Source organism: Candidatus Dormiibacterota bacterium (genome assembly GCA_035544955.1).
Lineage (GTDB): Bacteria > Chloroflexota > Dormibacteria > CF-121 > CF-121 > CF-13.
In genome coordinates, this window is the sequence record DASZZN010000014.1 from 113,506 (window position 1) to 170,671 (window position 57,166).

58 protein-coding genes and 2 tRNA genes (2 of these 60 running past the window's edge) are annotated in these 57,166 nt (G+C 65.9%); 37 read left to right on the plus strand and 23 right to left on the minus strand.

The window, feature by feature from the left end:
* The 3 genes in view from VHK65_05810 to VHK65_05820 are tightly spaced (each overlapping or abutting the next) and all read right to left on the minus strand, a layout consistent with a single transcriptional unit that may run on beyond the window.
* Positions 1-1,280: the 5' portion of an acyl-CoA carboxylase subunit beta gene (locus VHK65_05810; GenBank protein HVS05667.1), read on the minus strand. The gene continues 274 nt to the left of window position 1, outside the view; only the first 1,280 of its 1,554 coding nucleotides appear in the window; the start codon lies at positions 1,278-1,280; its stop codon lies off the left edge, out of view.
* Positions 1,277-2,191, minus strand: a complete 915-nt coding sequence (locus VHK65_05815) for a hydroxymethylglutaryl-CoA lyase (GenBank protein ID HVS05668.1) — start codon at positions 2,189-2,191, stop codon at positions 1,277-1,279. Before VHK65_05815 ends, VHK65_05810 begins: the two co-directional genes overlap by 4 nt.
* On the minus strand, positions 2,188-2,967 hold the full coding sequence (locus VHK65_05820) for an enoyl-CoA hydratase-related protein (GenBank protein HVS05669.1): 780 nt from the start codon (positions 2,965-2,967) through the stop codon (positions 2,188-2,190). Before VHK65_05820 ends, VHK65_05815 begins: the two co-directional genes overlap by 4 nt.
* Positions 2,968-3,025: 58 nt before the next feature.
* On the opposite strand from VHK65_05820, the gene VHK65_05825 reads away from it, so the two are divergent.
* From VHK65_05825 to VHK65_05840, 4 genes are read left to right on the plus strand one after another with little or no spacing between them, the layout of a single operon-like run.
* Positions 3,026-4,234 carry an acetyl-CoA C-acetyltransferase gene (locus VHK65_05825; GenBank protein HVS05670.1) on the plus strand — a complete coding sequence of 403 codons (1,209 nt, stop codon included), beginning with the start codon at positions 3,026-3,028 and terminating at the stop codon, positions 4,232-4,234.
* Between the two features lie 28 nt (positions 4,235-4,262).
* Entirely contained in the window at positions 4,263-5,405 is a 1,143-nt protein-coding gene (locus VHK65_05830; GenBank protein HVS05671.1) for an acyl-CoA dehydrogenase family protein, read from the plus strand.
* On the plus strand, positions 5,405-6,559 hold the full coding sequence (locus VHK65_05835) for an acyl-CoA dehydrogenase family protein (protein ID HVS05672.1): 1,155 nt from the start codon (positions 5,405-5,407) through the stop codon (positions 6,557-6,559). The genes VHK65_05830 and VHK65_05835 overlap by 1 nt, the downstream gene beginning before the upstream one ends.
* Positions 6,556-7,431, plus strand: coding sequence for a 3-hydroxybutyryl-CoA dehydrogenase (locus tag VHK65_05840; protein HVS05673.1), 876 nt, complete (start codon positions 6,556-6,558; stop codon positions 7,429-7,431). Before VHK65_05835 ends, VHK65_05840 begins: the two co-directional genes overlap by 4 nt.
* 6 nt (positions 7,432-7,437) lie before the next feature.
* Here the strand turns inward: VHK65_05840 and VHK65_05845 are convergent, their stop codons facing one another.
* Positions 7,438-8,244 (minus strand): hypothetical protein, encoded by an 807-nt coding sequence (locus tag VHK65_05845; GenBank protein HVS05674.1) that lies wholly within the window; start codon positions 8,242-8,244, stop codon positions 7,438-7,440.
* A 207-nt stretch (positions 8,245-8,451) separates the two neighbouring features.
* Between VHK65_05845 and VHK65_05850 the strand changes: the two genes are divergently transcribed.
* The 5 genes from VHK65_05850 (at position 8,452) to VHK65_05870 (ending at position 13,761) form a co-directional block, all read left to right on the plus strand.
* Positions 8,452-9,795 (plus strand): LCP family protein, encoded by a 1,344-nt coding sequence (locus VHK65_05850; protein ID HVS05675.1) that lies wholly within the window; start codon positions 8,452-8,454, stop codon positions 9,793-9,795.
* A 48-nt stretch (positions 9,796-9,843) separates the two neighbouring features.
* Positions 9,844-10,791: a methylmalonyl Co-A mutase-associated GTPase MeaB gene (gene meaB / locus VHK65_05855; GenBank protein ID HVS05676.1), complete on the plus strand. Its 948-nt coding sequence runs from the start codon at positions 9,844-9,846 to the stop codon at positions 10,789-10,791.
* The gene (locus tag VHK65_05860) at positions 10,791-12,443 is read left to right on the plus strand and encodes a methylmalonyl-CoA mutase family protein (protein HVS05677.1); all 1,653 of its coding nucleotides are present in this window, start codon (positions 10,791-10,793) and stop codon (positions 12,441-12,443) included. The genes meaB and VHK65_05860 overlap by 1 nt, the downstream gene beginning before the upstream one ends.
* Positions 12,444-12,529: 86 nt before the next feature.
* Entirely contained in the window at positions 12,530-12,922 is a 393-nt protein-coding gene (locus tag VHK65_05865; protein ID HVS05678.1) for a cobalamin B12-binding domain-containing protein, read from the plus strand.
* Entirely contained in the window at positions 12,919-13,761 is an 843-nt protein-coding gene (locus tag VHK65_05870) for an MBL fold metallo-hydrolase (GenBank protein HVS05679.1), read from the plus strand. Before VHK65_05865 ends, VHK65_05870 begins: the two co-directional genes overlap by 4 nt.
* Here VHK65_05870 and VHK65_05875 read toward each other — a convergent pair.
* Entirely contained in the window at positions 13,754-13,972 is a 219-nt protein-coding gene (locus VHK65_05875) for a hypothetical protein (GenBank protein HVS05680.1), read from the minus strand. The genes VHK65_05870 and VHK65_05875 overlap by 8 nt on opposite strands.
* A 103-nt stretch (positions 13,973-14,075) precedes the next feature.
* The gene (locus tag VHK65_05880; protein ID HVS05681.1) at positions 14,076-15,302 is read right to left on the minus strand and encodes a L,D-transpeptidase; all 1,227 of its coding nucleotides are present in this window, start codon (positions 15,300-15,302) and stop codon (positions 14,076-14,078) included.
* A 220-nt stretch (positions 15,303-15,522) separates the two neighbouring features.
* Between VHK65_05880 and VHK65_05885 the strand changes: the two genes are divergently transcribed.
* The 4 genes from VHK65_05885 to VHK65_05900 are packed head-to-tail and all read left to right on the plus strand — an operon-like array spanning position 15,523 to position 19,678.
* The gene (locus tag VHK65_05885) at positions 15,523-16,176 is read left to right on the plus strand and encodes a 50S ribosomal protein L25 (protein ID HVS05682.1); all 654 of its coding nucleotides are present in this window, start codon (positions 15,523-15,525) and stop codon (positions 16,174-16,176) included.
* A gap of 27 nt (positions 16,177-16,203) precedes the next feature.
* A complete protein-coding gene (locus tag VHK65_05890) occupies positions 16,204-17,028 on the plus strand; it encodes a mechanosensitive ion channel family protein (GenBank protein HVS05683.1) in 825 nt (274 codons plus the stop codon).
* A 10-nt stretch (positions 17,029-17,038) separates the two neighbouring features.
* Positions 17,039-18,304 (plus strand): MFS transporter, encoded by a 1,266-nt coding sequence (locus tag VHK65_05895; GenBank protein HVS05684.1) that lies wholly within the window; start codon positions 17,039-17,041, stop codon positions 18,302-18,304.
* Positions 18,305-18,331: 27 nt separating this feature from the next.
* On the plus strand, positions 18,332-19,678 hold the full coding sequence (locus VHK65_05900) for a replication-associated recombination protein A (protein ID HVS05685.1): 1,347 nt from the start codon (positions 18,332-18,334) through the stop codon (positions 19,676-19,678).
* Between the two features lie 313 nt (positions 19,679-19,991).
* Here VHK65_05900 and VHK65_05905 read toward each other — a convergent pair whose 3' ends face one another.
* Positions 19,992-20,450, minus strand: coding sequence for an SRPBCC family protein (locus VHK65_05905; GenBank protein ID HVS05686.1), 459 nt, complete (start codon positions 20,448-20,450; stop codon positions 19,992-19,994).
* An 18-nt stretch (positions 20,451-20,468) separates the two neighbouring features.
* Between VHK65_05905 and VHK65_05910 the strand changes: the two genes are divergently transcribed.
* On the plus strand, positions 20,469-20,918 hold the full coding sequence (locus tag VHK65_05910) for a DUF2269 family protein (GenBank protein HVS05687.1): 450 nt from the start codon (positions 20,469-20,471) through the stop codon (positions 20,916-20,918).
* Between the two features lie 91 nt (positions 20,919-21,009).
* Here the strand turns inward: VHK65_05910 and VHK65_05915 are convergent, their stop codons facing one another.
* From VHK65_05915 to VHK65_05925, 3 genes are read right to left on the minus strand one after another with little or no spacing between them, the layout of a single operon-like run.
* A complete protein-coding gene (locus VHK65_05915; protein HVS05688.1) occupies positions 21,010-21,945 on the minus strand; it encodes a glycine betaine ABC transporter substrate-binding protein in 936 nt (311 codons plus the stop codon).
* Between the two features lie 40 nt (positions 21,946-21,985).
* The gene (locus tag VHK65_05920; protein HVS05689.1) at positions 21,986-22,693 is read right to left on the minus strand and encodes an ABC transporter permease; all 708 of its coding nucleotides are present in this window, start codon (positions 22,691-22,693) and stop codon (positions 21,986-21,988) included.
* The gene (locus tag VHK65_05925; protein HVS05690.1) at positions 22,690-23,373 is read right to left on the minus strand and encodes an ABC transporter permease; all 684 of its coding nucleotides are present in this window, start codon (positions 23,371-23,373) and stop codon (positions 22,690-22,692) included. Before VHK65_05925 ends, VHK65_05920 begins: the two co-directional genes overlap by 4 nt.
* A gap of 55 nt (positions 23,374-23,428) precedes the next feature.
* On the opposite strand from VHK65_05925, the gene VHK65_05930 reads away from it, so the two are divergent.
* Positions 23,429-24,544 (plus strand): ATP-binding cassette domain-containing protein, encoded by a 1,116-nt coding sequence (locus VHK65_05930; protein ID HVS05691.1) that lies wholly within the window; start codon positions 23,429-23,431, stop codon positions 24,542-24,544.
* An 18-nt stretch (positions 24,545-24,562) separates the two neighbouring features.
* Here VHK65_05930 and VHK65_05935 read toward each other — a convergent pair whose 3' ends face one another.
* Positions 24,563-25,354, minus strand: coding sequence for a PhnD/SsuA/transferrin family substrate-binding protein (locus tag VHK65_05935; GenBank protein HVS05692.1), 792 nt, complete (start codon positions 25,352-25,354; stop codon positions 24,563-24,565).
* 90 nt (positions 25,355-25,444) lie between these two features.
* On the opposite strand from VHK65_05935, the gene VHK65_05940 reads away from it, so the two are divergent.
* The 6 genes from VHK65_05940 to VHK65_05965 all read left to right on the plus strand — a co-directional run bounded on the left by VHK65_05940 (position 25,445) and on the right by VHK65_05965 (position 29,730).
* Entirely contained in the window at positions 25,445-26,023 is a 579-nt protein-coding gene (locus VHK65_05940) for a cupin domain-containing protein (GenBank protein ID HVS05693.1), read from the plus strand.
* Between the two features lie 41 nt (positions 26,024-26,064).
* Positions 26,065-27,228 carry an FAD-dependent oxidoreductase gene (locus VHK65_05945; GenBank protein ID HVS05694.1) on the plus strand — a complete coding sequence of 388 codons (1,164 nt, stop codon included), beginning with the start codon at positions 26,065-26,067 and terminating at the stop codon, positions 27,226-27,228.
* The gene (locus tag VHK65_05950; protein ID HVS05695.1) at positions 27,218-28,255 is read left to right on the plus strand and encodes a homocysteine S-methyltransferase family protein; all 1,038 of its coding nucleotides are present in this window, start codon (positions 27,218-27,220) and stop codon (positions 28,253-28,255) included. Before VHK65_05945 ends, VHK65_05950 begins: the two co-directional genes overlap by 11 nt.
* A 10-nt stretch (positions 28,256-28,265) precedes the next feature.
* Entirely contained in the window at positions 28,266-28,547 is a 282-nt protein-coding gene (locus tag VHK65_05955; protein HVS05696.1) for a hypothetical protein, read from the plus strand.
* Positions 28,534-28,749: a hypothetical protein gene (locus VHK65_05960; GenBank protein HVS05697.1), complete on the plus strand. Its 216-nt coding sequence runs from the start codon at positions 28,534-28,536 to the stop codon at positions 28,747-28,749. Before VHK65_05955 ends, VHK65_05960 begins: the two co-directional genes overlap by 14 nt.
* A 141-nt stretch (positions 28,750-28,890) precedes the next feature.
* Positions 28,891-29,730: a DMT family transporter gene (locus tag VHK65_05965; GenBank protein ID HVS05698.1), complete on the plus strand. Its 840-nt coding sequence runs from the start codon at positions 28,891-28,893 to the stop codon at positions 29,728-29,730.
* 386 nt (positions 29,731-30,116) lie between these two features.
* Here VHK65_05965 and VHK65_05970 read toward each other — a convergent pair whose 3' ends face one another.
* The 5 genes from VHK65_05970 to VHK65_05990 all read right to left on the minus strand — a co-directional run bounded on the left by VHK65_05970 (position 30,117) and on the right by VHK65_05990 (position 34,851).
* Positions 30,117-31,034 carry an NAD(P)-dependent alcohol dehydrogenase gene (locus tag VHK65_05970; GenBank protein ID HVS05699.1) on the minus strand — a complete coding sequence of 306 codons (918 nt, stop codon included), beginning with the start codon at positions 31,032-31,034 and terminating at the stop codon, positions 30,117-30,119.
* A 70-nt stretch (positions 31,035-31,104) separates the two neighbouring features.
* Positions 31,105-33,432, minus strand: a complete 2,328-nt coding sequence (locus VHK65_05975; protein HVS05700.1) for an FtsX-like permease family protein — start codon at positions 33,430-33,432, stop codon at positions 31,105-31,107.
* Positions 33,429-34,160 (minus strand): ABC transporter ATP-binding protein, encoded by a 732-nt coding sequence (locus VHK65_05980; protein ID HVS05701.1) that lies wholly within the window; start codon positions 34,158-34,160, stop codon positions 33,429-33,431. Before VHK65_05980 ends, VHK65_05975 begins: the two co-directional genes overlap by 4 nt.
* Entirely contained in the window at positions 34,157-34,690 is a 534-nt protein-coding gene (locus tag VHK65_05985; protein ID HVS05702.1) for a PadR family transcriptional regulator, read from the minus strand. The genes VHK65_05980 and VHK65_05985 overlap by 4 nt, the downstream gene beginning before the upstream one ends.
* An 83-nt stretch (positions 34,691-34,773) precedes the next feature.
* Positions 34,774-34,851, minus strand: a tRNA-Pro gene (locus VHK65_05990).
* A gap of 48 nt (positions 34,852-34,899) precedes the next feature.
* Here VHK65_05990 and VHK65_05995 point away from each other — a divergent pair.
* Both VHK65_05995 and VHK65_06000 read left to right on the plus strand, forming a co-directional pair.
* Positions 34,900-34,973, plus strand: a tRNA-Arg gene (locus VHK65_05995).
* Positions 34,974-35,001: 28 nt separating this feature from the next.
* Positions 35,002-35,475, plus strand: a complete 474-nt coding sequence (locus tag VHK65_06000; GenBank protein ID HVS05703.1) for an FABP family protein — start codon at positions 35,002-35,004, stop codon at positions 35,473-35,475.
* Here VHK65_06000 and VHK65_06005 read toward each other — a convergent pair.
* Both VHK65_06005 and VHK65_06010 read right to left on the minus strand, forming a co-directional pair.
* Entirely contained in the window at positions 35,472-36,257 is a 786-nt protein-coding gene (locus VHK65_06005) for an SDR family oxidoreductase (GenBank protein ID HVS05704.1), read from the minus strand. The two genes, VHK65_06000 and VHK65_06005, sit on opposite strands and share 4 nt — an antisense overlap.
* Entirely contained in the window at positions 36,254-36,754 is a 501-nt protein-coding gene (locus VHK65_06010) for a DUF1684 domain-containing protein (protein HVS05705.1), read from the minus strand. Before VHK65_06010 ends, VHK65_06005 begins: the two co-directional genes overlap by 4 nt.
* On the opposite strand from VHK65_06010, the gene VHK65_06015 reads away from it, so the two are divergent.
* Positions 36,749-36,886: a hypothetical protein gene (locus VHK65_06015; protein HVS05706.1), complete on the plus strand. Its 138-nt coding sequence runs from the start codon at positions 36,749-36,751 to the stop codon at positions 36,884-36,886. The two genes, VHK65_06010 and VHK65_06015, sit on opposite strands and share 6 nt — an antisense overlap.
* A gap of 20 nt (positions 36,887-36,906) precedes the next feature.
* On the opposite strand, the gene VHK65_06020 is transcribed toward VHK65_06015, so the two are convergent.
* Positions 36,907-39,459: an AAA domain-containing protein gene (locus VHK65_06020; protein ID HVS05707.1), complete on the minus strand. Its 2,553-nt coding sequence runs from the start codon at positions 39,457-39,459 to the stop codon at positions 36,907-36,909.
* Positions 39,460-39,655: 196 nt separating this feature from the next.
* Between VHK65_06020 and VHK65_06025 the strand changes: the two genes are divergently transcribed.
* Both VHK65_06025 and VHK65_06030 read left to right on the plus strand, forming a co-directional pair.
* Positions 39,656-41,194: a glycosyltransferase family 2 protein gene (locus VHK65_06025; protein HVS05708.1), complete on the plus strand. Its 1,539-nt coding sequence runs from the start codon at positions 39,656-39,658 to the stop codon at positions 41,192-41,194.
* A gap of 44 nt (positions 41,195-41,238) precedes the next feature.
* On the plus strand, positions 41,239-42,771 hold the full coding sequence (locus VHK65_06030) for a glycosyltransferase family 39 protein (protein HVS05709.1): 1,533 nt from the start codon (positions 41,239-41,241) through the stop codon (positions 42,769-42,771).
* A 3-nt stretch (positions 42,772-42,774) separates the two neighbouring features.
* Here the strand turns inward: VHK65_06030 and trpS are convergent, their stop codons facing one another.
* Positions 42,775-43,770 (minus strand): tryptophan--tRNA ligase, encoded by a 996-nt coding sequence (gene trpS, locus VHK65_06035; GenBank protein ID HVS05710.1) that lies wholly within the window; start codon positions 43,768-43,770, stop codon positions 42,775-42,777.
* A gap of 34 nt (positions 43,771-43,804) precedes the next feature.
* Positions 43,805-44,209 carry a carboxypeptidase-like regulatory domain-containing protein gene (locus tag VHK65_06040; protein ID HVS05711.1) on the minus strand — a complete coding sequence of 135 codons (405 nt, stop codon included), beginning with the start codon at positions 44,207-44,209 and terminating at the stop codon, positions 43,805-43,807.
* Between the two features lie 87 nt (positions 44,210-44,296).
* Here VHK65_06040 and VHK65_06045 point away from each other — a divergent pair, with 87 nt between their 5' ends.
* The 11 genes from VHK65_06045 (at position 44,297) to VHK65_06095 (ending at position 55,601) form a co-directional block, all read left to right on the plus strand.
* Complete coding sequence (locus VHK65_06045) at positions 44,297-45,721, plus strand: flippase (protein ID HVS05712.1); 1,425 nt, start codon at positions 44,297-44,299, stop codon at positions 45,719-45,721.
* 17 nt (positions 45,722-45,738) lie between these two features.
* On the plus strand, positions 45,739-46,275 hold the full coding sequence (locus VHK65_06050; GenBank protein HVS05713.1) for an adenine phosphoribosyltransferase: 537 nt from the start codon (positions 45,739-45,741) through the stop codon (positions 46,273-46,275).
* Positions 46,276-47,211 carry a PfkB family carbohydrate kinase gene (locus tag VHK65_06055; protein ID HVS05714.1) on the plus strand — a complete coding sequence of 312 codons (936 nt, stop codon included), beginning with the start codon at positions 46,276-46,278 and terminating at the stop codon, positions 47,209-47,211.
* A 4-nt stretch (positions 47,212-47,215) separates the two neighbouring features.
* Positions 47,216-48,493 carry an adenosylhomocysteinase gene (gene ahcY / locus VHK65_06060; GenBank protein ID HVS05715.1) on the plus strand — a complete coding sequence of 426 codons (1,278 nt, stop codon included), beginning with the start codon at positions 47,216-47,218 and terminating at the stop codon, positions 48,491-48,493.
* Positions 48,490-49,671, plus strand: a complete 1,182-nt coding sequence (metK, locus tag VHK65_06065; GenBank protein HVS05716.1) for a methionine adenosyltransferase — start codon at positions 48,490-48,492, stop codon at positions 49,669-49,671. Before ahcY ends, metK begins: the two co-directional genes overlap by 4 nt.
* Positions 49,631-50,629: a GDP-mannose 4,6-dehydratase gene (locus tag VHK65_06070; GenBank protein HVS05717.1), complete on the plus strand. Its 999-nt coding sequence runs from the start codon at positions 49,631-49,633 to the stop codon at positions 50,627-50,629. Before metK ends, VHK65_06070 begins: the two co-directional genes overlap by 41 nt.
* A complete protein-coding gene (locus VHK65_06075; protein ID HVS05718.1) occupies positions 50,629-51,699 on the plus strand; it encodes a sugar phosphate nucleotidyltransferase in 1,071 nt (356 codons plus the stop codon). The genes VHK65_06070 and VHK65_06075 overlap by 1 nt, the downstream gene beginning before the upstream one ends.
* 13 nt (positions 51,700-51,712) lie before the next feature.
* A complete protein-coding gene (gene gmd / locus VHK65_06080) occupies positions 51,713-52,747 on the plus strand; it encodes a GDP-mannose 4,6-dehydratase (GenBank protein HVS05719.1) in 1,035 nt (344 codons plus the stop codon).
* Between the two features lie 19 nt (positions 52,748-52,766).
* Positions 52,767-54,233, plus strand: coding sequence for a phosphoglucomutase/phosphomannomutase family protein (locus tag VHK65_06085; protein HVS05720.1), 1,467 nt, complete (start codon positions 52,767-52,769; stop codon positions 54,231-54,233).
* Positions 54,226-54,612, plus strand: a complete 387-nt coding sequence (locus tag VHK65_06090; GenBank protein ID HVS05721.1) for a cupin domain-containing protein — start codon at positions 54,226-54,228, stop codon at positions 54,610-54,612. The genes VHK65_06085 and VHK65_06090 overlap by 8 nt, the downstream gene beginning before the upstream one ends.
* A gap of 131 nt (positions 54,613-54,743) precedes the next feature.
* The gene (locus tag VHK65_06095; GenBank protein HVS05722.1) at positions 54,744-55,601 is read left to right on the plus strand and encodes a hypothetical protein; all 858 of its coding nucleotides are present in this window, start codon (positions 54,744-54,746) and stop codon (positions 55,599-55,601) included.
* Here VHK65_06095 and VHK65_06100 read toward each other — a convergent pair.
* Positions 55,598-56,869: a branched-chain amino acid ABC transporter substrate-binding protein gene (locus VHK65_06100; protein ID HVS05723.1), complete on the minus strand. Its 1,272-nt coding sequence runs from the start codon at positions 56,867-56,869 to the stop codon at positions 55,598-55,600. The genes VHK65_06095 and VHK65_06100 overlap by 4 nt on opposite strands.
* Positions 56,866-57,166, minus strand: partial view of a hypothetical protein gene (locus tag VHK65_06105; protein ID HVS05724.1) — the 3' end only. The gene runs 737 nt beyond the window's last position; only the last 301 of its 1,038 coding nucleotides appear in the window; its start codon lies off the right edge, out of view; the stop codon is at positions 56,866-56,868. The genes VHK65_06100 and VHK65_06105 overlap by 4 nt, the downstream gene beginning before the upstream one ends.

The following is a 57,166-nucleotide window of genomic DNA, read 5'->3' on the forward strand; positions in this document are numbered from 1 at the left end:
GCCGTCGGCAATGCCAGCGTCGCGTTCGGCTCGTACGCCGGACCGGCCATGGCATAGAGGCCGGCGCCGTACGCCTTGCGCACGATCACAGAGATCTTCGGGACAGTGGCCTCCGCCACCGCGGCGATCATCTTGGCGCCGTGGCGGATGATCCCCTGCCGCTCGACGACGGTGCCGATCATGAAACCTGGTACGTCGGCGAGAAAGAGCAGCGGGATGTTGAAGGCGTCGCACAGCCAGATGAAGCGTGCCGCCTTGTCGGCGGAGTCGACGAAGAGGATCCCGCCCTTTTGCATCGACTGGTTGGCGACCACGCCGACCACCCGCCCATCGATGCGCGCCAACCCACAGATGATCTCCTTTGCATAGAGCTTCTTGATCTCGAAGAAGCTGCCCGCGTCGATCACCCCGTCGATCAGCTGCTGCATGTTGAAGGCGCGCCCCTCGTCCTCGGGTACGAGGGTGTCCAGTGGCACCGGCGGCCTGGCCTCGGCCGAGGGGGCCGGACGAGGCGTCTCCGTCCAGTTCTGTGGGAAATAGGAGAGGTAGCGCCGTCCCGCCTCGATCGCCTCTTCGTCGGAGGCAACCAGGGTGTCGCCGACGCCGCTGACGGTCGAGTGCATTCGGGCCCCGCCCATCTCCTCGAGCGTCACCTTCTCGCCGATCACCATCTCCGCCATCCGCGGGGACCCGAGGTACATGCTGGCGTTGCCCTCGACCATGATCGTGATGTCGCAAAAGGCGGGGATGTAGGCACCGCCCGCGGCCGAGGGGCCGAAGAGCAGGCAGATCTGCGGCACCACGCCGGACAGTCGCACTTCCTGGTGGAAGATGCGACCCGCGTGCCGCCGCCCTGGGAACATCTGCACCTGGTCGGTGATCCGCGCTCCGGCTGAGTCCACCAGGTAGAAGATCGGGACGCGCAGCCGTTCGGCAGTCTCCTGGATGCGAATGATCTTCTCCACCGTGCGCGGTCCCCAGGATCCGGCCTTGACCGTCGGGTCGTTGGCCATCACGCACACCGTCCGCCCCTCGATCCGGCCGATGACCGTCACGACGCCATCGGCGCCGTAGCCGGGTTCCTCGCTGTGGGCGAGCAGTCCGTCCTCGATCAGAAAATCGGGGTCGAGCAGCAACTCGAGCCGGCGTCGAACTGGCAGCTTGTGCTCCTGCCGCAGTTTTTCCGCATACTTCGCCGACCCACCGGCCCGCGCCGTCTCGGATCGAACCTTGAGCTGGTCCTTGGCGTCCTGCTTCGCCGTCGGATCCGGCGCGCTCATGCCGAGACGCTTCCCGTTTCCGGCGGTGCCAGGGCGTGGATCCTGCCGGGCATCGGGGCGCCGAGGGTGCGCTCGAGTCCGCGGGACACCACAATGAGCCGGCTGACATCGACCCCGGTCGCGATGCCCATCGCCTCGAGCATCGCGAGGGCATCTTCGCTGCAGAGGTTGCCGGCCGCGCCGGGGGCGAAGGGGCTGCCGCCGATGCCGCCGACCGAACCTTCGAAGAGGTTGACGCCGGTTTCCAGCGCCGAGAGCAGGTTGGCCAGCGCGGTGCCGCGGGTGTCGTGGAAATGCGCGCCCCAGCGAATCGCGGGCAGCCGCTCCTTCAACGTCTGGAAGAGCGCCTCGACCTGCGCTGGGTTGGCGACGCCGATGGTATCGGCCAGCGCGATCTCCTCGATGCCGGCATCGGCCAGTGCCGCCGCGACCTCGGCCACCCGTTCCGGCGGAACCGCCCCTTCATAGGGACAACCGAACGCCACGCTGAGGCTCGCGTCGACCACGATCCGGTCGCGCCGTGCCTCAGCGGCGATCGACTGGATCTCCTGGAGCGTCTCCTCGACGGAGCAATTCAGGTTGTGCTGGTTGTAGCCGTCGGTCGCCGCCACCGTGACCGCGACGTTTCGAACGCCCGAACCCCGGGCCCGGTCGAGGCCGCGGCGATTCGGAACGAGTACGCGCAGCTGATCGATCCGATCCTGCAGCGCCTCGAGCACGGCCTCGGCATCGGCGAGCTGGGGCACCCATTTGGGGTGCACCATGGAGGTGGCCTCGACGCGTCGAAATCCGCAATCGAGCAGGCTCGCCACGAGGCCCACTTTTGCCGGGGTGGCCAGCGTCCGTGGCCAGCTCTGCAACCCGTCGCGGGGTCCGACTTCCACCCAGTCGACCCGCAGGGCCGCGCTCATTTGCCGGTGAACCGCGGCTCTCGCTTTTCGAAGAAGGCGGTGACACCTTCCTTCAGGTCATCGCTCAAGCCGAGCAGGGCGAGCTGGTCCTGCAGGTAGGCAATCGCCGACGGGAAGCTCATGTCCTGCATGCGGTAGAAGGCCTCGAGGCCGAGCCGCATGGCGATGGGGCTCTTTTTCGCGAGTTCGCCGGCGAGCGTGTCGACCTCGGCGTCGAGCTGCGCCGGCGGCACGTGCCGGTTGATGAGACCGATGCGGGCTGCCTCAGCGGCGTCGATGCGCTTGCCCGTCAGCATCAATTCCATCCCGGCTTTGCGCGGCACGTTGCGAAAGACGATCGCCATGATCATCATCGGGAAGACGCCGACGTTCACTTCGGGCATGCCGAATTGGGCGTCGCTGGCGGCGATGGCGAGGTCGCAGGCGGCTACGAGACCGAAACCGCCGGCGAGCGCGTGGCCGTTGACGCGGGCAATCGTTGGCTTGCCCAACTCCGTCATCGCGAGGAAGAGATCGGCGAGCTGACGGCGCTGGAAATAACGGTCCAGCTCGGGTTGCTCACTGCGAAAGCTGTTCAGGTCGGCACCGGCGCAGAAGACCTTGCCCGCCCCCGTGATCACGATGACCCGGATTTGCCCGTCGCCCTTGGCCTGCTCGAGCGCCGCGCCGAGTTCGGCCACCGTTTCCGTGCTCAAAGCGTTGCGATTGTCGGGACGGTTGATCGTGATCGTGGCGACCGCGTCGCGCCGCCCGTAGAGGAGGTTCTTGAACTCCACCGGCCAAGTATATGGGGCGTCATTTCGCGCTCCGTCACGGCGCTTCTAGAATGCAGTCGTGGAGGACGTCGTCCTGGTCGCGGCGGCCCGCACGCCGTTCGGCAAGCTGGGCGGTGGCCTCTCGACGTTGACGGCGCCCGAGCTCGGCGCCTCCGTCATCAAGGAAGTCCTCAACCGCGCCCACGTCGACGGCGCCGACGTCGACCAGGTCATCATGGGCACGGTCATCACCGCCGGCATGGGCCAGATTCCGGCGCGGCAGGCCGCCATCCAGGCGGGGCTGCCGACGAGCGTCCCAGCGCTGACCGTCAACAAGGTCTGCGCGTCATCGCTCAAGGCCGTCAACCTGGCGGCGCTGCTGATCCGCAACGGTGATGCCGACGCCGTCGTTGCCGGTGGGATGGAAAGCATGAGCCAGGCGCCCTACCTGCTGGAGAAGGCGCGCTTCGGCTATCGCCTTGGGGACGGCGCGCTGGTTGACAGCATGGTGCGCGACGGCCTGATCGATCCGGCCAACGGCTGCCACATGGCGGTCGAGGGCAGCAATGTCGCGAAGGAGTTCGAGGTTTCGCGCGAACGGCAGGACGAGTATGCCTACGACAGCCAGCAGCGCTACGCAAGGGCCCTCAAAGCCGGCTCCTTCAAGGGGGAACTCATCCCGATCGCCGTGGCGAGTCCAAAGGGCACGACAACCGTGGCGGCCGATGAGCAGCCACGACCGGATACCACGCTCGCGGGCCTGGCGCGGCTCAAGCCGGTGTTTACGGAGGACGGGACGATCACCGCCGGGAATGCCCCGGGGGTCAATGACGGCGCCACCGCCATCCTGCTGATGAGTGCTGCGGAGGCGAAGCGCCGGAACCTGCCGCCGCTGGCCCAGTGGCTCGCCTACGGCGAGTCCGCGGCCGATACGCCCTACCTCGCGACCGTGCCGGCGTCGTCCATCCATGCGGCGCTAAAGAAGCTCGGCTTGCGCGTCGGCGACATGAGCCTCTTCGAGATCAACGAGGCCTTTGCCGCGGTGGCGTGTACCGCCATGGACCTGCTCGGGATCGATGAGCAGCGGGTCAACGTCGATGGCGGTGCGCTCGCGATCGGCCATCCCATCGGCGCTTCCGGCGCGCGCATCCTGATGCACCTGGTCTATGCGCTGCGCCAGCGGGGCGGCGGTTACGGCGCGGCCGGCATCTGCTCGGGGATGGCCCAAGGCGAGGCCACCATCGTCCGCGTGAACTCCGGCCCGCCGGCCGACGCGAGCGGCGCGTAGTGCCATGCGAGCGTTTGAGGCGTAACTAATGGATCTGTCCCTCAGCCCTGAACAGGAGGAGATCCGCAAGCTGGCTCGGGATTTCGCCGAGCGCGAGGTCAAGCCGCGCGCCGAGGCGATCGACCACAATAGCGAGTTCCCGCGGGACCTGGTCGACAAGGCCGCCAAGCTCGGCCTGCTCGGCATCCTGGTCCCCGACGCGTATGGTGGTGCCGGGCTCGACCACCTGTCCTTCGCGATCTTCGTCGAGGAAGTCGCGCGCTTCTGCGCCAGCACGGCGGTGATCCTCGACGTTCACACCTCGGTCGGCACCGAGCCCATCGTCCTCTTCGGTTCGGAGGAGCAGAAGGGGCGTTGGTTGCCCGACCTGGCGCAGGGGAGGAAGCTCGCGGCCTTCGCGCTGACGGAGCCCGAAGCCGGCTCCGATGCCGCGCATCTCAAGACGACGGCGGTCCTTAGCGACCGCGGCTACCTCCTGAACGGCACCAAGATTTTCATCACCAACGCCGGCGAAGCGGGACTGTACGTCGTCATGGCGTCGACAAAGCCGGGGTCCGGCGCGGAGGGCATCACCGCGTTCCTGGTGGGCGGCGACAATCCGGGCCTGAAGGTCGGACCAAAGTTCAAGAAGATGGGCCTGAACGGCTCGGCCATCGCGGAGGTGTACCTGGAGAACTGCGTCGTCGAGGACGCTGATCGCCTCGGTGATGAAGGCCAGGGCTTCCGCATCGCGATGCGGGCACTCGACAGCGGAAGGATCGGCATCAGCGCCCAGGCGGTCGGGCTCGCCCAGGGCGCCCTCGACGACGCCGTCGCCTACGCGAAGGAACGCAAACAATTCGGCAAACCGATCGCGGAGCTGCAGGCGATCCAGAACAAGCTGGCCGACATCGCCGTGAAGATCCGGGCGGCTCGCTGGATGACCTGGAAGGCGGCGGCGCTGTGCGATGCCGGCCTGCCGTTCACCAAAGAGGCGTCGATGGCCAAGCTTTTTGCCACCGATGCGGCGATGGACATCACGCTCGATGCCCTGCAGGTGTTCGGCGGATATGGCTACCTCGAGGAATATCCGATGGCGCGACGGGTTCGCGACGCCAAGGCCTGCCAGATCTACGAGGGGACCAACCAGGTACAGCGCATCGTCATCGCCCGCGAGCTGGAGCGCGCCTGATGGACTTCGCACTCAGCGATGAGCAGCTCCAGATCCGCGAGATGGTCCACGACATCTGCCTGGAGCGGGTCGAACCGCGCGCGGCTCAGATCGACGAGTCTGGCGAGTTCCCCTGGGACATCAAGGAGCTGTTCGCGAAGCACGATATCCTTGCCATCCCCTTCTCAGCCGAGTACGGGGGCGTCAGCGGGAGTGCCCTGACGCTGATCGTGGCGGTCGAGGAGATCGCCAAGTTCTGTGCCACGTCCTCCCTGATCCTCAGCGTCCAGTCGCTCGGCAGTCTGCCGATCTCGCTGGCCGGGACCGAGGAACAGAAGAAGAAATACCTGCCGCCCCTCGCCCGTGGCGAAAAACTGGCGTCGTACGCATTGACTGAATCCGGTTCCGGCTCAGACGCCGGAGGCATGCGGACGCGAGCAACCCGGCGTGGCGACACCTACGTGATCAACGGTTCGAAGACATTCATCACCGGCGGCAGTGTCGCGGACACCCTCGTGGTCTTCGCCAGGACGGATCAAAACGGCGAAGGGGTGGCGCGCAACATTTCGGCGTTCATCGTGGAGAAGGACATGCCGGGGTTCAAGGTGGGCAAGCTGGAGAAGAAACTCGGCATCCGCGGATCGCCTACGGCGCAGCTCTTTTTCGAAGACCTGGCTGTGCCGGCGGCCAACCGGCTCGGGAACGAAGGAGAAGGCTTCACGCTCGCCATGCGCGTCCTCGACCACTCCCGTCCCGGGATCGCGGCGCAGGCCCTGGGCATCGCGGAAGGTGCCTTCGACCTGGCCCGCCGTTACGCCCGCGACCGGCGCCAGTTCGACAAGCCGATCAACCAGTTCCAGGGTATCCAGTTCATGCTGGCCGATATGGCCACCCAGATCGAGGCCGCTCGCGCCCTGACCTACGGCTCGGCTGAGGCGCTCGACCGTCACCTGCCCGGCATCAGCCTCAGCTCGTCGATGGCAAAGCTGTTCGCCTCGGACACCGCGATGCGCGTGACCACCGACGCGGTGCAGATCCTGGGCGGCTACGGCTATCTCCGAGACTTCCCGGCGGAGCGCATGATGCGCGATGCGAAGATCACGCAGATTTACGAGGGGACCAACGAGATCCAGCGATTGGTGATTGCCCGTGAAGTGCTAAAGGAGAAGGCGTGACGATCAAACAGCTCTACGTTGCGGGCGCCGGCCTGATGGGGGCGGGGATCGCCCAGACCGCGATCAGCCATGGCCTGGACGTGACGATTCGCGAGGTCGATGACACCCTCGTCAACCGCGGTGTCGAGAACATCAAGAAGCGGCTCGAGAGTCTCGTCCAGAAAGGTAAGCTCGATGCCGCCGCGCGCGATGCGGCGCTGGGTCGCCTGCACCCGACCACGTCCCTCGAGGCGGCGGGCCGCGCCGACTTCGTGATCGAGGCGATCACCGAGAACTTCGACGCGAAACGCGAGCTGTTCAAACGTCTCGACGGCATCTGCCGGCGGGAAGCGATCCTCGCCAGCAACACGTCGTCGATCCCCGTCACCCGGATGGCAGCGGTCACCAAGCGGCCCGATCGCTTCATCGGCATGCATTTCTTCAACCCGGTGCCGGTGATGCCGCTGGTGGAGCTCACCCGCGGCCGCGATACCTCCGATACGACACTGGCCGCGACGCTCGAGCTCTCGAAGGCGATGGGCAAGACTCCGATCACCTCGCTCGACTACCCCGGCTTCATCGTCAACCGCATGCTGGTGCCGTTCATCAACGAGGCGATCCGGGCGCTGATGGAGGGGCTGGGCACGCGGGAGGACATCGACCAGGGCGCCCGGCTCGGCCTGCACCACCCCATGGGCCCGCTGGAGCTGGCCGACTTCGTCGGCCTCGACACCCACCTCTACATCTGCGGCGTTCTTTACGAGGGGCTTCACGATCCACGATTCGCAGCGCCGCCCCTGCTCCGCCAGCTGGTCGATGCCGGTCACTTCGGGCGAAAGACGGGTCGCGGGTTCTATCGCTACGGCCCCGACGGCAGCCGCGTTCCTGATTAAGCGGGATTAAGCCTTACGACGAACCGGCTGGCTTCCAGCTGAAAGGGCGGACGGCTTGCGACGGACAATCGACAGCGCAAGCAGCCCGAGCGCGAGCAGGAACGATGCCGCTGCCAGGATGGTAGCCGCGAGGGAGATCACGGCCCAGATCGCGCCGCTCTTCGACGCGATCTCGCTCATCGGGGTACCGCCCGTGACGAGGTGCAGCGTCACAAACGAGTACCAGACGATGAAAGTTGCCACCGCGATCAAGATGGCACCCGTGCGACGCACCCGAGCAATCCATAAGCCGCCGAGTAGCCAGAGCGAAGCCGTCACGGCGGCGGCGAAGGCGCCGTCCTCGGGGTTCGCCATCCCGAAATCCGCCCGATGGACGCCATCCGTCGCCTGCAGAATCACGAGCGCTGCCCCGAGAAACGCCGCCAGCAGCAGCGGTAGGGTCTCCAGTCTCGCGTTCCGGCCGCGCGAGTTGGTCCAGGACACGGCGGCGCTGACCACGACTACGGCGCAGGCCGGCACGAGTGCCATGGCGACCGTCGCTACCGGCAGACCTTCGTGCTTGACAAAGGTGCCGAGCGCGCCGGCGGCGGAGACGAAGTGGGTGGATGCGACCAACGAGACTTCAACGAAGGCGATCGCGGCGGCGCCGAAGATCCCGAAGCGCAAGCCGCTGAACGCCAGAATGATGCAAACCAACCAGATCGCTCCTACGATCAGCGCGACGACCGTATGGACTCCGTTGATCTGGCCGCTGTGCAGTTCGTGGAGCAGCAAGAACGCGCCGAGAGCGACGGCCAGGAGTCCGGACGCCATCGAGAGAACTCGAGCCGGTAGCAGGAACGGGCCTTGCGCTCGTCGAACCGCCCGCCTCGCCTGCATCCACAACATTTCACGGATGAACCGGATTCGTCCTAGCCCGATTCGCTAGACTTTCTGCGCACTTTGGTAAGGCAACCGCGCCGGCGGCGCGCATCTGAAGCGCTCGGCCGAGACCGCGTGTGGCAATATGCCCGCGCCGCAGTGGCTGTCATCGTCGGGCTGGCTCTTCTGCTTTCGGGGCTCGCCGTCTTTCGTGTCTGGTCGGCCATTCACGCGATCTCGCCCCGCGCCCAGCCACAAGACCTGATCGCGCTGGTTCAGGCAAAGAGCGACGAGCCGGGATCCGTGGGTTGGAAGATCAAGCACGACGAGCGCATCAACGTTCTCTTCCTCGGCTACGGCGGGCCAGGCCACGACGGGCCGTACCTGACCGACTCGGTCATGCTGCTGTCGATCCGTCCGGCGACGCGCGAGGCGATCATGATTTCGGTGCCGCGCGACCTGTGGGTGAAGATCCCGGCACTGCCAGGGAATGGGTTCATGATGGGCAAGCTCAATAGCGCCTACGCCATCGGAACCGATCACAACAACTACCCCAACGTCCGTGGCGAGTGGAAAACCAGCACGGGTGGTGGCGACCTGGCGGCGGCCACGGTCTCGCAGGTGACCGGCCAGCCGATCGATTACTGGGTCGGCGTGGACTTCAAGGCGTTTCGCGATGTCGTCAACGCGCTGGGCGGCGTCCGCGTCAATGTCCCGACGACGCTCGACGACCCCTACTTCCCGGCCGGCGAGTCGACCGGGATTATGCGGGTCCACTTCGATGCCGGATGGCAGCAGTTCGACGGCGAGCGGGCGCTCGAGTATGCGCGCTCGCGGGAAACGACATCGGACTTCGACCGGTCGCGCCGCCAGCAGCTGGTCATGCTAGCCGTCCGTCAGCGCGTCTTCTCCTTGAACGCGATCCCGCGGATGCTGTCGTTACTGGGCGCGCTGCAGGACAACGTCCGGACGAACCTGCGCCCCGGCGACATGCAGCAACTCGCCGACCTCGCCGGAAAGATCAAGGACCAGGACATCAGGCGCGTCGCGATCGATACGTCGAATCTGGTGCGAAGCGGCACCAGTAGCAACGGCCAGTACATCCTCGAGCCGCTCGACCCGACCTACGGCGCCCTGCATCGCTACCTCGCGATGGCGCTTCCGGACCGGTCGGCGCTGGCGAAGCAGGTGCCCTTCCAGGTGCAGGACGGGAGCCGCCGCTACTGGCTGCCCTACGGCATCGGGACGCCGGCCAGCATCATGACGTCCCTCCTGCAGGCGCAGGGGTGGGAGGCGAGCGTCGCCCCACCCGCCGCGCAGCGCGTCACCCAGACCGAGATCCTTGACGGTTCCGGCGGCGGCGCGGCGGCCATGGTCACCTGGCTCCAGGAATACTTCGGTGCCGTGGTGACGACTGTCCCAGCGCCCGCCAGCGGGCCGAGTGTCACGGTCGTCCTCGGCTCCGATTTCACCCTGAAAACCTTCCCCGCGCCCCTCAGATGAGCGCGCTCCGGCGTGGAAAAGCGCGCGGTTAGCGATAATCGAATCGAGATGAGTTTGGCCGGCGCCTTGCTTTCCGGTGATATCCGGGCGCTGGCGCGGGCGATCAGCCTGGCCGAAGATCGGGACCCGCAGGCGAGCCAGCTCGTCGCCGAATTGCAGTCCCACACCGGGAACGCCTACCTGGTCGGGCTGACCGGCGCTCCGGGGACCGGGAAGAGCACCCTGGCCGACGCGCTGGTCAAGGTAATTCGCGACCGGCAGCAAACCGTGGGCGTGATCGCGGTCGACCCCAGCAGCCCCTTTACCGGCGGCGCCGTCCTCGGCGACCGCATCCGGATGGGGCGCCACACGCTCGACAAGGGGGTCTTCATCCGCAGCATGGGCGCCCGAGGCCACCTGGGCGGGCTGGCGGCGGCCACCCGCGAGGCGATCCACCTGCTCGACGCGTACGGCCGCGACGTGATCCTGGTGGAGACCGTGGGGGTCGGCCAATCGGAGCTCGAGATCTCGACGATCTGCGACACCGTGGTCCTGGTGTTGATGCCGGAGTCGGGCGACGCAGTGCAGAGCATCAAGGCCGGCATCCTGGAGATCGCCGACGTTTTTGTCATCAACAAGTCAGACCTGGGCGGCGCGGAGAAGACGCGTCGCCTGATCCAGGAGGCAATCGGGCTCGGCCCCAAACAGGCGTGGCGCCCCCCGATCGTGCTGGCGTCGGCCGCCAAGGAGGAAGGGATCGAGCCGGTCTGGGATGCGGTCCTCGCGCACCGGGCCTACCTATCGGAGAGCGGGACCTTGGCCTCACGGCGCCAGCAGCGTCTCAAGCAGGAAGTCATGGCACTGGTCGCCGACCGCGCTCGCGAGGACGCCCGGCGCGTGCTGGAGGGCGACACGGCCGTGGGCCGGCGCGTGCGCGAGAATCGGAATGGGAAACTAAACCCGTACGCCCTCGCCGAGGAGGTCCTCGAGCAGCGGGCACCGCAAGGAGGCAGCTGATGGCACTTCGCCGCAAGACGGCCTACGAGGAATGGGCCGCCCGCTACCGGGGCGGCAAACCGGCGCCGAAGGATAGCGCCGAGACGATGTCGGGCCTGCCGTTGCAGCCCCTCTACACCCCCGACGACATGGAGGGTTGGAACTACGACGAGAAGCTCGGCTATCCGGGTGAGTTCCCTTACACGCGGGGTGTCTATCCCTCGATGTATCGCGGGCAGCCGTGGACCATCAGGCAGTTCGCCGGTTACGGCACGGCGCAGGAGACGAACCGCCGCTATAAGTTCCTGCTCGCGCAGGGCCAAGCGGGCCTCTCGGTGGCGTTCGACATGCCCACCCTGATGGGATACGACTCCGACGACCCGCTCGGCGAAGGCGAGGTCGGCCATTGCGGCGTGGCGATTGACTCCCTGGAGGACATGGAAACCCTCTTCGAGGACATCCGCCTGGACCAGATCACCACCTCGATGACGATCAACTCGCCGGCGGCGATCCTCTACGCGATGTACATCGCCGTCGCCGAGAAGGAGGGAGTCTCGCCGGCGAAGTTGGGAGGCACCCTGCAGAACGACATCCTCAAGGAGTACATCGCCCAGAAGGAGTACATCTTCCCGCCGGAACCGTCGATGCGGCTGGTGGTCGACACCATCGTCTTCGCGGCGCGCGAGATGCCCCGCTGGAACGCCGTGTCCATCTCCGGTTACCACATTCGCGAGGCCGGCTCCACCGCTACCCAGGAGCTCGCCTTCACGCTGGCGGACGGCATGGCCTACGTCGAAGCCTCGATCAAGGCCGGCCTGAAGGTCGACGAGTTCGCGCCGCGGCTCTCTTTCTTCTTCGACTCGCACATCGATTTCTTCGAGGAGATCGCCAAGTTCCGCGCAGCTCGCCGGCTGTGGGCGAAGATCATGCGCGACAAGTACGGCGCGCGCGATCCCAAGTCCTGGATGCTGCGCTTCCACACGCAGACGGCCGGCGTGTCACTGACGCGCCAGCAGGTGGAGAACAACGTGACACGGACGGCCTACGAGGCGATGGCGGCCGTACTGGGTGGGACCAACTCGCTGCACACCAACTCGATGGACGAAGTCCTCTCCTTGCCGACCGAGCGCGCGGCGCAGATCGCGCTGCGCACGCAGCAGGTGCTCGCCCATGAGACCGGGGTCGCCAACACCATCGACCCGCTGGGCGGCTCCTATTTCATCGAGCAGCTCACCGACGAGATGGAGCGCGGCGCGCAGCGCTACTTCGACGAGATCGATGCGCTGGGCGGCGTCCTGCGCTGCATCGAGAACGGGTTCTTCCAGCGGGAGATCGCCGATGCCGCTTTCGAGTTCGAACGCAAGCTCGAGGCCAACGAACGGATCATCGTGGGCGTGAACGCCTACAAGGACGGCGAAAGCGGCGATGTCCCCACCCTGCGCATCGGTCCCGAGACCGAGCAGGGTCAGGTGCGCCGGCTCAAGGCGTTGCGGGCGCGGCGCGACAACACCAGCGTCTTAAATCGCCTCGAGGAGTTGAAGACCGCCGCTCGCGGCAACGACAACCTCATGCCGCCCTTGCTGGCGTGTGTCAAGGCGTATGCAACGGAGGGCGAGATCATGGCCGCGCTGAAGGAGGTCTTCGGCGTCTACCGCGAGCCGATCCTCTTCTAGATGATCAAGCTGCGCTTTTCCCTCTTGGGACGGATCATTGCGGGACTGGCGGTCTTCATCATCATCGCCCTCTACGTGACGAGGCTATGACCGCCCGCGTCCTGACGGCAAAAGTCGGGCTCGATGGCCACGATCGCGGCGTGAAGGTCGTTTCGCGGGCACTGCGTGACGCCGGGGTCGAGGTGATCTATGCCGGGCTGCGGCAGACGCCGGAAATGGTGGTGGAAGCGGCGATCCAGGAAGACGTCGACGCTATCGGAGTCAGCCTACACAGCGGCGCGCACATGACGCTCATCCCCCGCATCCTCGAGCTGCTCAAACAGCGCAACGCCACCGACATCGTGGTTTTCGGGGGTGGCATCATCCCGCCGGACGACGCCAAAGAACTCAAGAGAATGGGCGTCGTCGAGATCTTCGGCCCCGGCACGTCGCTGCAATCGATCATCGACTTCGTCAATCACGGCTTCAAGGCGGCGTGATCGCGACCGCACCGCGAAAGCTCGGCCGGTTCGAGCTCCACTGCCTGAGCGATGGGCACTGGCGGATGGACGGCGGCTCCGTCTTTGGCGTCGTGCCCAGGGTCTTGTGGGAAAAGCTCAAGGTCCCGGACGCCCGCAACCGCATCCCGATGGCGACCAATTGCATGCTGGTCCGCACGCCCGACGCCAACATCCTGATCGAGGCCGGCATGGGCCCCAAGCTTTCCGACAAAGAACGCGACATCTGGGCCTACGATCGAGACCCCGGGATCCCGGACGCGCTGGCCGGCGTCGGGCTCCAGCCGCAGGATATCGACCTGGTCGTCCTCAGTCACCTGCATTTCGACCACGTTGGTGCACTGGTCACTCCTGGACGGGACGGCGAGCTGACGCCGCTCTTCCCGCGCGCGCGTCATGTCGTCCAGGCGACGGAGCTGGAGGCGTGGCGGAATCCGGATCCTCGCAGCAAACCGTCTTACAAGCCGGAAAACTTGAAAGTCGTCGAAGAGGAGGGTCGGTTGCAGGTGGTCGACGGCGACCAGGAGGTGGCGCCGGGTGTCCAGGTGCGCGTCACCGGTGGTCACACGGCGGGACACCAGGCCGTGTACGTCCAAGATCAGGAGCAGACCGTCGTCTTCACCGGCGACTTCCTCTTCATGCGCGCCTTCCTCAAGGTCAACTGGGTCAGCGGGCTCGACCTTTTCCCACTGGAGGCGATGGAGCACAAGGCGGCCTTCCTCAAAGAGGCGGCGCGCGAGCGGTATCTGCTCTGGTTCTATCACGAGACCGAGCAGATGCTCGGTTACTGGACCGGCGAGGGCTTCGAGCCGGCTAGCTGACGATCAACAGGACTTCTGAACCGCACCGCTCGCACTCGCCCCGCACGACGTAGTTTCCGGTCTTCAGGTCCATCGCCGACGGGTTGAGGATGCCCACCGCCTGCCGGCAGGCGCGGCAGTTCGCCTTCATCGGCGCCACCGGGATTTCCGAGGGCTGGAAGGTCCAGGTGTGTGGGCCGACCTGGTGCATGGTTGCGTGGGCGATGGCCATTCAAGAGCTCCATCTTTTGTAACGCGCCTGGTCAGGAAATGACGTGCGCCGTTCGGACCTGCAATCTACTGTGAACGGCGTACCCGCGGGCCCGCCGGCTGGCCTAGTAGACAATGACCGGGGTGCCGGTCGGCGTCCAGTTCCACAGCCAGACCATGTTGGAGTAGGGGACATTGACGCAGCCGTGCGTGCCCGTGTCCTCTCCGGTCGGGTCGTAGTGGGGGCCGTTGGTCCCCGGACCGTAGCGCGAGCGCCAGTAGGCGTCGTGGATCCCGTCGCCACCGTTGAACCACATCACCATGGTGACCTTGCTGTCGGGGTACCAGAAGGGCGAACTCTTGGGCCATGGCGAGTGCATGGTCCAGGGTGAGACCTTCCAGTAGACCTTGAAGCTGCCGGGGTCGGTTTCCAGGCCGGGCCGGCCGGTCGTGACGTAGCTCCAGAAGACTTGCTGGCCATGGTCGTAAGCCCGGATCACCTGCTCGCCGAGCGAGATCGTGAGCGCCTTGTCCGGCAGGGTCTGGGTCATCGCGTCGCCCAGCACCTTCGCCTGCACCATCAGCCCGCCGGTCACCTGGTCGAGCTTGGCGGCGGTGTCGGCGCTACCCAACTTGGCGGTGAGCTTCTGGACATTGACGTCGACGACGGAGACGTCCATCGAGAAGATCCTCGCGGTCTGCATCTCACCCTGAACCTGCGCGAGTGCCGAATTGGCGGCGGCTAGGGCCACGCTTGCGTCGCCGTGATCCTGGGCGGCGGCCTGGGCGGCGTACTGGTCGATGAGTTTGTTGGCGTTCTCCTGGTCGGCGATCATGAGCGAGAGCTTCGAGAGCCGGGCCTTCAGCTCGGCGCTGACGGCGCGGTAGGCCCGCACGTTGCTGGCCTGCTCCAGCTCGATCGAGGCCTTCGACGGCAGGCCGTCGAATTCGACCAGGAGCTGGTCGTCGACGCCGATCTGCTTCGCCTTTTGCAGGTTGGTCGTGAGCTGGCTGACCGCCGACTGGGCGGAGTCATGCGTTTCGACCAGCAGCTTCTGTACCCGGGTCTGGAGCTGCTGCTTGATCTGCACCTCCTGACCGGCCGCGCGCGAGAAGAACGCGATCCGCTCCTCGTTGAACGGCGCCGAGGCGGCCGGCGGGGTCTCGCTGGCGGTGGTCAGCTCCTGGCGCTGAAGGTCGGAGTATTCGGATTTCTCGAGCCCGAGCTCACTGGCTCGGGCCTGGGCCGCCATCACCTGGGCCCGGGCGGCCTGGAAGTCCTGCTCCGCGAAGGCCTCCCGCATCTGCTGGACGAAGATGAAGCTGGCTACCAGGGCAAACGTCCCCAGCACCGCTCCAATCCGGAGGGCGTTCCGACGTAGGAATCTAAGAGATGATGTCAGCATCGTTGTCAACCGATTTTATGCGGTTCGGCCACTGATGGTAACGGCCGAACGGCGGAAAAGTTCCGATGAAGGGCCGTTCAGCGGGCCCCAAACGCTGTGTTAAGATGGGCCGCGCTCGTATTCAGTTCGAAGGAGAAACGCCCTGGCGGCCACCACCCCGGTTACGTTGAAACTTGAGCCCCGTCCGGATCGCGGCCGCCACCTGCAGGCGCTGCGCCGGGAGGGCCGTCTGCCGGGGATCGTCTACGGCCACAACGTGGACGCCGTGACCGTCGTGGTCGACGGCCGCGAGTTCATCAAAGCCTTCCAAAAGGTCGGCCGCAACCAGCTGGTCGACCTCCAGCTCGGCGACGAGCCGGTGCGCAAAGCGCTCGTCCGCGAGGTGCAGCGCAGCCCCCGCCACGGCGACCTCCTGCACGTCGACTTCTACCAGGTCAACCTGACCGAGAAGATCGAGTCCGAGGTCCCGATCGAGCTGGAGGGCGAAGTCGAGCTGGTGTCCAAGGGGGAGGCCGATCTGCAACGCGGCCTTCACGCGCTCAAGGTCGAGTGCCTACCGACCGATCTGCCGCCGGTTATCACGGTGGACGTCTCGAGCATGAAGGAGATCGACGACGAGATCCGCGTCAAGGATCTGCCGGTCCCGCCCGGATGCGAGATCCTCGACGATCCCGATGAGCTCGTCGTCAAGGTCGCGGCGCATCGTGAGGTGGTCGAGGAGGCCGGGCCGGCGGCCGCCGCCGCCGAGGTGCCAGTGGTCGGCGAAGGAGAAGCTGCGGCCGAACCCGGCGCCGAAGGCGAAGCCCCCACCGAGAGTTAGCCCGGCGGCGACCCTACAATTGGCGCCATGCTGACGCTCGGCGCGAGCGCGTGGGAGACGTTTCGCACATATCTCCCGACCACCCGGGATCTCTTCAAGGTTGGCGCGGCCGTCATCATCCTGGCCGCCTTTTACCTCCTCGCTCGCCTTGTGCGACTGCTGACCGGGAATGAGCTGCGCCGAGTCCACGCCGATCCCCAGGTCGCCTTGCTCGTCAACCGGATCGTGTTCCTCGCCGCGCTGGTCATCGGCGTCGTCGCGGCGTTCACCGAGCTCTTCGGAAGCCCGGCGCTGGTGTTTGGCGGCTTCGGCTTCCTGGCCCTTGCGTTCAGTCTCGCCTTCCAGGACATCCTCAAGAACTTCATCGCGGGCATTTTTCTCCTGCTCGAGCGCCCCTTCCGTCTCGGCGATGAAATCACCGTCGACAACCGGACCGGCATCGTCGAGAACATCGAGATGCGAGCGACCACACTGCGAACGAATGAGGGCGAGCAGGTCCTCATCCCCAACGCCCTGGTCTACACCGGTACGATCATCAACCGCACCCGGTACCCGACACGCCTCTTCACGCTGACCGCCAAGGTGCCGGATGGCGCGGCGGTCGACGGGCTCGTCGAGCGGCTGCGCAAGAAGCTCCAAAGCCGGCCGGACATTGCGAAAGACCCGCCGCCGCACGTCGGCCTTCAGCCCGCCATCGATGGCGGCTTGACGCTCGAAGTGCGCTACTGGCTGGACTACCGCCGCAACGATCCACTGGCGGTCCAGGCTACGCTCGGCCAGGAGATCTACCGGGCGATCCACGCGTCGCCCGAGAAGGCGACGAGCACCTCTAGGAAGCCGGCCGGGACATAGGCGCCGGCTCATGCAGATTGCAGGGGCCAGCGTCCGCCGCGTGCTCGCTCGCTTCGACAGCTTCAGCCCGTCTGCCCGGCAGTTCCTGGCCTTCTCCCTCCTGATCTCGATCGGCGCGTCGATCTTCAACCTGGTCTTCAACCTCTATATGAGCGCGCTGGGCTTTTCCAACGCCCTCATCGGCGTGTTCAATGCCCTGCCCGCGCTCGCGCTCCTCGGGATCGGGCTTCCGTTCGCGGCGCTCGCCGACCGGATCGGTTACCGGATGTTCCTGCTCGGCGGTGGCGGGCTGGCAGCATTCGCCTCGCTGGTGCTCACGGTCGCGGGAGCGCCGCTGGTCGCGGTGCTGGCCGCCGGCACGTTCGCCCTGGCACTGACCATCCTCCAGGTTCTGAGTGGACCTCTCCTGGCCCAGATCAGCACCGAATCGGAGCGGGTGTCCCTTTTCGCGATCAACCAATCGCTTGCCTGGGCAGCCGCGCTGATCGGCGACCTGTTGGGGGGCGCCATCCCCGAGCTGGCGGCCAAGGCCAACCACACATCCAGCGCATCGGCGGGCGCGATCCGTGCGTCGTTCGCGGCGATGGCACTTCTGACCATCGTCGGCCTTCCGTTCCTCATCCGTCTCGCAAGCGGATCCGGGCTCCGGCCGACGGTCGTGTTTCCGGTCCGCGAGCTCTTCCGGGTCGACGTGGCGCGCTTCGCCCGCCTCTTATTCCCGATCCTGCTGCTCGGGATCGGCGCCGGCATGTACCTGAATTTCCTCCAGCTCTACCTGGCGCAGCGGTTCGGGTTGACCGCCGGCCCCATCGGCGTCGTGTTCGCCGTGGGCGCCGCGCTGACCGCCATCACCACGCTGCTGGCTCCGAGCGTCGGCCGGCGGCTGGGCCTGACCCGAACGATCGGCGCGTCCCAGGTCATCGGCGCTCCGCTCGTCCTCGCCCTCGCGTTTCTGATGACCTTGCCGCTCGCGCTGGTGATCATGACCGTCCGCCAGCTGGCGCTCAACCTGCAGGGGCCGTTGAGCCAGGCGTTCGGTATGGGATACGTCGAGCCGAGCCAGCGGGCACGCTTCGCTACGGCGCAGATCGTCGTCAGTGGTATCGGCGTCGCGGGCATTGGCCCGCTGCTGAGCGGCTTCTTACAGGTCCGCGGTGGTTACCAGCTCGCCTTCTCCGTCAGCGCCGCCTTCTACCTCCTCGCCGGCCTGACCTTTCTGCTCCTCTTCGGCAAGGTGCGGCTCCGTTCCGAACCCGCGCCCCGTCAGGCCAGCTGACCGAGCGCCGGGACCTATAGTCGTCTGATGGCGCAGGAGACGCTCTTTCCGGCACCGACAGAGCCGGCTCAAAAAGACCAGCCGCTTGCCGCTCGTATGCGGCCGCGGTCGCTCGACGAGTTCGTCGGGCAGCAACACCTGGTCGGACCGGAGCACGAGTTGCGCCGCGCGATCGAGGAGGACCGCGTCGGTTCGATGATGTTGTGGGGACCGCCGGGCAGCGGAAAGACGACGCTGGCGCGGCTGATCGCCCGCGTGACGTCCTCGCACTTCGTTCCGCTCAGCGCCGTGAGCGCCGGGGTGGCCGACCTGCGGCGCAACATCGAGGAAGCGCGGCTTCGTCGGGCGCAGTCCGGCCAGCGAACGATCCTCTTCATCGACGAGATCCACCGCTTCAACAAGGGCCAGCAGGACGCGGTCCTGCCCTTCGTCGAGGAGGGTGTCATCACGCTGATCGGCGCCACCACTGAGAACCCATCGTTCGAGGTCAACGCCGCGCTGCTGTCGCGCACGCGCGTCTTCGTCCTCGCTGCGCTCGACGACGACCAGGTAGGCGAGATCGTCGACCGCGCCGTGTCCGATGTCGAGCGAGGGCTCGGCGGACGCCACGTCGACCTCCAGCCGGAGGCGCGCGCCGCGCTGATCCGGGTGGCAAATGGTGACGCCAGGGTGGCGCTCAACGGCCTGGAGGCAGCGGCGGCGCTGGCGCGGCCAAAGCAGGGCCGCCGGCTGGTGACGGCCGCGCTCGTCGAGGAGGCGGTTCAGCGGAAGAACCTCCTCTACGACCGCGCAGGCGAGGAGCACTACAACATCATCTCGGCGCTCCACAAGAGCCTCCGCGACAGCGACCCGGATGCCTCACTTTACTGGCTGGGCCGCATGCTGGAGGCGGGCGAAGACCCGCTGTACGTGGCGCGTCGCCTGATCCGCTTCGCCTCAGAAGATATCGGTCTCGCCGACCCGCAGGCGCTGACCCAGGCGGTGGCCGCGCAACAGGCGGCCCACTTCATCGGCATGCCGGAAGCGAACCTGACATTGGCGCAAGCCGTCGTCTACCTGGCGACGGCGCCGAAGAGCAACGCCCTGTACGCCGCCTACACGAATGTTCAGGAAGACGTCGAGCGAACCCGTGCCGACCCGGTTCCGCTCCAGCTCAGAAATGCCCCGACGCCGCTGATGCGAAAGGTCGGCTATGGCAAGGGCTACCGGTACGCGCACGACTACGAGGAAGCCCAAGTCGAGCAGCAGCACCTGCCGGACGCCATCAAGGACCGGACCTATTACCACCCCTCCGATCGTGGCTACGAAAAGACGGTGAAGGATCGGCTCGACGCCTTCGAGGCGGCGCGCCGCAAGACCCGCAAGACGAGCTAGTTGCCAAACCCGAAAGTGAACTGTTCCCTTCAGTTGCGCTGGCATTAGAAAATCGAGGGGATTCGCGGCTATGGAGTGGGTAAGGCAGGAGGTTTTGAAGGCCCCCCGTCGGGTCTGGGGCATATTGACTTTCACGTCGGCCGGTGCAGCGGTGGGACTGCTCCTCAATGGCTTCGTCCAACCGAGTCTGCCTGACCTTTTGAAGACCGTCTGCCAGGTGACAGGCACTCTGGCCCTCTTATCGGCGATTCTTTGTTTCCTGGCTTATCGCTTTTACGGTAGGCTCCGCTCGTAGAGGCAGCCGACTAAGGGGTCAACCCTCCACGTACGGCCGGAGCGCCGCATAACCGTTGGCCATGACCCGCTCGTGGTTGCGGGCGAGGGCGCCCTTCGCAAGCGGAGCCACCAGGTTGAGGATTGGATTGGTCGTCGCGACGTCCCAGTAGTAGACGGCCTTGACGGTCGACGGATCGACTTCCGAGAATTCCCAGCGGCCCGTCCCGATCAGGTCGCCCGTCGATTGCAGCAGGATGTGGCGATACTCGTCGGCCTCTTTGACCTCGAGCGCGTACTTGAGGCTGTATGGCAGCGAGCCACGCACCTCGCACTCGATCACCGAACCGACCGACTTCCCGTCACCGCGCGTTATTGTCACGCGCCGGAAGTTCTTCCACCAGCCCGGATAGCTCTCAATGTCGAGCACCACCGGCCACACCTTCTGGAGCGGCGCCCGGAGGCGCCAGTCAGTCACGAAGTGATAGGTCTCGGGCACGCAGAGTATTTTAGGAACGTGCTCTTCAACATCGTGAAGTTCTTGCACATCCTGTTTGTGATCACCGCCTTTGGGGCCAACATCACCTACGGCGTCTGGCAGGCCCGCGGCGCGATTGATCCCGCGCACGAGTCGTTCGCGCTGCGCGGCGTGAAGTTCCTCGACGACCAGGTCGCCAACCCGGCTTACCTGATGGTCCTGGTCACCGGTCTCACGATGGCCTGGTGGCACTGGTCATACACGACGCACTGGATCATGGCCGCCATCGTCCTCTTCGTGGCAGTGTTCATCTTCGCGCTGGCCGTCTATTCACCGGCGCTCACTCGCCAGATCGAGGCGCTGGAGCGCGACGGTGCGCAATCGGCCGCGTATCGGAGCGCCAACCTGCGAGCGACGATCTATGGAATCGGCGTCATGGTGCCGATCCTGGCGATCCTCTTCCTGATGGTCACCAAGCCAAGTCTGTAAACCCCCACCCCGACCCTCCCCCAGAGGGGGAGGGTAAGAGTGCGGTCCCTCCCCCGCAAGTGGGGGAGGGGTGAGAGCGAGTGGGTCGGGTTTACGCGTTGCCGGCGAGGTCGGAAAGCTTCGTGTATTTCCCGTACTTGCCGGATTTCAGAACGGCGAAAGCATTCTGGTCGACGGCGGGTGACGGATCGAGCGCCTTGAGGCCCTTCGGTGACAGGTAGGTGTTCAGTTTTGCGACCGTGGCGGCCGCGTCAGGGGTTGCCTCGCCCTTCCCCTTGTTCTGGAACTCAAGCTCGGTTGCCGCGTAGTCGGGGAAGAGGTCGATATCGCCTTTCTCGAGTGCCGGCTCGACGACCTCACGGCTCCCCAGGTTCAGCTTGAAGTTGATCGTGTAACCCTTGCCCTTGAGGGCCTGTCCGTAGATCTGGGCGATGATGGCGCTCTCCGGGAAGTTGAGCGCACCAACGGTGATCGTGCCCGTCGACGAGCCCGAGGTCGAGGTGTAGCCATGATCCGTCAGCCATTTCTTGGCGATCACGTCCGGATCCTGCTTATCGACATCGGAGCTCTTGTTGAGCGCGATCAGGTCCTGGGTTGTGAGCTTGCCATCGATTTCGTTGAGTAACGCCGTGACGTCGGGTGTCGCCTTGCTCGTTTTGATCAGCGGCACCACGTTGTCTGCGTTCTGCAGGTGCTTGTCATCCTGCAGCTGGACGTACTTGCCGGTGGAGTAGGCGCTGTCGCTCGAGAAGATCAGGCCCAGGTCGATATCCCCGCGGTCGAGCGCCGCTTTGGTCAGAGGACCGCCCGCATCGAGCGGCCTGAAAGTCTTGAAGTGTAGGCCGTAGACCCTGACCAGGCCAGCCTGGCAGAACGGCCGCGTCGGGCACTCAGCTGGACCACCCAACGTCATCTGGCTCGCGATCTGACTGGGACTGGAGCTTGAGGTCCCACCTGTCGATCCGCACGATGTCGTCACGAGTCCCAGCGCGACCATGCTCGCGCCGAGCACAAGGATTCGATTCATCCGCATTTGCCTCGCCACCTCCTGAATATTGCGCCGATGTTTACGCCGCCGACAGACTTGTTGACCTAACCTCCTGAGTGGTTGTTTCGCTACGCAGACCTATTGGGGTCGTGATTCGTTGCAGGCCAGTGAGGCTCACCTCGACCGCGATCGAGAGCAGTGCCACCAGCAGTGCACCCGCAAAGAGTTGAACCGTGTCCCGCTGGGCCAGGCCATCAACGATGAATCGGCCAAGCCCGCCCCACGCCACCAGGGCGGCGAGCGTGGCGGTGGCGACGATGTTGACCGCTGAGGTGCGCACGCCGGCCATGATCAGCGGCGCGGCGATGGGCAGCTCGACTTGCCACAGGACGGCACGATCGCGCATGCCCATCCCCTTCGCCGCCTCACGTACATCGGCATCCACCTCTCGCATTCCGATGTAGCTGTTGGTGACCATCGGTGGTATGCCGAGCGCAACCAGGGCAACGAAGGCCGGCCAGAAGCCGATGCCCACCAACTGAACCGCGAACACCAGTAGCGCGAATGAGGGAACGGCGCGACCGACGTTGGAGACGTTGATCGCCAGGTTGCCCCAGCGGCCGATGTGCCCAATCGTGATCCCGATGGGCAGGGCGATCAGGGCGGCGACGGCAAGGGACGCCGCCGACATGTACACGTGCTCGAACAACCGGTTCGGAATGCCGAAATCGCCCTGCCAGTGTGAGCCGTCGAGGAACCATTGCAGCACTTGGCCGATAAAGCTCATGCCGCCGATCTCCCTCGCGACCAGGGGGTCACCAGCCGCTGCAAGCCGGACAGGCTGACATCAGCGACGATTGCCAGAACGACCGAAAGCAGGGTGCCGACGACAAGCGGCGTCTTGAAGTCGCGGATGAGCCCGTCGAGGATCAGGCTGCCGAGGCCACCTTCCCCGATGAGGGCGGTGACCGTGACCAGCCCGATCGTGGTGACCGTGGCGATCCGGATGCCGGCCATGATGGCGGGAAGGGCGAGTGGCAGGTCGACCCGAAGCAGCTCGGCGAACGGTCGGTATCCCATGCCGCGCGCCGCCTCCCGGACCTCCAGCGGCACCGCGTCCATCCCCACCACGATGTTGCGGATCAGGATCAAGAGTGTGTAGCTGACCAGCCCGATCTCCGCCGTCAGGAAGGTGAGCCCGGTGAATGGAATCAAGATGGCGAACAGCGCCAGCGATGGGATGGTGTAGAGGATGCCGGTGAGGGAGAAGATGGGGCCGCGCAGTAGGCGTTGTCGCCAGGCAAGCAGCCCGAGAGGTATGGCGATCAGCAGCCCGACGCCAACCGCGATGACCGTCAGCTCAATGTGTTGGGTCAGGGCTTCGCGGATGACCGGCACGTGTCCCGATACCCACGACCACCGGATCCATGGGTCTTCGACCGCCCCCACGACCCCGGTGGCGAGCATTGCCCGATGCTAGCAGGGCCCTTCGGCGGCAATCAATTTAGAGTAGAAGTTTCTAATGATTCGGCTGGAACGCGTCACCAAGCGCTATCCGGGCGGCCAGGTGGCCGTCCGGGAGCTGACGATCGAGTTCCCCACCGGCCAGCTGACGATGCTGGTCGGGCCGTCGGGCTGCGGGAAGACCACCACCCTCAAGATGATCAACCGGCTGATCGAGCCGACCGAGGGTCGGATCTTCCACGATAAGCAGGACGTCACCCACGCCGACCCCGTCGCGCTGCGGCTGGTGATGGGCTACGTCATTCAGAACGTCGGCCTGTTTCCGCACCTGAGCATCGGCGACAACGTTGCCACCGTGCCCAGGCTGCTCCACTGGGACAAAGCGAGGATCCAGCGGCGTGTCACCGAACTGCTCGAGCTTGTTGGCCTCGATCCGAAGCAATTTGCGCACCGATATCCGCACCAGCTCTCCGGCGGGCAGCGGCAGCGCGTTGGCGTGGCGCGTGCGTTGGGTGCCGACCCGCCCGTCTTACTGATGGATGAGCCGTTTGGCGCCATCGACCGCATCGCAAGGGAGCGGCTGCAGAACGAGTTCCTCAGGATCCAGCGGGAGGTGCGCAAGACCGTCATCTTCGTGACCCACGACATCGACGAGGCGATCAAGCTGGGGGACCGGATCGCGGTCATGAACGCCGGCCGCCTCGAGCAGTACGACACGCCGGCGGCCATCCTGGCAAAGCCGGCCTCTGACCTGGTCATCGATCTCCTCGGGCCCGACCGCGGCCTCAAGCGGTTGTCGGTCACGCCCATCGACCTCAATGCGTTGGAGCAGCCGCCCGTCGTCCACCCCGACGACTCGCTGGCCGACGCCCGTCGCCTGCTCGACAGCCGCTGGACCCGGGTGGTCGTCCTCGATCAAAGCGGCAAACCGGTCGGCGAGCTCGACCGAGAGCTGGCCGTTGGCGATGGGCGGGTTGCGGATCGCGCCCGTCCGCTCGATGCGATCATCGGCGCGGATCGGACATTGTTCGACGCCTTCTCGCAGATGCTGATCCATCAGGCCGGCTGGGTGGCGGTGGTGGACGGCGATAGGTTCCGCGGCGTCCTCACGCCGCAAGCGTTCGTGGCGGCGATCCAGCGTGTCCCGGCGGAGCTGGAAGGCGCACGTCGCTGATGGGCGCGAAATTCGACCCTATCGGCTAGGGACGGCGCTCTCCACGACGGCCATCTTCGCCCGGATGTCGTCGTAGGCTCGGTCGTCGATCGCGGTGAAGCGTCGGATCAGACCGCCGGCGAGAACGGCTCGGCTCTCGGGCTCGTGCCCCAGCTCGCAGAGGGCTGCGCCGATACGAGCCTCCACTGCATCGGAAACCCTGGCCGTCGCGGCGGCGAGGGGGATGGTTGAGGGGCCGAGGGTGGCAATCACACGGATCTCACCGGCGAGGTCCCGATTTCGCAGGCGCTCCACGCCGAGCACCTGGGAGTCGATCGCGGACGCGTCGATTTCGCCTGTAATTACCTGTCGGATCGACTCCTGGTGCCGGCCTGAGAAGGTCCGGCGGCCGAAGAACGCCTCCGTTTCGCCCATCTGCAGCAGGTGATAGCGGACCAGCAGGCAGCCCGAGTGGGAGTCCGGGTCGTTGTAGGCCCAGCTTCGCCCGCGGAGGTCGCCGAACGAACGAAACGGGCTGTCGCGCCGGACGATGACGTCGGAGAAATACACCGGCCGGTCCTGGTAGCGAGCCTCGTCTAGCACCGGAGCCGCCAGGGGTCGCAGCATCCCCGGCCGCTCGCGGCGGAGGCGGACATAGGGAAGCCCACAGAGGAATGCGACGTCGACCGAGCCATCCCGAAGTTGCTCCCAGTCCTTTCCCTCGACCAGCTGCGCCGGTACCCCGAGCGCCCGGCCGACGCGCGCCGCCACGTCGGCGTAGACGGAGGTCATGTTCGGCGCGAGGAAGTTCGCGAAAACGAGGGGCTTCACGGGCGGGTTGACGGCAGTATTGCACAGAGTGGCGCAATTTATTGCGCCGGCCACCGTCTTCTTCTATACTCCGCAAAACACTCCAACGAGGTGACGTCGCCCATCGTCGGTCCGATCATCGAGAACCCCCTCCACGGCGAACGGATCCGCTTTCTAAAGACTGCCCCCGAAACACAGGGCGAGCTGGTCCAGTACGAGTCCTGGCTCGCACCCGGCGGCAGCGTTGGCGATCCCCACGTCCACCCCGTCCAGGAATCGCGTTTTACCGTGATTTCAGGAACCGCGTCGTTTTCCATCCACGGTGCCCGCTTCGACCTCCGACCCGGCCAGCAGCTGACCGTGCCACGGCGAACGGCCCATTGTCTGTGGAATGCCGGGGAGGTCGAGGCGCACCTGCTGGTGGAGTTCCGGCCCGGTATGCTCAAGCAAGAATTCTCGGAAACGACCTTCGGCCTGGCTCGTGATGGCAAACACCACCTTCGCGGCATCGGGAACATGCTGCAGTGGGCGGTCATCGCGGCGGCCTACCGCCGGGAGAGCCGTCCCCTGAGTCGTCCCATCTGGTTGCGGCTCGGCCTTCCGGCGCTCGCCCCGGTTGGATGGCTGTTCGGCTACCGGGCTCACTATCCGCGGTACTGTACCCGGGAATCCGGCGAACTCGCCAGCTGAGCCGGCCGGCTCTGAGCTAGCCGTTCGGGGCCCGAGCGATCTTGGCTGAGACCGTCTACGACCTGGCGATCATCGGTGCCGGCGTCATGGGCCTCTTCACCGCCGACTTCGCCCGCCGGCGTGGGGCACGCGTCCTGGTGCTGGACCAATGGCGACTGGGCGATCCGCGGGCGGCCTCGTTCAGCCTGACGCGGTCGATCCGCAACGACTATCTCGATCCGGAATACGCCCGGCTGGCCTTCGCGGCGCGCCAGCTGTGGCTGGATTTCCAGCGGGAAACCGGTGAGTCCTTCCTCATCGACTGCGGCTGTCTGAACCTCGCCAAAGCCAGCGTCACGCCCGACCTGGCGGCGACGTATGCGGAGCAAAGTTATCGGGTCCTGCAGGGCCTGCAATTGAAGACGGAGGCCTTCAACCGCGACGGGCTCCGCGCCCGCTTTCCGCAGTTCGACGTCGATCTCGGGCGGCTCGACGTCGAGGCGGGCTTTCTCCATGTCCCGCCGATCACATCGGCGTTGCTGATGCGCCTTCACGCCGGGCAGGTGGCGGTTGAGGAGCACACTGTGGTCAACCGGATCAGCCGGCGGAATGGCCTGATTGCGATCGACACCGCCGCCGGCGAGCGCGTGGCCGAGCGCCTCGTCCTCACGGCCGGGCTGGGCACCAACGAGTTGCTCGCCAGGATCGACGGCTGCGATCTCCGGCTACCCTTGCGGCCGGACCGGCCGAGCGAGTCGAAGTACCTGATCCCGCCGCCCGCCAAGCGCGAGATGTTCACGCCGGGACGGCTCCCCGTGTTCGCCTACCTCGACGTGGGCATCTACGGGCACCCGATGCTCGAGGGAAAAACGCCGGGCGTCAAGATCGGCTACTACAACCCGCCCGACGTCCGCACGCAGGTGACCTCTATCACGAGCGTGCAGACCTTCGTCGCCGAGTGCATGCCGGAGTTGATGGATGCCCGCGTCATCGACGTCGAGGGCGCCGACCAGTGCTCGTATGATCTGGTGGCAGATGACAACTTCATCCTGGGAGCGATTCCCGGCCTGCCTGGCGGAGCGGTTGGGACCGGCTGGCGGGGCACCGGTTACAAATTCGCGCCGCTCATCGGCCGGACGTTGATGGAACTTAGCCTCGAGGCGCGAACCGTCGAGGACATCTCGCGCTTCGCCCCGGAGCGTTTTGTGGTCAGCCGTGCCGGCTAGAAGCGGACGCGGGATTCTCGACCGCCTGGAGAGCGGCGTCGTGCTGGGTGCGGAAGGCTATGTCTTCGAGCTCGAGCGTCGCGGCTATATCAAGGCCGGGCCGTATGTGCCCGAGGTCGTCCTGGATTTTCCCGACGCCCTGCGGGAGCTCCATCGCGAGTTCCTACGAGCGGGTGCCGACGTCATGGTGGCACTCACCTACTACGCGCACCGCGGAAAGCTCAAGGACGTCGGCCGCGAGAACGATTTGGAGGCGATGAACCGGCAGGCAGTGCGAATCGCGAACGAGGTCGCGCGCGAAGGCGACGCCTTGGTCGCGGGCGATATCTGCAACACCTGGGCGTACGACCCGAAGAACAAGGACGCGTCCTCCAAGGTGGTTCGCGCCATGTACGAGGAGCAGCTGTCCTGGGCGGTGGACGAGGGTATCGATTTCGTCATCGCGGAGACGAATGACTACCTGGGAGAGGCGCTGATCGGGCTCGACGTGATCAAGGAGCTTCGCCTCCCGGCAATGGTGACGCTAGCCACCACCCGGCCACACCAGACCTGGGATGGCTACGACTACGTCGACGCCTGCAAGATCCTGGCCGACCAGGGGGCCGACATCGTCGGATTGAACTGCGACCGGGGGCCGGCGACCATGCTGCCGCTCATCGAACAGGTGCGCAGCCGGGTGAGCGGCTACGTCGCGATGCAGCCGGTTCCTTACAAGACCGAGGCGGCGATGCCCACGTTCGAGTCATTGAAATCCGCCGAGGGAACCAACGTCTTTCCCATCGCGCTGGAGCCGTTCCTCTGTACGCGATTCGAGATGGCGGATTACGCGCGGCGGGCGCAGGCCCTGGGCGTCAACTACATCGGGATCTGTTGTGGGGGAGCGCCACACTATGTGCGTGCCATCGCCGAGGCCCTGGGACGGATCGTCCCCGCCAGCAAGTACTCGCCGGCGATCGAACTCCACCCCGTGCTCGGCACCAAGGTGGAGGAGAAAGAAAAGGAATTCCTGGTCGACTGGAAGGGCTAAGCTCGGCCCGATGATCCTCAACCGCGGCAACCTCGTCTCCTTGCTGGTCACGGCCGTCGTGGGCGCGATCTTCCTGCTCCTGGCCTTCGAGACCTGGGCCCTCTTTACCGACAACAAAACGATCACCGATTACTTCCGCGAAGCCGCCCACGATATTCCCGGCCTCGTGCTCGTGATCGCGATCCTGGTCGGGATCGTGCTCGGGCACTTTCTGTGGGGGCCGGCCACTGGACTGCTTGCGCCGGCTCCGCGCACGATCCGCGAGCTGATGAGTCGCCGTGCTGCACGTTAGCCCGGGTGCGATCCTCTCGCTGCTCGCGACCATCTTCGTCGGCGCCGTCTTCATCCTGATGCTCAATGAGACGATTTCATTGGGGAAGGGGCAAGCGCCGCTCACCAACCTGATCCGTTCGCTGGTGCGCGCCTACCCGCGGTTCAGCTACGTCGTGGCGGTTGCGATCGGGATGCTACTCGGCCATCTCTTCTGGCCCTGACTTGAGCTTCTTACCCTCCCCATCTGGGGGAGGGTAGGGTGGGGGCCGTTCCTCGGGCGCTCCTTCGACGGCGCGATGAAATCGTCCGCGTCCGTGTCGTCGGCGATCTCCCCCGTGGATGGGGATGACTAGACTCGCTTCGTGCCGTTGGCGGTCTTGCCTCTTGTCCTGTTGGCGGCGGTCTTCCATGCCACCTGGAACGCGCTGCTCAAGGCCTCCGAGAACCCGCTCGCACTAGCGACGAGGGCGCTGACCTGGGGAACGGTCCTCTCGCTGCCGCCGGTCGCCGTGGCCTGGCTTCTGTCGGGCCGTCCTGGACTCCCACTCGGAGGCTGGCTGCTTGCGCTCGCCTCGGCATTCCTGGAGCTGATCTATTTCATCGCGCTCTCCATCGCCTATCAACGCGGGGAGCTCTCGGTGGTCTATCCAATCGCCCGCGGCACGGCCCCGCTTCTGGCGGTGCTAGTTGGCGTGATTTTGCTGGGCGAACGGTTGCACGCACCGGCAATCCTGGGCGTCATCGCGTTGCTTGGAGGGATCTGGGTGGTCCGGCGACCATCCAACGCGGGCTCGGCGCTCTGGCCGGCGCTCCTGACGGGAGTGATGATCGCGGCCTACACGTCACTGGACCGGATCGGTGTCCGTTTGGGTTCGCCGTGGATCTACGGGTGGCTTCTCTGGCTCTTCGGAGCGATCCTCCTGGTGGCGTTTGCGACGGTTCGCCGCGTTCCCGGGTCGCGACTCAGCGATCAGCCGCGGCTATCCGTCGCGGTTGGCGTGCTCATGACCGCCGCCTACTTCATGATCCTGTTCGCACTGAGCGTCGCGCCGCTGGCTATCATCGCGCCGCTCCGCGAGTCAGCCATCGTCCTGGTGACTGCCTGGGGAATCTGGCGGCTCGGCGAGAGGCGTGACGCGTGGCTCCGGGTCGCCGGCGCGGTTGCGATCGTCGGCGGGATCGCGCTGCTGACGATTGGGTGATCAGGGCAGGGTCGGCCGATAGGTGGTTAGGGCGGGCAGAATCGCGAACCACATCACGGCCACCACAAACCCAACGAATATCAGCATCGCAAGGAAGGTTCGGCCTGTCATCTCTATCTGTGGGTTCTGTCGGACTGAACCGCAAACTGCGTCAAGAACCTGCTATTTAGCCGAGCGTGCTTAGGCTTCGTGGTATTTGAGCGGCGTGAGGGCTGTCGTGCGGAAACAGGCGATCCTCCTTGCGCTGCTTATGAGTGCGGGGATTCTGAGCATGCTTGTCGGCACGCTGACAACGTGGCTCCTCCATGTGTCCGGCTTCTGGGTATCCGCGGCGGCTTTGGAACGTTGCTGTTCGGGCTCTACAAAATCCGCACTGATCTGTTTCGCTAGGCGCGGCTGACTGTCAGGACGACGTTTCCTGTCTTCTGCTCGGTCTCGACGTACCTCGTCGCTTCGACCACGTCCTCCAGCGGGTAGCGGCGATCGATGACCGGCCGGTACTTCCCGGCCTCGATCAGCTCTTTGAGGAAGACAACGTCCTTCTTCGTTGGCATCGGGCTGGTTATCGAGAACCTCACCTTCTTCGTTCCGATCCGCGAGGTCCATAGCGCCAAGAGGAGATTGCGGAACCCGTCGGTCGCCAGGTAGCTGCCGCCCGGCTTCAGTGAGTCTCTGCAGGGGCGGAACGACTGTTTACCGACCGCGTCGAAGATGACGTCGTATGTCTTGCCGTTCTTCAAGAAGTCCTGCTGCGTGTAGTCGATCACGGCGTCGGCTCCGAGCGATTTCACGAGTTCAAGGTTCTTCGTGTTGCAGACCGCCGTGACGTCGGCTTCGAAGTACTTGGCCAGCTGGACTCCCGCCGTACCGATGGCCCCCGATGCGCCGTAGACGACGATCGTCTGCCCCTTTCGGAGCCGCGCCTGTCTCAGGCATGCCAGGGCGTTGAGGGCTCCGTCGCAGATTGGCGCCGCCTGCTCGAAGCACATCCTGCCGGGCATGTGCGCGATACGGCCGCTCACCCTCATGGCCATGAACTCGGCGTGTGCCCCGAACCCGAGCCCACTGGCGCCGAAGACCCGGTCACCGAGCGCGAACTCGGTGATAGCAGCGCCGACGGCTTCGACCTCTCCAGCAAATTCGGTGCCGAGGATCCGCCGCCTCGGTCGGCGGATCCCAAAGACGAGCCGGCTGATCAGCGAGACCGCCAGGCCGCTGCGTCGGTTGGCATCACGGGTCGCGCAGTCCAACCGGTTGACCGTCGTCGCGTGGACCCTGACCAGGACCTCGTCCTCCGCGGGCACGGGCCGCTCAACATCTTCGAGTCGTAGAACGTCCGGCGGCCCGTACCTGTCGTACACAACGGCTCTCATGTCACTCGGCGTGGAGGACCTCCACGACGTTGGTGCGCGCCGCCCAGCGGCCTGGAATCCCGGCGGCGACCACCGCCACGATGATGCCTCCCAGCGGGATGGCAATCAGCTCCCATGGGGCAAAGACGTCGTAAAAGGCGACCGGCGTAATGTTGCCGCCGAGGCTGCTGAGCTGGTCGAAGAGCATCCGGTAGAGCGCAACCCCTACCGGTACCGCAATCAGACCACCCACCAGTGCGAGGAGGCCGGCTGAGGTGGCGACCATGCCGATCACCTGCCGCGGGCTCATGCCAAGCGTCTTGAGGGTAGCGGTGTCGCGCACGCGCTCGCGCGTGCTCAGCAACATCGTGTTGAAGACGCCGGCGATCGCGATCAGCGCGACGATCGCCGCAATCCCGAACAGGACGCCTGCGATCACGGTAAGAAACGCGGTGTTGCCGGTGCTGTTGGCTTGAACATCGAGCAGGTCCGGCTGCGCTGCGGCCAGGCGCTTCACGTACGCGTCGAGGTTCGAGCCGGGCTTCAGCGTCACCTGGTAGACGGACGGTGTGAGGTCCGGGACCGCGGCGGTTATCGTCGACCAGTCGACCATCAGCACATGGCCTCCTGGACCGGCGGTGAAGTCGAAAACCTCGCCCACGATTCGAAGCTTGAGCGCGCGGCCCTGGACCGTCCCGGGAAAGGTGTCGCCGAGGTTGAGGTGGGCGTCCTGGACGAAGCCCCTATTGGCAACCACCTCACCGGGACCCGTGAACCAGTGGCCCGGGGAGATCAGGTAGCCGAGCGCCCCAGAGTCACCGCGGAAGCCGATCGTGTTAACCGGATCAGCGATTCCCGCAACGTTGATGTTGGTCGTCGTTTCCGCCACCACGCGCATGGTTTCCGGCTGCGAGTTGATCAGCTGCGTGGCCTCGACGTCCGCCAGGGCGAGGCTCTTGGTGACGACCACATCCACCTTGCCGATGTGTCCCTCGTAGGTGTAAATCTTGTTGAAACTGCGCGCCTCTCCCAGGGCAACGACGACCGTGGCGACGCCCAGAACGATGGCAAGGAGGGTCAGGATCGCCCGGCCCGGCCGCGCCGCCGCCTCGCCAAGACCGAGGACGATGGGGCGCGGCAGCCTGGCCCGAGATGCCAGGCGGCGGAGCCAGCGGCCGCTGTGGCCCCGAGGGGCCGAAGCATTGGCGATGACGGCCGCGGGCTTGAGTCGGCCCGCACGAAACGCCGGAATCACCGCCGCGATGGTCACGATGAGCAGTGCCCCAGCAAGCGCGAGGACGTCGAGAGCGGGTGAGAAGGTCGGCTGATAAGCGAGACCCAGCGCCTGCGAGTTGCTCGCCAGCAGCGGCTCGCTCAGGACCGTCCCGATTGGAATGCCGAGGATGGAGGCCGCTGCCGCGGGAGCCAGGATCTGGAGCACGAAGACGCCGACCACTTGCAGTGGGGTGAAGCCGACGGCTTTCATGATCCCAATCTCGCGATACGCCGAGATGACGATCCCGGTCACGAGGTTGGCCACGATCGCCGCCGTCGCAGCCAGCGCGAAAACGCTGAAGGCGACCAGCACCCCGGTGAGGATCTGCGTCGAGATGTGGAAGACGGTGCGGACAAAGATGTAGTTGGCCGAGCTGGTGACACTGTCTGGCGGAAGCGAGGCGCGCAGTGTATCCAGGTGCGCCTGCAGTTGAGCGCTGGTCGGGTCGCTGGCGAAGCGGTAGTCCATCAGGAACGACGCGTCCTTCGCGGTCAAGGGGGCGACGGTTGGACTGAGGACCCAGGCGTGCTGGACGCCGCCGACGTCCGCCCGGAGCTCATCGATGTCCACCACCTCGGCCACGACGGTGAGCACCGGCTCCTGCGGAACGCTGACCACCTTGAGCCTGTCTCCGATGGAGATGTGGTTTAGGTCGGCAAAGGACCGCGTCAGCGCGATCTCGGTCGTGCTGGATGGCCAGTGGCCCGCCGCAATGCGGACCTGCCCAACGTCGCCTCCCGGGTTGTCGCGGCCGACGGCGGTCACCAGGTACTTGTGTCCCGCTGACTGAAACTGGACGTCGGTCGCTCGATACGGCCCGCCGTAGGAGGTCGCCCCGATGAGCGCCGGCGTTCCGGCGATCGTACCGGGGTCAATCCGGCCGTCGAACGCCACCTTCAGGTGAGCGCCTTTCTGCGCATCGAATGCCAGCTGAAACGGGTCGCGGGTCTGTGCGATGAGGGTTAGCGCCATCGTGCCGGTGCCGACCGCCAGCAGCGTCGTCACGAAGATCACCGCGGCTTGCAGCCGCCGCCGGCGTAAGTCCCGCATGGCTTTGAGAAGGACGGCGGTCATCGCGCTGCCTCCTCGCCGCGCACGCGGATCACCTCGGCGGCCGCCCGCTCCGGGCTCTCCAGGTGCGCGTCGTCGACGATCGTTCCGTCCATCACGCTGATCACGCGGGTAGCGTGCCGGGTCGCCAGCTTGGCATCGTGGGTGACGAGCAGGACCGTTTGCCCTTCGCGATGAAGCTCGCCGAGGAGCTCCATCACCTGCTCGCCACTGCGCGTGTCGAGCGCACCGGTGGGCTCATCCGCGAGAAGGAGGGTCGGCTGGTTGATCAGCGCGCGGGCGATTGCGACGCGCTGCTGCTGGCCGCCGCTCAACCGCGCCGGGTACCGATTTGCGACCTCGTTGATGCCAAGCCGCTCCATCAGCTCCCGGGCTCGACCGTTCGGTGAGTTGCCCTTGAGCTGGGCGGGGATGAGGACATTCTCGAGCGCGGTCAAGTTGGGGAGCAGGTAGAAAAACTGGAAAACGAAGCCGATGTGGTCGCGCCGAAACCGGGCCAGTCCGGTCTCACCGAGCTTGCCGAGGTCGGTGCCGCCGACGACGACGGTGCCGGACGTCGGCCGGTCAACTCCGGCGACGAGGTTGAGCATGGTGGACTTGCCGCTGCCCGAGGGTCCCATGATCGCGGTGAACTCGCCCTGCCCGACGGCGACCGACACGCCGTTGAGCGCCCCGGTGATGCCGCCCTGATAAACCTTGGTGACGTCGGTCAGCCGGACCAGCTCGCTCATTCTGTCTTCGCCCCCTCCGTCCCGAAACGCTCTGATGACAATTCGTCCATCCATTTGAGATCTGCCTCCGTGTGAAGTAATGCGCCGCGAACGAGTCGCGCGAGATCGATGCGTCCGTCGCGGCGGGCCCCTTCTTCCAGCCGGTTCAGGTCGCGCAGACGTTGCAGGTAGGCACGCTTCTGCCGAGCGAGCATTCCCTTCAGGTCGCCGTTGGCGATGCGGGTCGCGAGCAGGAGTTTCACGTAGATCTCCTCGTGCAGTTGCTGAGGCCCGGAGTCCGGCTGGGCGAGCCACTCGTGGAGCGCCTTGTCGCCCTCCGGCGATAGCTCGTAGAGCAGCTTGCCCCGGTCGCCGCGATGACCAACGGGCCGGACGAGCCCGTCGCGCTCGAGGCGCTGGAGCGTCGTGTAGATCTGGCCGATATTGACGTCCCAGGTGCCTCCGAGCATGGCTTCAAAGCGGTTCTTCACCTCATATCCGTGGAGGGGTTGCTCCTTGAGGAGCCCCAGCACGCCGTACTTAAGCGACAAGCTTTCGACTACCCATACGCAGTATGTATGCTGAGTATGCATAAGGCCGCGGCGCATGTCAAGGGCTTGGGTGAGGAAAATCGTGGTCGGGGCGAAAAGATTTGAACTTTCGGCCTCTCGGTCCCGAACCGAGCGCTCTAACCTGGCTGAGCTACGCCCCGATCAGCGAATGTCAATGATAACCTCTCTCTGGCGCGCCGCCGGAGCATGCCCTCGTAGCTCAGGGGATCAGAGCGCCTCCGTCCTAAGGAGGGCGTCGCAGGTTCGAGTCCTGCCGAGGGCAGTTTTCAGCCTCTAACATGGAGCCCATGATCGCCGCGGAGCTGAATCCGGCGCTCACCCCGGTGACCTTCCTGCTCGGCACCTGGCGCGGAGAAGGGGAGGGACAGTACCCGAGCATCAAGCCCTTCCGCTATCGCGAGGAGATCCGCTTCGCCCACAACGGCAAGCCGTTTCTGATCTACACCCAGCGGACGGAGTCGCTCGAGACCGGCCAGCCGATGCATGCCGAAGCGGGCTACATGCGGCTCGTCGGCGAAGGCCGGGTCGAGTTCGTGATCGCCCAGCCCATCGGCTACGCGGAGATCTCGCTCGGCCGGGTGGATGGCCGGCGGGTCGACGTCGAGTGCGCCAGCGTCGGGCGCACCCCGACCGCCAAGCCGGTCACCGCGATCAGCCGATCGTTCTGGATGGATGGGGAGGCGCTCCGTTACGAGATGAAGATGGGGTTGGAAGGGAATCCGGCGATTCGGCACCTGACGGGCAGCTTCCGCCGCTCGGATTAACGCTGCGGGACGCGCTCCTGCATTCGGCGCACGACTCGTGTCACAACGCCCCGCGGTGAAAGCCGTACGACCCAGGGGATCAACTTGTTGCTGAAGCCGGGAATCACGATCGTCTTGCCCGCCATCAGCCCGCGGTAGCCGGCGAGGGCGACCGAGGCCGCATCGGCGATCTGACTCTGCACGAGGCGCGAGTCCTCCATCACGCCGCGCTGCTGGAAGCCGGTTCGCGTCGGCCCAGGGCTGAGTGCGGTGACCGTAACCCCCGTCCCGCGCAGCTCATTCGACAGCGCCTGAGAGAACGACAGCACGTACGCCTTGCTCGCGTAATAGACGGCCATCAGCGGACCCGGCAGGAATGCCGCCGTCGATGCGAGATTCAAGATGCGGCCGGCTCGACGTTCGACCATCCCCTTGAGGAATAACTTGGTGAGCGCGGTCAGCGCGATGACATTGACCTGCAGCATCTCGAGCTCGATGCGCAGGTCCGTCTCGTTAAAGAGACCGAATACCGGGAAGCCGGCGTTGTTGACCAGCACGTCGACGTGCATCGAGGCGGCGGTGACCTCTTCAAAGATCTCATCGACGGCGCTCGGTTTGGAAAGATCCCTGGCAAGCACCAGCGTCTTGACGCGGTGCTCACTCTCCAGGCGTTCGGCCAGCTCTTTGAGCTTGTCCTGGCTGCGGGCAACCAGGATGCAGTCGTAGCCGTCGCGGGCAAACAGGATCGCCAGCTCATAGCCGATCCCGCCGGACGCGCCGGTAATCAGCGCGGTCTTACTCACGCAAATACTTTCTCACCCGCGCGTACGGGGACCGGCAGCCAGTTCTCGCGCGGCGCGAGCGGGCAGGCCCAACGGGCGTCGTAGGCACACGACGGGTTGTAGGCGAAGTTGAAATCGATCGTGATGTCAGGCGAACCGGCGGTCATTTCGAGGACCAGGCCGTCGGTGTTCTTCACCGTATCGAAGAGGTAGCGCCCACCACCGTAGGTTTCCTTGCCGGACGTGCCATCCCGAAAGGGCAGAAACAGACCTCCGCCATAGCCGACCAGGCTGAAGATGGTGAGCCGGCAATCCTGGCCGCCGAGGCGAAAGTTCAACCAGCCGGCTCGGCGGTAGGTAATGACGCCATCCTCACCGCCGGTGTTGACCACCAGCGGATCGCCCGCGCCGGCGGGCTCGAGGCGCATCGTCAGGCGGTAGCTCGGGTCGTGCTCGAAGTAGAACAGGCCCTTGAACGCCGCCTGGGCTGCGGGCGAGAGCGGCGACTGCGGGTGCATACGAAACAGCTGATCGCGACCCTGCCGAAATCGTTGCAGCGCATCAGGTCCTTTCAGGCGGTAAAGGTCGCCGACACGCCGGCGCCAGTCCGCGAGGTCGACGTAGTGCTGGGGCCCGCGGTCAGCCAGTGATTTCTAGCCTGAGGTGGTCGTCAGCCGCTGTGCTCGACGGCCTGCGCCGCGGGTTCGCGCTCGGGCGCGGGGGACGGTGCGCTGCCATCGGCATGTGATGCGGCCTGGCTCTCACTCGTCGCGGTTCCGTTGGCTGGTGCGGCAGAACCGCGGCGTCGCCCGCGGCGGCGCCGGAACTTGCGGGGCGGGGCCGCGCCGTTTTCCGTGGGTGGTGCTCCGCCCTCCGGTGCCGCGACACCATTGCCTGCGACGGTGGCGCCCGGTGTTACCGGACGAGGCCCGAACCCACGGCGACGCCGGCGCGATCGACCTCCGGCCGCCGGGGCGGCGCCAACCCGCTGCCGCCGACGGTCGCCTCGCTGGCGCCCACCGACCGCCGCGTCCATGGCATGAAGGGCACCGATGCCGGCCACGCGACCCTCGCGCTCGACGTGCTCGAGCAACGGTCGGTAGAGATCCTGTCCCTCGCGGCCGGTCATCGTCTCGATGTCGCCGACCACGACCAGCAGCTGCTTCGCCCGCGAGATCGCGACGTTCAGCCGCTGGGCCTTCTTCAAGAAACCGATCCGCTCCGCTTCGTTGCTCCGCACCAGGCTCAGGATGACGACATCGGCCTCCTCACCCTCGAAGGCATCGACCGTATCGACCGCCAGCCCTGGCAGCGCCACCATCCGCAGCTCGCGCCGCAACTGGGTGACCTGGTCCTGGTACATGGCGATGACGGCGACGCGTAACTGCTCGAGCCCGAGTCGCTGCAGGTGGCGGACCACCCGTCCGACCGCCTCGATCTCGGCGCGGTTCGAGATGCTTCCTGAGCCGCCCTTCTTTTCGCGGCCGCGGATCGTCAGCCAGGTGAGGTTGCGGTTGAAGGGCCACGGCAGCGGCGAGCGCAGCGCCGCCATCTCCGGCGAGTTCCGCAACCGCCCGTCATACGACGCCACCGATACGTAGCTGCCGATTGGCGCCGCCATCCGGTACTGCTCGTCGAGCATGACGAGGTTGCTTTCGGGCAAGACGACCCAGCTCAACTCGAAGAAGCTCGCGTCGCGAACCATCGCCCTCGCCTCGTCGTCCTCGACCGGGAACGCCGCGGCACTCTCGTCCAGGACCGGAGGCAGCTGGCGGTGGTCGCCGACCAGCAGCCAGCGCGGAGCCAGGCGCAATAGCGGCAGCGTTTCGGTGAAGCGGACCTTGTTCGCCTCGTCCAGGATCAGCCAGTCGAACATCTCGGCTTCCTTGCAGGCGAGCGCGATGCGGTTGACTGTGCCGAAGACCACATGGGCGTTGCGCACCCGCGGATCGTCGGCCTCGACGATGCTCGCGCGGAACTTCGGATCGACCTTCTCGGGCTCGGCGATGCGGACCATGCGCAGCGAGTCCAGTCCTTGCAGACGTTCCTGCGCGTTGTCTACCGCCGTATTGGCATGGGAGGTCATGAGGATCCGGACGCTGGGATCGCGCGCCACCAGCTGGCGAACCGTCTCAACGATCGAGGTCGTCTTGCCGGTCCCGGGCGGTCCCTGTACCAGTTGCATGCTCCCGGGGAAAAGATTGACGGCGCTGCGCACCGCCTGCTGCTGGCTCGGGTTGAGGCGCTCATCGAAGGGTTGCAGGTCGCCGGTACCCGGGGGCAGCACCTCGTCGGGGGCGATCAGGAGCGCCGCGACGCGGCGCAAGCTGATGTCGCCCGCCGGAAAGCCATTCAGGGTTCGCTGCTGGACCTCGACGACGGCGGTGATCGGCTGCGGCCGGACCGTGCCCGGACCGAGCAGGCCCTCCTCACGGAGCTTGACCAACCAGCGGCGTCCGCCGCCTTCGCCACGCAGCAGCGTGCCTTCGCGGTCCGCTCCGTGGCCGGTGCGAATGATGACGCGGTCGCCTTCCTTGAACCCGCCTCGACGGCTGAGGACGAGCATCGCCCCGGCGCTGCGGTCGCCGTTGGTGGCGCCGCAGACGGTGCATTTCGCACCGGCCACCTGGAGGCTCTCGCACTTGCTGCAGATCACGCCTTCGGTCTCGACGTCGTAGGGGCGGGCGTCCTGTTCGGCCTGCCAGGCGAGCCATTGCCGCTCGTGGTTGGCAAAGGCCTGGCCGGCCAGGACCAGCGGCAATTGTGCCGCCTCTTCGAGCGCGGTCAACTGCCGGCGGACCCAGTCCTCCTCCGGCACGTAGGAAGCGGCATCAGCCAAAGCTTCGGCGACTTCTAACGTTAGCACGTCTCCCGCATCCTTGGAAGGGTCCGGATCGGGTTGAACCCGCTCGATGACGAAGGCGACATCGCGGCCGGGCAGCCCGAAGAGCTGGCCGGTCAGCCCAAAGCGCTCGATGGTGGTTTCCGTCCGCTTCTGCAGGTTGAGCGTGAAGCGCACCGGAGCGTGCTTGATATCGACGTAGCCGTCACCCTCGGTGGCTTCGGTCAGCAAACCCATCAGGGCCTCCTGGCCGAGGTGGGCGAGCAGGGTCTCGGCCTGGCTCTGCGGCGCGGCGCAAACGAGCAGGCGGACCGCGGTGATGTCAGGGGCCCGATGGGCGAACGGGGACCCCGCGACAACAGGCGGTAACCGTAAGGTCAATGGCGCTCCTTGTGGCGCATAAGATTGGGCCTGGCTTTCACAGGTGGGCCGACGGCTAGCCACCCCTTCGGCAGAGCGTCGGACAGGCGTAAGCGTCAGCCTGTCTAACCCGGCCACCAGTATAACGCCAAACTGGGGCGTTCGCCACTCGGCCGCCGAATACAGGTTTGGCTCCGGTGCACTAGGGTTAGAAGAGGTGGCAAAGAGGGCATCCCTGAGCAAGGGCGAGCGGCGCGTGCAGCGCGCCCTGGAAGTGGCACCGGGTGCGCTCACCTGGACCATCTTGATCGCCCCGGTGGTGGCATCCTTACTGTTCGCCCCCTACATCGCCGTAGCTATCTTTCTCATCGATATCTACTGGTTCGTCCGGACCGCGACGGTCGTCGTCGGCATTCGCAGCACCTATCGAAAGATGAAGCGGGCGATGCTGGAGGATTGGTGGCAGCGCTGCCTTGCGCTGGCGGTCTCACCGACCACGCTCGATCCGCATCGGATCGTGCACGCCGTCCTGATTCCGACCTACACCGAGCCCTACCCGATCCTTCGCGAGACGGTCCGGGCGATCGCCGAGGCCGACTACCCGGCCGAAAACAAGGTGGTAGCGATCATCACTCGGGAAAGCGACCGGCCCGGTTGGGAAAACGTCCACCGGCTCCAGCAGGAGTTTGGCGACCGGTTGCGCGCCTTCATCCACATCAAAGACCCGTTGCTGCCGGGCATCGTGGTGGGCAAGTCGGCCGCGATGGCCTACGGCGGCCCGGTGCTGCGCCGCGAGCTGGAGGCGATGGGCCTCGACCCGAAAGATGTGATCGTCACCGACCTGGATTCGGACTTCCGCGTCCATCGCCAGTACTTCGCCTACGTGACCTATAACTACGTCCAGGAACCGAGGCGGCTCGAGTGCCTTTTCCAGCCGATCCCGATGTTCCACAACAACCTCTGGCGCGTGCCCTTCGCGGTGCGCATCATGGCAAGCGCCTGCACCCAGTGGCAGATGTTCCTCTCATCGCGGCCCGACCGGCTGGTCGCCTTCAGCAGCTATTCGATGTCGCTCGACCTGGTCATCAAGGCCGACTACTGGGACGACGACGTCATCCCGGAGGATTCCCGCTTCTACTGGAAGTCCTTCTTCGCGACCCACGGCCGCTTGAAGATGTTCCCGATCTTCCTCCCGATCTACGGCGACGCGCCCGAGGCCTCCGACCGAGGCATGCCGTGGGAGCGAGTCAAGACGCACGCCAATCAGTACAACCAGATCAAGCGCTGGGCTTGGGGCGTCAGTGATGTGCCCTACGCGACGGTCCGGCTGCTGCGCCACCCTGAGATCCCCCTCTGGCTGCGCGCGCGGCGCTACGGCTACATGATCTTCAACCACTTGACCTGGGCGACGCTGCCGCTCCTGCTGCTGTTTGGCGCCGCCCTGCCGCGCCTCCTGTCGGAGGACTGGAACCTGACCCTCGCCGCCGACCAGCTCGGCCTTTACGCCTTTATCCTGATCAACATCGCGTTCCTGAACATCGCCGCGCTGATCCTCGTGGAACGGCGCATCAATCCGCCGATGCCGCGCACCTGGGGAGTGCCGCATCAGATCTGGGCTTACGTCCAGCTTGGCCTGTATCCCGTCGTCGGGCTGCTGTTCAGCGTCCTGCCCGCACTGGAGGCGCAGACCCGTCTGATGCTTGGCATGTACCTCGAGTATCAGGTCACGGAGAAGGTCTCGGAGGGGACGGCGTAGCCCGGCTCAGGGCCGCGGCCTGGCACTACCAGGCATCGATCGGTGTGCTGGCGATCCTCGTCGTCGCCGCCGTCTTGCGCACGTTTCGGCTGGACACCTTCCCGCCGGGTCTGTACGCAGACGTCGCGGCCAACGGGCTGGACGCGCTGGGCGTACCCAAGCACGGCCTGCAGGTCATCTACCCCCGGGGAACCGGCAACGGCATCGAAGGCATGATCTCCTGGCTCGATGGGGTCAGCGTCGCCCTGGTGGGTGGCAAACCGATCGCTCTCTACCTGACGACGGTCGTCATCGGCCTGGTCACGCTCCCCATCCAATACCTGCTAGGAAGCCGCCTCTTCGGGCGCCGCATCGGCCTCATCAGCACCGCGCTCCTGGCCGTGTCCTTCTGGGCCGTCCACTACAGCCGGCTCGGTTACCGAACCGTCCTCGTCCCGCTCTTCCTCGACCTCTCATTTCTGGCTCTCTTCTGGGCCGTCCGGCGCGGTGGGAACTGGCGCTGGGCCCTGGCCGGCGCGGTGATCAGCCTCGGGTTCTATACCTATACGGGCTACCGGCTGGTGCTGCTGGTGCTTGCGGGGTTGATCGTCCAGCGGATCCGGGCCGGTCGCCAGCTGCCGGGGACGCGGTCATCGTGGGCCGTCTACGTCGTTGCCGCCGCGGTGGTGGTGGCGCCGCTCGCGATCGCCACGTTGCTGCACCCCGAGGTGCTCAATCGAGCCGCCGGCGTCTCCGTCCTGGGCGGAGGGCCGATCCTCGGCCTACCGTTCCGGCTCGCCGATCACGCGTGGCGGACACTCGCCGTCTTCAACCTCTGGGGCGACCCCGAACGCCAATACAACGTCCCGCATCTGCCGCTCTTCGATCCCCTGGTGGGCCTCGCCTTCCTGGCCGGGATCGTGGTGGCGGTCAAGCGCTGGCGCGAGAGTCGTTACGCCCTGTTGCTGCTCTGGCTCGGCGTGTTCACCCTGGTGGTCGGGCTGACGGATCGCACGCCGCACATGCTCCGCGGCAGCGGGTTGGTTCCGGCCGCCTACCTGCTGGCCGCGGTAGGCCTGGACGCCGTCCTCCAAAAGGTGTGGCCGCGGCGCGCGACACTGGCGGCCGCGGCCGTCTGGGTGGTCAGCCTCGCCTGGACGGCCATCTTCTACTTTGCCGTCTACCCGACCGTGCCCGGTCTGTATATCGAGTGGATGGGCGACCGGGTCGACGTCGGGCGATTCATGGATGCCACGGATTGGAACGGTCGCCAGCTCTACGTTGCCATCACGTTCACCAACCGCGGGATGGTCAACCCGGATCCGTTCCGCGCCATCCCCATTCAATTCATGACCGAGGGGCACGTCCCGTGGACGTTTCTGGACTACCGGAAGGTGGCGCAGCTGCCTGGGGACGTGCCCATCGCCGTCGTGGTCGACGAACGGGACCGCGTCGTGCTCAGCGGGCTGGCGGCTCGTTTTCCGGATGGCTACGTGGCGTACGTGATGCCACTCCCGCAGCGCCCGGTCGCGATCTTTCTTCATGGTGACGCCGGGTGGTTCCATCCCGCACTGAGTCGTCCCTACTCGAACTGGTAGCGCTCAGCGCAGCCCGACGGCTTTCTGGACGCGATGCAAGGTGGCGTTCGCGATCGGCGTCAACCGGTCGGCCGCCCGGCGCAGCTGTTGCATCAGCGCAGGGTCGTCCGATCGGATCTCGTGGTAGCGCTGCTGGATCGGCGTCAACACCTCGATCACGGCGTCGGCCACAGCAGTCTTGAGCACGCTATATGACGTGCCCGCGAACTCCCGCTCAATAGCCGGCCAATCCAGCTCCTTGATCGTTGCGTAGATTTCGAGGAGATTCCTGACCCCCGGCCCCACTGGGAATTGCACCGAGGGCTGGGCATCAGTCTGGGCCCTTGCCAGCTTCTTCCGGATCAGCTCGGGCGGATCGAGCAAAAAGATCGCGTGCCCGGGGACCTCAGCGGCAAGGCTCTTGCTCATCTTGTTTTCCGGGTTGTCGAGGCCCATGATCCGAGCGCCCGACTTCTGGATCATCGCCTCGGGCAGCACGAAGATCTCGCCGAAACGCTGGTTCATTCGCTGCGCCACATCTCGCGTGAGCTCGATGTGCTGCCGCTGATCGTCACCGACCGGGACGAACCGGGTGTCGTACAGAAGGATGTCAGCGGCCATCAGGGCCGGGTAGGTGAAGAGGCCGGCGCTCGATCGCTCGCGGTCCTTTCCGCTCTTCTCCTTGAACTGCGTCATCCGCTCCAGCCAACCCAGGGGAATGAAGCAGTCGAGGATCCAGGCGAGCTCGGCATGCGCCGAAATGTGCGACTGAACGAACATCGCCTGCTCGGGCCTGATGCCGCTGGCCAGGTAGATCGCGGCCAGGTCGAGGGTGTTCTCCCTCAGCGCCGTCGGGTCCTGGGGAACGGTAATCGCGTGCAGGTCGACGATGCAGAAGATGTTGTCGTACTTGTCCTGGTCGCGAACCCAGTTGCGGATCGCCCCGAGGTAATTACCGATGTGGAGGCCGCCGCTCGGCTGGATCCCGCTGAACACCCGCGGCTTTCCTGCCGACTGCATCCACGAATGTTAAGGAACGCCAGTGCCGGCGTTCCTACAGCAACTGAATCGTGTAGGTAAAGTCCGCCGTTACCGTCTTGCCGCCGCCGACCGTGACCGTCGTAGGGCCGCTGAATCCGGCGAAGCCCTGCCTGGTCGACCCCTCCTCCATCGCGCGGACGCGATAGGTTCCCGGCTTGAGATCGATTCGGTAGGCGCCGGATGAATCCGTCGTGATCTTGGAGGGGCTTCCCGCATCGTTCGGCTGAAACGTCAGCGTCGCGCCCGCCATCGGCTGCGCCGGGCAGCCGGTCTGCTCCGGGCGGTAGGCGCCGCCGCAGGCCTTGATTCGCACGTGTCCGGTTACGGTGCCCGTGGCAGGCGCGAACAACGATGCGACGCCGCCGCATCCGGCGAGGGTCGCCGCGAGCAGACAGGCGATGAGGCCGCGCGAGAGCATCCTCTCTATAAGACGGAGCGGACGGCCAGATGGTTCCGCTTCGATCTCGTTACGAATTGCCGGTTGAACTCTACTAGAATCCGCGCCGTGAGCGAACGGCTCGCGTCAAAGACCCTGCGCAACAGCATGCTGGTCGTCGGAGCGCGGGCCGTTGCCAAGCTGTCGGTCTTCGTTGTCGTCGTCTTGCTCTGGCGCCACCTGGGCGCCGACAACTACGGCCGCTTTGCCACCATGATCGTCTACGTCACGCTCCTCGGGATCGTCGCCGACCTCGGGTTGCAGACGGTGTTCATCCGCGACGCTTCCCGAGACCGGACCGTCTTGCCGCGCTACCTCGGGAACCTGCTCAGCGCTCGGCTGCTGCTCTCGCTGCTGGCACTCGTCATCCTGGCGGTCGCCCTGCGCCTGCTCAGCCCGGCATTGTTTCCCTACACTCTGGCCGCCTTCGTTCTCTTGCTGACCACGAGTTACTCGAGCCTGCTGCGCGCCGTCTTCTACATCCGGGGTCGCCTCGGTTACGAGGCGATCGCGATCGTCGCCGAATCGCTGTTGCTGCTCGGGCTGACGATCGTCGCCATCGAGCAGCGGGCAACCTGGGACGCGTTCCTCTGGGTCTACGCGGCCAGCTACCTCTTTACCTGTCTTTTTGCGTTTGGCGTGATCCGCTGGGGCTGGCACGAGCGGGTCACCATCCGGCTCGATGCCGTCTTGGTGCGGAGGCTGCTCGCCGCTGGGCTGCCGCTGGCGCTGGCGTTCACCGTCACGACGATCTATGCGCAGCTCGACATCGTGCTACTGCAGCTCTTCAAGAACTTCCAGGTGGTTGGCTGGTACTCGGCGGCGAACAAGTACATCGACGCGGTCGCCTGGGTGCCGCAGTCGGCGATGGGCGCGGTCTTCCCGGCGCTGTCGCTGCTCGCGGCGGGCGATCGCCGCCGGCTGGCCTTTGCCTACGAGAAGTCCTACAAGATGCTCGCCATCCTCGGCCTGCCGCTGGCAGTCGGCCTGGGGGTGACGGCCGATTCCATCGTGCATGTCACGCGCGGCTTCGAGCAATCGATCCCGGCGCTGCGCATCCTCGCCCCGTCGGTCGCGCTGCTGTTTGTCAACAACGCCTTCATCTACACGCTGACCGCGATCAACCGCCAGCTCGATTTCACCCGACTCGCGCTCGTCACGCTTGCTGTCAACGTTATCCTCAACCTCGTCCTGATTCCGCCGTACGGCTACCTGGGGGCGGCGGCCGCCTCGACCATCACCGAGGTCGCCCTCTTCGCGGGCGGCTGGTGGCTGCTGCGGCGGCATCTCGCCGCGCTCTCGATCGTTGGCAGCATCGCGCCCGTGCTGGCCAGCGCGGCGATCATGGGGATCGTCGTTTACAGCGTTCGCACCTGGCCGCTCGTCGTCGTGATCATCATCGGGGCCGCGGTCTACCTCGTCGGACTGCTGGCCCTGCGCGCCCTCAATTCTGAAGAGTGGTCGATCGTGCGCTCCGGCTTCAGGGGCCGGTAGTTACCTAAACTACTCGCGTGCCGGATGATGGCGACGTCGTGCGCGCCCTGTCGGAGAAGATCCGCGACGTGCCGAACTTCCCCAAAGAGGGGATTCTCTTCAAGGACATCACGACCCTCCTTCAGGACGCCGCCGCCTTTCGGCAGGCGGTGGACATCATGGCCGGAACCTATCGAGGCAAGGTGGTCGACCTGGTGGTCGGGGTGGAGTCGCGTGGTTTCATCTTTGGCGGCGCGCTCGCTTACCTTCTCGACGCGGGCTTCGTCCCGGTGCGCAAGGAGGGCAAGCTCCCCGGCCAGAAGATCTCCGAAGCCTACGCGCTCGAGTACGGCTCCGCGGTGCTCGAGATCCACAAGGATGCGATCAAGCCGGGGCAGTCGGTCGTCATCGTCGATGATCTGCTGGCGACCGGGGGAACGGCGAGGACGACCGCCAGCCTGGTCCAGCAGTTGGGCGGCCGTGTCGTCGGGATCACCTTCCTGATCGAGCTCAAATTCCTCAAAGGGGCCGACAACCTGTCCGAATACAACGTCGTGTCCCACTTGAAGTTCTAGGTGGGCGATTCCGTCAGTCCGATCCTCGTGGTCGGCTCGGTCGCGCTCGACACGGTGCACACCCCGACGGAAAGCGCCACCGATGTGCTCGGCGGCGGGGCCAGCTACTTCTGCCTCGCCGGGTCGATCTTCGCCCCGATCCGGCTGGTTGCCGTGGTCGGCGACGATTTCTCGCCGGCAAATCGCGCCCTCCTCGAATCGCGCAACATCGATCTGGGCGGTCTCGAGGTCCTCGAGGGCAAGACCTTCCGCTGGACGGCTCGCTACTCGGGCGTCCGGCTCGAGGAGCGCGAGACGCTGGATACCCAGCTCAACGTCTTTGCCGGGTTCCACCCGGTGCTGCCGGCCGCCTACCGCAGCTCGCGAGTCGTCTTCCTCTCCAACATTCAGCCGGACCTGCAGCTCGACGTCCTCGACCAGGTCGAGAAGGCGGATTTCGTCGCCTGCGACACGATCAAGCTCTGGCTCGACACCGCCCGGCCCGGCCTCGAGCGCGTGTTCCGGCGTGTCGATTGCGTGCTCGTCAACGACGAGGAGGCCGTCCAATTCTCGGGCCAGCGGTTCCTCCCCGCGGCCGCGCGCCACATCCTCTCTTACGGGCCGCGGGTCGTGATCATCAAGCGCGGCGAGAACGGCTCACTCCTCTTTACCCGGGATCGGGTTTTCCTGGCGCCGGCCCACCCCCTCGAGACCGTGCGCGATCCGACCGGTGCCGGCGACGCCTTCGCCGGTGGCCTGCTGGGCGCGGTCGCGCGCGCGGGTCATCACGGGGACGACGTTCTGCGGCGCGGCATGCTCTACGGCAGCGTGCTGGGTTCGCTGGCGGTGGAAGACTTCAGCGTGCTCCGTATCGCCAGGGCCAACATGCCCGAGATCGAGGGCCGGTTGAGTACGCTTGTGGACATGATTTCTCTCAACGGCCCTCGGGCCCAGTAGCGGTATGGCGACCATTCCCGCGCAGCGATACGACATCAAGGACCTGAAGCTGGCCGACGACGGCCGGCGGATGATCGAATGGGCCGCGCAGGAAATGCCCGTTCTGCAGCAGATCCGCGAACGCTTCAAGCGCGAACAGCCGCTCAAGGGTCAGCGGCTTGCCGCCTGTCTGCACGTGACGACCGAGACGGCGAACCTTGCCATCACGCTCAAGGCCGGCGGCGCCGACCTCGTCCTCTGCGCCTCGAACCCCCTCTCGACCACCGATGCGGCGGCAGCCGCGCTGGTCGCCGACCACGGCATCAGTGTCTTCGCGATCAAGGGCGAGGACAACGAGACCTATTACCGGCACATCGCCTCCGCCCTCGAGCACCGGCCGACGATGACGATGGACGACGGCGCCGACCTCGTCGCCGCGCTGCACAAGGATCGCACCGACTTGATCGGCGACGTCATCGGTGGCACCGAGGAGACGACCACCGGCGTGGTCCGGCTGCGCAGCATGGCCGAGAAGAAGGTGCTCCGCTATCCGATCGTGGCCGTCAACGAGGCCATGACCAAGCACTTCTTCGATAACCGCTATGGCACCGGCCAGAGCACGATCGACGGCATCATCCGCGCTACCAACGTGCTGCTCGCCGGCAAGGTCTTCGTCGTCGCCGGCTACGGCTGGTGCGGCCGTGGCCTGGCCATGCGGGCCCGCGGCATGGGGGCCCACGTGATCGTGACCGAGGTGGAACCCGTCCGGGCGCTGGAGGCGGTGATGGACGGCTACCGGGTGATGCCGATGAAGGACGCGGCCAGGGAGGGTGACCTCTTCGTGACCGTCACCGGCGACATCAACGTGGTCGACGAGCCGCATCTCAAGGCGATGAAGAGTGGTGCCATCCTGGCCAACTCGGGGCACTTCAACGACGAGATCAACCTGAGCGCGCTTGACGGGATGGCCGAGAGCGTTCGCACCATCCGCTCGTCCCTCGAGGAGTACCGGCTGCGCGACGGGCGCAAGCTCTTCGTGCTGGGCGAGGGTCGCCTGGTCAACCTGGCGGCGGCCGAAGGCCACCCGGCGGCGGTCATGGACATGAGCTTCGCCAACCAGGCGCTCAGCGCCGAGTATCTCGTCTCGCACGCGAGCGAATTGCAACCGAAGGTCTACCCCGTCCCCGACGACATCGATCGCGAGATCGCTCGGCTAAAATTGGCCGCGATGCACATCGCGATCGATTCGCTCACCGCCGAGCAGGCGCAGTACCTGAGCGGCTGGGAGTCGGGGACGCGATGAATCGCCGCAACCATCTCTTTACCTCGGAGTCCGTCACCGAGGGCCACCCCGACAAGATCGCCGACCAGATCTCGGACGCCATCCTCGACGCCATCATGGCGAAGGACCCGTTGGGGCGGGTCGCCTGCGAGACCGCGGTCACCACCGGGCTGGCCTTTGTCATTGGTGAGATCACGACCGACACCTACGTCGAGATGCGGGACATCATCCGCGACACCATCGAGCAGGCCGGCTACGACCATCCGGGCTTCGGCTTCGACGCCGAAACCTGCGGCGTGATCGTCTCCATCCAGAAGCAGTCACCCGACATCGCCCAGGGCGTCGACACCGGCGGCGCCGGTGACCAGGGCATGATGTTCGGCTTCGCCTGTGACGAAACGCCGGAGCTGATGCCGATGCCGATTCAGCTCGCCCATCAACTGGCCCGGCAGCTGGCGCGCGTTCGCAAGGACAAGACGCTGCCCTACCTCGGGCCCGATGGCAAGACGCAGGTGACGATCGAGTACATCGACGGCCGCCCGATGCGCATCGATACCGTCGTGCTCTCCGCGCAGCACACCGAGGACGTCGAGCTGGAGCGGATCCGTGAGGACCTGCAGGAGCTGGTCCTCGAGCAGGTGGTCCCGGCGAAGATGCTTGACCGGCGCTCGACCATCCATGTCAACCCGACCGGGCGGTTCGTCCTTGGCGGACCCAGGGCCGATGCGGGTGTGACCGGACGCAAGATCATCGTCGACAGCTACGGCGGCTACGCCCGGCACGGCGGCGGCTGCTTCAGCGGGAAAGACCCCTCGAAGGTCGACCGCTCGGGTGCCTACGCCGCTCGCTACGTCGCCAAGAACATCGTGGCCGCCGGGCTGGCGAGCCATTGCGAGATCCAGGTCGCTTACGCCATTGGCGTGCGCAAGCCGGTGTCGGTTTTCGTCGAGACGTTCGGGACCGAGCGCGTCCCGGTCCCCAAAATCGAGCACCTGGTCCAGAAGCACTTCGACCTCAGCCCGCTCGAGATCATCCGGCAGCTGGAGCTGCGCCGCCCGATCTACAAGCAGACGGCGGCCTACGGCCACTTCGGCCGCTCCGACGTCGACCTTCCGTGGGAACGGACCGACAAGGCGGACCTGCTCGCCTCCGAGGCGGGTGTCCAACGGCTCCAGGTGGTGGAGTCGCAGGACGGCTAAGACCGTCCTTGTCACGGGGGTCGACGGCTTCGCCGGAAGCCACCTCTGCGAGCTTTTGATGCGGCGACGCCACACCGTCCACGGCACGATCCGGCAAGCCCGACCGGCTCCGCGGGCGGAGCTGCCGGCCCAGGTCCGGACCCACCAGGTCGACCTGCTCGATCGCGATCGGGTCGACACCCTGGTTCGCGAGATTCAGCCGCAGTGGGTGTTTCACCTCGCCGCGCTGAGCAGCCCGGCTGCGTCCTGGGATGATCCGGCCGGGACGATCGCCACCAACGCCAGCCTCGAAGCCAATCTGCTGGCGGCGGTCGTCAAGCAGAAGCCGATGCCCCGTGTCGTGGTGGTCGGCTCCGCGGACGAGTACGGCCGGCCGGTCGGCCGCGTGCGCCGGCTCGACGAGGCCACACCGCTGCGGCCCCTGACACCGTACGGGGTGAGCAAGGTGACCCAGGACCTGCTGGCGCTGCAGTATCACCTGAGTCACGGCCTGCCCGCGATCCGGCTGCGACCCTTCAACCATGCCGGCCCGCGGCAGGCGCCGCAGTTCGCCATCGCCAGCTTCGCCCAGCAGATCGCGCGCATCGAGCTGGGCAAGCAGCCGCCGATCATGAAGGTCGGCAACCTCGAGGCGCGGCGCGACTTCACCGACGTGCGCGACATCGTGCGCGCCTACCTGCTGGCGGCGGAGAAGGGAAAGCCGGGCGAGGTCTACAACATCGGCTCGGGGACGGCACCACGGCTCCGCGAGCTCGTAGCCAAGCTCTTGAAAATGACGCGTGCCTCGATCACGCTTGAGGTGGATCCCGCGCGGACGCAGCCCGTCGAGGCGGAGGTGTATGTCTGCGACGCGCGTCGCTTCGAGCGGCTGACGGGCTGGCGCCCGCGAATCGCGCTGGACACGATGCTACGCGACACGCTCGACGACTGGCGGCGTCACGAGCGGAGCGCCGCCTGATGGCGCGGCATGTCGTGATCCTGGCGGGCGGGAGCGGGACCCGGCTCTGGCCGCGTTCGCGCGAGAAGTCGCCCAAGCACCTGCTGACCCTGCAGGGTGAGCAGTCGTTGCTCCAGTCGACCGTGGCACGCGTCGCGCGCCTGACGGACAACGTTTACGTCGTGACCGAACAGTCGCAGGTGAAGAGCATCCGCGAACAACTCCCCGAGCTGACCGACCAGCAGTTCATCGTCGAGCCGGCGCGGCGCGGGACCGCCTCGGCGCTCGGCCTCGCCGCAGTCGCGATCGCGGAGCGCGATCCGCAGGCCACCATGCTCTCGGTCCACGCCGATCACTATCTCGGTCATGACGAGGATGCCTACTTGAAAACGCTCGACGCCGAGGCACGGTGGGCGGAGGAGAAGCGCTCGCTGGTGACGGTCGGTTTGCGTCCGCCCTATGCGTCGACCGCCTTCGGCTACATCCAGGTCGGTCCGGCGCTCGACGGCGACCAGGCGCCGGCGGTCCATCGCGTGAAAGCCTTCGTCGAGAAGCCGGACCTTCAAACCGCCCAACGGTACGTGGCCGCCGGGGACTATCTCTGGAACCTCGGCCTCTTCAGCTGGCCGGTCGACGTGCTCTTCAGCGAGATGGCGAAGCACGCTCCGGAACTGTACGCGGGGCTGGAGCAGGTGAGGCACGCCCGCCGGGCTGCGCGCCCGGATGACGCCGATCGCATCTACCGGGCGTTGCCCACCGCGGCGATCGATTACGCCGTACTGGAGCGCACCAAGAACCTGCTGGTCGTCGGCGCCACCTTCGAGTGGCACGACCTGGGATCCTGGGCCGACCTGCACGACATCCTGCAGCAGGACGAAGCGGGCAACTTCGTCGAGGGCGACTCGGTGCTGATCGACTCGAAGAACTGCATGATCCACTCCCCGCACAAGCTCGTCGCCGCGGTCGGCCTCGAGGATATGGTCGTGATCGAGACCGACGACGCGATTCTCATCTGTCCGAAAGCGCGCTCCCAGGATGTCAAGCTGATCGTCGATCGTCTCAAGCAGATGGGCAAGACCGAATACCTGTGACCGTCGCTACACTGTGGCCGTGGCAAAGCGCGCGCTGATCACCGGCATCACCGGCCAGGACGGTTCCTACCTCGCCGAGCTCTTGCTGGAGAAGGGATACGAGGTGCACGGTGTGGTGCGTCGCTCCTCGAGCATGAACCGCAGCCGGATCGACCACCTCGAGCACGCGCACCCGTCGCACCTCGAGGGAGCGCGCTTCACCCTCCACTACGGCGACATGACGGACTCGGGTGGCCTGAACCGGACGGTGATGACGGTCGAACCCGACGAGATCTATAACCTGGCCGCCCAGAGCCAGGTGCAGATTTCGTTCGACCAGCCCGAGTACACGGGCAACACCGACGGACTCGGCACGACGCGGCTGCTCGAGGCGATCCGGGCCACCGGCCGCCCAACGCGCTTCTACCAGGCATCGACCTCCGAGATGTTCGGCTCGACGCCGCCGCCGCAGAACGAGCAGACCCCCTTTCATCCGCGCAGCCCCTATGGCGTGGCCAAGGTCTACGCGCACTGGATGACGGTCAATTACCGCGAGGCCTACGACATGTTCGCCTGCAGCGGCATCCTCTTCAATCACGAGTCGCCCCGGCGCGGCGAGAACTTCGTGACGCGCAAGGTGACCCGCGGCGTGGCGTCCATCGTCGCCAAGCGTTCCACGACGATCCGGCTCGGGAATCTCGAGTCCAAGCGCGACTGGGGCCACGCCAAAGACTATGTCCAGGCGATGTGGCTGATGCTGCAGCAGGACAAGCCCGATGACTACGTCATCGCCACTGGTGTGCAGTGGACCATTCGGCAACTGGCGGAGCTGGCCTTCGGGCTGGTCGGCCTCGACTGGCAGGACCATGTCGAGGTGGACAAGGCGTACTTCCGTCCGGCGGACGTCCCTGACCTGCGCGGCGACCCCAGCAAGGCCCGTGCCAGGCTGGGCTGGCGGCCGACCATCACCTTCCCGGAAATGATCCGGGAGATGCTCCAGGTCGACCTCGCCGCAGCCGGGCTCAAGCCCGAGGCGCACCTGCGAGAGCGGTCGGCGAAAGCCAGCTGATCGATCCCGGCTAGGATAAGTGGGGGATGGGGACCCGATAGCGGTGGCCGTCGACATCAAGTTCGGCACCGATGGGTGGCGTGGCATCATCGCCGACGACTTCACCTATGAATCGGTTCGAATCGCGACCCAGGGCATCGCGCAGTATCTCATCAGCCGGCCGAACCCCTCCGCCATCGTCGGCTACGACACGCGCTTCGCGTCGGACCTGTTCGCCCGCGAGGTGGCCCAGGTGCTGGCCGCCAACGGCGTCAAGGTCTTCGTCGTCAACGCCCCGGCGCCGACGCAGGTAGCCACCTACGCCATCCTCGACAAGGCGACGAGCGGCGGGCTCGTCATCACCGCCAGCCACAACCCTTACTACTTCAGCGGGCTGAAATACAAGCCCGAGTACGCCGGCTCGGCGTCGCCCGAGGTCACCGCCCGGCTCGAGGAGGAGATCGAGAAAGTCCAGCGCGGCGGGCGCGTCCGCCAGGTCCGCTTCGACGATGCCCAGCGCGAGGGAAAGATCGAGGTCTTCGACCCGCAACCGGCCTATGCCGCCCAGATCAATCGCCTCGTCGACCTGGGCGCGATCAAGGCGGCCGGCCTGAAGATCCTGCATGAGCCCATGTACGGGGCCAGCCAGGGCTACGTAAGGGCGCTGCTGTCCGGCGGGAAGACGACCGTCGAGGAGATCCACAGCGAACGCAACCCAGGCTTTGGGGGCATGCATCCCGAGCCGATCGCCCAGTGGATGCCTGAGGCCATGGAGCGGATGCGAAAGGGTGGCTTCGACCTCTGCATCGCCAACGACGGCGACGCGGACCGCGTGGGCATCATCGACGAGCGGGGGACCTTCATCAACCAGCTGCAGGTGATGGCACTGCTGATGATGTACCTGGTCGAGAAGCGAGGCTTGAAGGGCGACGTCGTTCGTTCCCTGACCTCGACGTCGATGGTCGACAAGCTCGGCGAGCGCTTCGGGGTCAAGGTTCACGAGCTCAAGGTCGGCTTCAAGTACATCGGTCCCAAGATGGCGGAGACCAACGCCATGCTGGGCGGCGAGGAAAGCGGTGGCTTCGCGTTCCGCGGCCATATCCCCGAGCGCGACGGCATTCTCTCGGGCATCACCTTCGCCGACATGATCGTCAAATACGGTCAGCCGCTGTCGAAGATCATGGCTCACCTGACCGAGCTGGTCGGGCCGGATTTCTACGCCCGCCATGACCTGCATCTCGACCGGCAGGAGTACGCGGCTCGCCGGACCGAGCTCTACGGCCGGCTGGAGAAGGAGCCGCCCACCGAGATCGCCAGCGCGCGGGTCGCGCGCTCGCGCACCGATGACGGCTTCAAGTACTACCTGGAGGACGGCAGCTGGGTGCTGGTCCGCTTTTCCGGGACCGAGCCCCTGATCCGCGTCTACAGCGAGGCGTCCTCGAAGGAGCGGGTCGATCAGCTGCTGGCGTCGCTGGAAGAGAAGCTCGGATTACGCCAACTTGTCTAGTGATTCACCCTCCCGGCAGGTTGGGGGCATCGTAAAGAAGCCCTGGGGCTGGGAGAACCGCTTCGCGATCACCGAGAAATACCTTGGCAAGGTGATTCACGTCAACGCGGGAGAGATGCTCAGCCTGCAGTACCACCGCCAGAAGGACGAGACCGTGCTGGTGGTCAAAGGCGTGATGGACCTCCAGCTGGAGGACGACCGCGGCCAGCTGCAGACCCACCGGCTGACCCCCGGCATGTCGCGCCGAATTGTTCCAGGGCGTAGGCACCGGATGATCGGGGTTGAGGACTGCGAGTTCTTCGAGGTGTCGACGCCCGAGATCGATGACGTGGTCCGCCTGGAAGACAAATATGGACGGCAGGGAACCAGCACGGCCTAAACTCACCTTTCCACACTTTCCACAGACCTGTCGCCCCGCGTCGAACATTTGTTTTCGAATACAAATTCGGTGCGAGATCGCGCGGTCTTTCCCCAGCCCCAAACGGACGTTTCCCTGCTAGACTAGCCGCCATGTCGGAAGCCCTGGCGAGTTCTTCCGCGACCCTACGGCCAGGGCAACAGGTTCGACCGAGAGTCCGTCCCACACCGCGTCCGGTCCAGTTGGGCACCCGCTACCTCGGATTGCTCTCGGCCTGGGCGGTCGCCGTCGGGCTGACCTTCAAGTCCGAGCTGCTCTCCCCGAACCAGGTCTGGCTGGCGACGGCGGGCCTCGCGGTGTTTGTCACGCTCGGTCTGGTCTTCCTCCACGCCCGCAATCGGACGCCGGCCTGGGCGAGCCTCGACCATTACATCACGCCGGTGCTGACGATCATCGCCGCGGCAACCTTCTCGATGCTGCAGACGCCCGACTACCGGGTGCACGCGGTCGCAATGCTCACCATGGGAGGTTTCATCTTCGCCAGCAGCTTCGTGGATATCTCGCGCGGCATGGGCCGCGAACGCCCACTCCACCGCTTCCTGCGCGACGCGACCACCTTCTGCGTGCTCCTCGCCCTCTTCTACCTGATCCTGCAATCGAACGACCTGGCGAATCCCATCAAGCTCACCGCGATCTTCGTCATCGCGCTGCTGAGCGGCTACCGCAGCTTCCGGTTTGCCACCAAGCGCGAGGGCCTGGCGCTGCTCTCGGCCTTTTTGACGGCTGGCACGGTCACCTTCGGTGCCTTCGGCATGGTGAACTACCTCAACCAGGGCAGCCAGTACGTCGCAGTGATCCTCGCATTCGCCTGGTACGCATGGCAGGGATTCACGGTCCACGCGCTCGACGATTCCTTGACCCGGCGGATCATGTTCGAGTACGGGCTCTTCGCCGTGATCTGCGTCTACTTGATCGCGCTCGCGCTGGTGACCGGCCGCCCGATCACCTAGCCGTCGATCGCGGGCTGCGCGGCAAACTGCCCGGCGGGATCATTCGCTCCCAGCCACTGGTACGCCGAGACCAACCTGAGGTTGGTGTCACCGCGGGCATCGAAGCTCATCGTTCCCATGGCGCCCTGGTAGTCCATGGTGAGCGCGACCTCCTTGAGTACCTGGTCGCGGGTGGGCAGCTGCCCGCCGGCATCGTCGATCGCGCGCGCGATCGACGCGATCAGGAGCCTGGTGGCATCGAAGGCTGGCAGGCTAAAGGTGCCCGGCGCGGGGCCATAGAGCTTCTGGTAGTCGCGGACGAATCCCTGTGCGGACCGAAGGCTGGCGGCGTAGGGACCGACCACGGTGTAATAGCACCCCCGCGCGGCGGCGCCGGCGGACTTCGCGAACTGGCTGCTCGCCAAGCGGTCGCTCCCGATCAGCGGCACCTGGGGCATCCGCGCCGCCATCTCGCGCCGTAGCGACGCCGCCGTGGCGATGCCCGCGCCGGCGAAGTAGACGACGTCCGCTCCCAGGTCGACCGCCCGCTGGACGCGCGATCCGAACGACGGCGGCTGGCTGGCATCGAAGGCGCCGAGATCCGATGGGTCGACGACGGTCCCGCCGTCTCGAACGAAGCGCGCGACGAACTCGGTCGCGATCCCCGATCCGAAGGTGGTCTGATCGTTGATGACGAAGGCCCGCTTCCTTCCCAACGCCTTGAACGCCAGATCGGCACCGGCCGCCCCCTCGACCAGCTGGGTCGTCACCACGCGAAAGAAATTATTGGGGCTGCGCGGGCGAAGCCGCGCGCTCAGTCCCTGGCAGTGCCCGTCCGCTGGCTCCTGGGTAAGGCACTCGTTCGTCGCGCCGGGGCTCACCATGGCGAGCTCCACCGGGTTCGCGACCGGCAGCTCACTCTTGGCCAGGCTGTCGTAGAGCGGGCCGACCATCGCCAGGACCCGAGCGTCCTCGACCAGCAACTGGACGTTCTTCGCACCCTTCGCCGGATCGTGGATGCCCTGACTGACGTCGTCGTAGGTGACCGCTTGCAGGTCGAAACAGGCATCGGGGTGGCGGGTCGAGCCGCAGACGCGTCCGGCCTGCTTGATGGCGAGGTCGATGGCGTTCTTCGCCGGCAGCCCATCCGGCGCATCGTCACCGCTCAGTGGCAGATCCACCCCCAGCTTGATGACGCCCATGGAGTGCGCTGGCGTGCCCACCCCAACCGTGCAGCCGGCGAGAAGAAGCACGCCCAACATGAGGACGGCGAGGTGGTAGCGTCTCATCTTGCGCCAGCCAGCTGCGGATCGATGCGCAGGATGCGGCCCTGGACGTCGGTGATCCAGAGCGAGCCGAAGCCGTATCCTAGGGTGAAGGTGGCGACGTCGAGCGTGCCGGACACCGCGGTCGCCCCGGAATCGATCCGCTGCAGCTTGGTGCCGCTCAACCAGACGCTCGAAGCGGTTAGCGCCATGGCGTCGAGGCCGGCCCGGCCGTCGAAGGCACCAACATCGATGGTGGCGACTACCTGGTTGGTTGCTGGATCGACGCGCGAAAGGGTGCCGCTCTGTTCGTTGCGGACC

Excerpts from the sequence above, each read along its gene's own strand:
- VHK65_05815 (HVS05668.1), bottom strand. The coding sequence starts at position 2,191 with ATGAGCGCGGCCCTGCGGGTCGACTGGGTGGAAGTCGGACCCCGCGAC.
- VHK65_05830 (HVS05671.1), top strand. The coding sequence starts at position 4,263 with ATGGATCTGTCCCTCAGCCCTGAACAGGAGGAGATCCGCAAGCTGGCT.
- VHK65_05835 (HVS05672.1), top strand. The coding sequence starts at position 5,405 with ATGGACTTCGCACTCAGCGATGAGCAGCTCCAGATCCGCGAGATGGTC.
- VHK65_05845 (HVS05674.1), bottom strand. The coding sequence starts at position 8,244 with ATGGCGTCCGGACTCCTGGCCGTCGCTCTCGGCGCGTTCTTGCTGCTC.
- meaB (HVS05676.1), top strand. The coding sequence starts at position 9,844 with ATGAGTTTGGCCGGCGCCTTGCTTTCCGGTGATATCCGGGCGCTGGCG.
- VHK65_05860 (HVS05677.1), top strand. The coding sequence starts at position 10,791 with ATGGCACTTCGCCGCAAGACGGCCTACGAGGAATGGGCCGCCCGCTAC.
- VHK65_05865 (HVS05678.1), top strand. The coding sequence starts at position 12,530 with ATGACCGCCCGCGTCCTGACGGCAAAAGTCGGGCTCGATGGCCACGAT.
- VHK65_05875 (HVS05680.1), bottom strand. The coding sequence starts at position 13,972 with ATGGCCATCGCCCACGCAACCATGCACCAGGTCGGCCCACACACCTGG.
- VHK65_05890 (HVS05683.1), top strand. The coding sequence starts at position 16,204 with ATGCTGACGCTCGGCGCGAGCGCGTGGGAGACGTTTCGCACATATCTC.
- VHK65_05895 (HVS05684.1), top strand. The coding sequence starts at position 17,039 with ATGCAGATTGCAGGGGCCAGCGTCCGCCGCGTGCTCGCTCGCTTCGAC.
- VHK65_05900 (HVS05685.1), top strand. The coding sequence starts at position 18,332 with ATGGCGCAGGAGACGCTCTTTCCGGCACCGACAGAGCCGGCTCAAAAA.
- VHK65_05915 (HVS05688.1), bottom strand. The coding sequence starts at position 21,945 with ATGAATCGAATCCTTGTGCTCGGCGCGAGCATGGTCGCGCTGGGACTC.
- VHK65_05920 (HVS05689.1), bottom strand. The coding sequence starts at position 22,693 with ATGAGCTTTATCGGCCAAGTGCTGCAATGGTTCCTCGACGGCTCACAC.
- VHK65_05925 (HVS05690.1), bottom strand. The coding sequence starts at position 23,373 with ATGCTCGCCACCGGGGTCGTGGGGGCGGTCGAAGACCCATGGATCCGG.
- VHK65_05930 (HVS05691.1), top strand. The coding sequence starts at position 23,429 with ATGATTCGGCTGGAACGCGTCACCAAGCGCTATCCGGGCGGCCAGGTG.
- VHK65_05955 (HVS05696.1), top strand. The coding sequence starts at position 28,266 with ATGATCCTCAACCGCGGCAACCTCGTCTCCTTGCTGGTCACGGCCGTC.
- VHK65_05975 (HVS05700.1), bottom strand. The coding sequence starts at position 33,432 with ATGACCGCCGTCCTTCTCAAAGCCATGCGGGACTTACGCCGGCGGCGG.
- VHK65_05980 (HVS05701.1), bottom strand. The coding sequence starts at position 34,160 with ATGAGCGAGCTGGTCCGGCTGACCGACGTCACCAAGGTTTATCAGGGC.
- VHK65_06010 (HVS05705.1), bottom strand. The coding sequence starts at position 36,754 with ATGCACCCGCAGTCGCCGCTCTCGCCCGCAGCCCAGGCGGCGTTCAAG.
- trpS (HVS05710.1), bottom strand. The coding sequence starts at position 43,770 with ATGCAGTCGGCAGGAAAGCCGCGGGTGTTCAGCGGGATCCAGCCGAGC.
- VHK65_06040 (HVS05711.1), bottom strand. The coding sequence starts at position 44,209 with ATGCTCTCGCGCGGCCTCATCGCCTGTCTGCTCGCGGCGACCCTCGCC.
- ahcY (HVS05715.1), top strand. The coding sequence starts at position 47,216 with ATGGCGACCATTCCCGCGCAGCGATACGACATCAAGGACCTGAAGCTG.
- metK (HVS05716.1), top strand. The coding sequence starts at position 48,490 with ATGAATCGCCGCAACCATCTCTTTACCTCGGAGTCCGTCACCGAGGGC.
- VHK65_06075 (HVS05718.1), top strand. The coding sequence starts at position 50,629 with ATGGCGCGGCATGTCGTGATCCTGGCGGGCGGGAGCGGGACCCGGCTC.
- VHK65_06095 (HVS05722.1), top strand. The coding sequence starts at position 54,744 with ATGTCGGAAGCCCTGGCGAGTTCTTCCGCGACCCTACGGCCAGGGCAA.
- VHK65_06100 (HVS05723.1), bottom strand. The coding sequence starts at position 56,869 with ATGAGACGCTACCACCTCGCCGTCCTCATGTTGGGCGTGCTTCTTCTC.